This is a genomic window from Paraburkholderia sp. (assembly GCF_004298475.1).
Lineage (GTDB): Bacteria > Pseudomonadota > Gammaproteobacteria > Burkholderiales > Burkholderiaceae > Paraburkholderia > Paraburkholderia denitrificans.
On sequence record NZ_SCRP01000034.1, the window covers coordinates 57,348 to 114,009 of the forward strand.

General features: G+C 62.8%; 53 protein-coding genes and 4 tRNA genes (1 of these 57 running past the window's edge). 21 read left to right on the forward strand and 36 right to left on the reverse strand.

Features of this window, described 5'->3' with window-relative positions; genetic code table 11:
• Window positions 1–46: 46 nt before the first annotated feature.
• The 3 genes from carA to gloB form a co-directional block, all read right to left on the reverse strand.
• Window positions 47–1,204: a glutamine-hydrolyzing carbamoyl-phosphate synthase small subunit gene (gene carA / locus EPN59_RS17010; RefSeq protein WP_293046437.1), complete on the reverse strand. Its 1,158-nt coding sequence runs from the start codon at window positions 1,202–1,204 to the stop codon at window positions 47–49.
• Between the two features lie 650 nt (window positions 1,205–1,854).
• Window positions 1,855–3,504, reverse strand: coding sequence for a transglycosylase SLT domain-containing protein (locus EPN59_RS17015; RefSeq protein ID WP_293035198.1), 1,650 nt, complete (start codon window positions 3,502–3,504; stop codon window positions 1,855–1,857).
• 153 nt (window positions 3,505–3,657) lie between these two features.
• On the reverse strand, window positions 3,658–4,467 hold the full coding sequence (gene gloB, locus EPN59_RS17020) for a hydroxyacylglutathione hydrolase (protein ID WP_293035200.1): 810 nt from the start codon (window positions 4,465–4,467) through the stop codon (window positions 3,658–3,660).
• Window positions 4,468–4,488: 21 nt separating this feature from the next.
• On the opposite strand from gloB, the gene EPN59_RS17025 reads away from it, so the two are divergent.
• From EPN59_RS17025 to EPN59_RS17080, 12 genes are all read left to right on the forward strand, one after another.
• Entirely contained in the window at window positions 4,489–5,322 is an 834-nt protein-coding gene (locus EPN59_RS17025; protein WP_293035202.1) for a class I SAM-dependent methyltransferase, read from the forward strand.
• Window positions 5,319–5,768 (forward strand): ribonuclease HI, encoded by a 450-nt coding sequence (rnhA, locus tag EPN59_RS17030; protein ID WP_293035204.1) that lies wholly within the window; start codon window positions 5,319–5,321, stop codon window positions 5,766–5,768. Before EPN59_RS17025 ends, rnhA begins: the two co-directional genes overlap by 4 nt.
• A 42-nt stretch (window positions 5,769–5,810) precedes the next feature.
• On the forward strand, window positions 5,811–6,569 hold the full coding sequence (dnaQ, locus tag EPN59_RS17035; RefSeq protein WP_293035206.1) for a DNA polymerase III subunit epsilon: 759 nt from the start codon (window positions 5,811–5,813) through the stop codon (window positions 6,567–6,569).
• A 48-nt stretch (window positions 6,570–6,617) separates the two neighbouring features.
• A tRNA-Val gene (locus EPN59_RS17040) sits at window positions 6,618–6,692 on the forward strand.
• A 164-nt stretch (window positions 6,693–6,856) separates the two neighbouring features.
• Entirely contained in the window at window positions 6,857–7,879 is a 1,023-nt protein-coding gene (locus tag EPN59_RS17045; protein ID WP_293046439.1) for a site-specific integrase, read from the forward strand.
• An 82-nt stretch (window positions 7,880–7,961) separates the two neighbouring features.
• Window positions 7,962–8,174: a hypothetical protein gene (locus tag EPN59_RS17050; protein ID WP_293035210.1), complete on the forward strand. Its 213-nt coding sequence runs from the start codon at window positions 7,962–7,964 to the stop codon at window positions 8,172–8,174.
• Window position 8,175: 1 nt separating this feature from the next.
• The gene (locus tag EPN59_RS17055; protein WP_293035212.1) at window positions 8,176–8,505 is read left to right on the forward strand and encodes a hypothetical protein; all 330 of its coding nucleotides are present in this window, start codon (window positions 8,176–8,178) and stop codon (window positions 8,503–8,505) included.
• An 8-nt stretch (window positions 8,506–8,513) separates the two neighbouring features.
• Window positions 8,514–9,719 (forward strand): conjugal transfer protein TraW, encoded by a 1,206-nt coding sequence (traW, locus tag EPN59_RS17060; protein WP_293035214.1) that lies wholly within the window; start codon window positions 8,514–8,516, stop codon window positions 9,717–9,719.
• Between the two features lie 9 nt (window positions 9,720–9,728).
• On the forward strand, window positions 9,729–10,235 hold the full coding sequence (locus tag EPN59_RS17065; protein ID WP_293035216.1) for a hypothetical protein: 507 nt from the start codon (window positions 9,729–9,731) through the stop codon (window positions 10,233–10,235).
• A 14-nt stretch (window positions 10,236–10,249) separates the two neighbouring features.
• Window positions 10,250–10,552, forward strand: coding sequence for a hypothetical protein (locus EPN59_RS17070; protein WP_293035218.1), 303 nt, complete (start codon window positions 10,250–10,252; stop codon window positions 10,550–10,552).
• Window positions 10,549–11,070, forward strand: a complete 522-nt coding sequence (locus EPN59_RS17075) for a hypothetical protein (protein ID WP_293035220.1) — start codon at window positions 10,549–10,551, stop codon at window positions 11,068–11,070. The genes EPN59_RS17070 and EPN59_RS17075 overlap by 4 nt, the downstream gene beginning before the upstream one ends.
• Window positions 11,071–11,080: 10 nt before the next feature.
• Window positions 11,081–13,285, forward strand: a complete 2,205-nt coding sequence (locus EPN59_RS17080; protein ID WP_293046442.1) for a DotA/TraY family protein — start codon at window positions 11,081–11,083, stop codon at window positions 13,283–13,285.
• Between the two features lie 32 nt (window positions 13,286–13,317).
• Here the strand turns inward: EPN59_RS17080 and EPN59_RS17085 are convergent, their stop codons facing one another.
• The 7 genes from EPN59_RS17085 to EPN59_RS17115 form a co-directional block, all read right to left on the reverse strand.
• Complete coding sequence (locus EPN59_RS17085) at window positions 13,318–13,863, reverse strand: hypothetical protein (RefSeq protein ID WP_293035222.1); 546 nt, start codon at window positions 13,861–13,863, stop codon at window positions 13,318–13,320.
• A 257-nt stretch (window positions 13,864–14,120) separates the two neighbouring features.
• Complete coding sequence (locus tag EPN59_RS17090; protein WP_293035224.1) at window positions 14,121–14,468, reverse strand: hypothetical protein; 348 nt, start codon at window positions 14,466–14,468, stop codon at window positions 14,121–14,123.
• A 248-nt stretch (window positions 14,469–14,716) separates the two neighbouring features.
• Complete coding sequence (locus EPN59_RS17095; protein WP_293046444.1) at window positions 14,717–15,598, reverse strand: reverse transcriptase family protein; 882 nt, start codon at window positions 15,596–15,598, stop codon at window positions 14,717–14,719.
• A 64-nt stretch (window positions 15,599–15,662) separates the two neighbouring features.
• The gene (locus EPN59_RS17100) at window positions 15,663–16,007 is read right to left on the reverse strand and encodes a helix-turn-helix transcriptional regulator (RefSeq protein WP_293035228.1); all 345 of its coding nucleotides are present in this window, start codon (window positions 16,005–16,007) and stop codon (window positions 15,663–15,665) included.
• 42 nt (window positions 16,008–16,049) lie between these two features.
• Window positions 16,050–16,214: a hypothetical protein gene (locus EPN59_RS17105; protein ID WP_293035230.1), complete on the reverse strand. Its 165-nt coding sequence runs from the start codon at window positions 16,212–16,214 to the stop codon at window positions 16,050–16,052.
• A 634-nt stretch (window positions 16,215–16,848) separates the two neighbouring features.
• The gene (locus EPN59_RS17110) at window positions 16,849–17,571 is read right to left on the reverse strand and encodes a site-specific integrase (protein WP_293035232.1); all 723 of its coding nucleotides are present in this window, start codon (window positions 17,569–17,571) and stop codon (window positions 16,849–16,851) included.
• A 1,036-nt stretch (window positions 17,572–18,607) separates the two neighbouring features.
• Window positions 18,608–19,501: a plasmid-related transcriptional repressor protein gene (locus EPN59_RS17115; protein ID WP_293035234.1), complete on the reverse strand. Its 894-nt coding sequence runs from the start codon at window positions 19,499–19,501 to the stop codon at window positions 18,608–18,610.
• 448 nt (window positions 19,502–19,949) lie between these two features.
• Between EPN59_RS17115 and EPN59_RS17120 the strand changes: the two genes are divergently transcribed.
• The gene (locus tag EPN59_RS17120) at window positions 19,950–20,879 is read left to right on the forward strand and encodes a hypothetical protein (RefSeq protein ID WP_293035238.1); all 930 of its coding nucleotides are present in this window, start codon (window positions 19,950–19,952) and stop codon (window positions 20,877–20,879) included.
• A 1,003-nt stretch (window positions 20,880–21,882) separates the two neighbouring features.
• The gene (locus EPN59_RS17125; protein WP_293035240.1) at window positions 21,883–23,007 is read left to right on the forward strand and encodes a porin; all 1,125 of its coding nucleotides are present in this window, start codon (window positions 21,883–21,885) and stop codon (window positions 23,005–23,007) included.
• Between the two features lie 270 nt (window positions 23,008–23,277).
• Here EPN59_RS17125 and EPN59_RS17130 read toward each other — a convergent pair whose 3' ends face one another.
• Window positions 23,278–23,625: a hypothetical protein gene (locus EPN59_RS17130; RefSeq protein ID WP_293035242.1), complete on the reverse strand. Its 348-nt coding sequence runs from the start codon at window positions 23,623–23,625 to the stop codon at window positions 23,278–23,280.
• Window positions 23,626–23,806: 181 nt separating this feature from the next.
• Between EPN59_RS17130 and EPN59_RS17135 the strand changes: the two genes are divergently transcribed.
• Complete coding sequence (locus EPN59_RS17135) at window positions 23,807–24,010, forward strand: hypothetical protein (RefSeq protein WP_293035244.1); 204 nt, start codon at window positions 23,807–23,809, stop codon at window positions 24,008–24,010.
• A 178-nt stretch (window positions 24,011–24,188) separates the two neighbouring features.
• On the opposite strand, the gene EPN59_RS17140 is transcribed toward EPN59_RS17135, so the two are convergent.
• The 6 genes from EPN59_RS17140 to EPN59_RS17165 all read right to left on the reverse strand — a co-directional run bounded on the left by EPN59_RS17140 (window position 24,189) and on the right by EPN59_RS17165 (window position 31,923).
• Window positions 24,189–25,529, reverse strand: coding sequence for an HlyD family efflux transporter periplasmic adaptor subunit (locus EPN59_RS17140; RefSeq protein WP_293035246.1), 1,341 nt, complete (start codon window positions 25,527–25,529; stop codon window positions 24,189–24,191).
• 34 nt (window positions 25,530–25,563) lie between these two features.
• On the reverse strand, window positions 25,564–27,081 hold the full coding sequence (locus EPN59_RS17145; RefSeq protein WP_293035248.1) for an efflux transporter outer membrane subunit: 1,518 nt from the start codon (window positions 27,079–27,081) through the stop codon (window positions 25,564–25,566).
• A gap of 79 nt (window positions 27,082–27,160) precedes the next feature.
• Window positions 27,161–27,601, reverse strand: a complete 441-nt coding sequence (locus tag EPN59_RS17150) for a MarR family transcriptional regulator (protein WP_293035250.1) — start codon at window positions 27,599–27,601, stop codon at window positions 27,161–27,163.
• 118 nt (window positions 27,602–27,719) lie between these two features.
• A complete protein-coding gene (locus EPN59_RS17155) occupies window positions 27,720–29,282 on the reverse strand; it encodes a DHA2 family efflux MFS transporter permease subunit (RefSeq protein WP_293035252.1) in 1,563 nt (520 codons plus the stop codon).
• A gap of 499 nt (window positions 29,283–29,781) precedes the next feature.
• On the reverse strand, window positions 29,782–30,681 hold the full coding sequence (locus EPN59_RS17160; RefSeq protein WP_293035254.1) for a hypothetical protein: 900 nt from the start codon (window positions 30,679–30,681) through the stop codon (window positions 29,782–29,784).
• Between the two features lie 177 nt (window positions 30,682–30,858).
• The gene (locus EPN59_RS17165) at window positions 30,859–31,923 is read right to left on the reverse strand and encodes a glycosyltransferase family 4 protein (protein ID WP_293035256.1); all 1,065 of its coding nucleotides are present in this window, start codon (window positions 31,921–31,923) and stop codon (window positions 30,859–30,861) included.
• Window positions 31,924–32,690: 767 nt separating this feature from the next.
• On the opposite strand from EPN59_RS17165, the gene EPN59_RS17170 reads away from it, so the two are divergent.
• Window positions 32,691–34,526, forward strand: a complete 1,836-nt coding sequence (locus EPN59_RS17170) for an ABC transporter ATP-binding protein (protein ID WP_293035258.1) — start codon at window positions 32,691–32,693, stop codon at window positions 34,524–34,526.
• Between the two features lie 99 nt (window positions 34,527–34,625).
• Here the strand turns inward: EPN59_RS17170 and otsA are convergent, their stop codons facing one another.
• Both otsA and otsB read right to left on the reverse strand, forming a co-directional pair.
• A complete protein-coding gene (gene otsA / locus EPN59_RS17175) occupies window positions 34,626–36,083 on the reverse strand; it encodes an alpha,alpha-trehalose-phosphate synthase (UDP-forming) (RefSeq protein ID WP_293035260.1) in 1,458 nt (485 codons plus the stop codon).
• Between the two features lie 79 nt (window positions 36,084–36,162).
• Window positions 36,163–36,912, reverse strand: a complete 750-nt coding sequence (gene otsB / locus EPN59_RS17180) for a trehalose-phosphatase (protein ID WP_293035262.1) — start codon at window positions 36,910–36,912, stop codon at window positions 36,163–36,165.
• Between the two features lie 427 nt (window positions 36,913–37,339).
• Here otsB and EPN59_RS17185 point away from each other — a divergent pair, with 427 nt between their 5' ends.
• Window positions 37,340–37,801, forward strand: a complete 462-nt coding sequence (locus EPN59_RS17185; RefSeq protein WP_293035264.1) for a copper chaperone PCu(A)C — start codon at window positions 37,340–37,342, stop codon at window positions 37,799–37,801.
• A 117-nt stretch (window positions 37,802–37,918) separates the two neighbouring features.
• On the opposite strand, the gene EPN59_RS17190 is transcribed toward EPN59_RS17185, so the two are convergent.
• From EPN59_RS17190 to uvrC, 7 genes are all read right to left on the reverse strand, one after another.
• Window positions 37,919–38,413, reverse strand: a complete 495-nt coding sequence (locus EPN59_RS17190; protein WP_293035266.1) for a GNAT family N-acetyltransferase — start codon at window positions 38,411–38,413, stop codon at window positions 37,919–37,921.
• A gap of 108 nt (window positions 38,414–38,521) precedes the next feature.
• A complete protein-coding gene (locus tag EPN59_RS17195) occupies window positions 38,522–38,794 on the reverse strand; it encodes a DUF2164 domain-containing protein (RefSeq protein WP_293035268.1) in 273 nt (90 codons plus the stop codon).
• Between the two features lie 117 nt (window positions 38,795–38,911).
• Window positions 38,912–38,985: transfer RNA gene (locus EPN59_RS17200), tRNA-Cys, on the reverse strand.
• Window positions 38,986–39,110: 125 nt separating this feature from the next.
• Window positions 39,111–39,186, reverse strand: a tRNA-Gly gene (locus EPN59_RS17205).
• Between the two features lie 64 nt (window positions 39,187–39,250).
• A tRNA-Gly gene (locus tag EPN59_RS17210) sits at window positions 39,251–39,326 on the reverse strand.
• A gap of 204 nt (window positions 39,327–39,530) precedes the next feature.
• On the reverse strand, window positions 39,531–40,121 hold the full coding sequence (pgsA, locus tag EPN59_RS17215) for a CDP-diacylglycerol--glycerol-3-phosphate 3-phosphatidyltransferase (protein ID WP_293035270.1): 591 nt from the start codon (window positions 40,119–40,121) through the stop codon (window positions 39,531–39,533).
• A gap of 97 nt (window positions 40,122–40,218) precedes the next feature.
• Window positions 40,219–42,507 (reverse strand): excinuclease ABC subunit UvrC, encoded by a 2,289-nt coding sequence (gene uvrC, locus EPN59_RS17220; protein WP_293046486.1) that lies wholly within the window; start codon window positions 42,505–42,507, stop codon window positions 40,219–40,221.
• Between the two features lie 195 nt (window positions 42,508–42,702).
• On the opposite strand from uvrC, the gene earP reads away from it, so the two are divergent.
• From earP to EPN59_RS17240, 4 genes are all read left to right on the forward strand, one after another.
• Window positions 42,703–43,899 carry an elongation factor P maturation arginine rhamnosyltransferase EarP gene (earP, locus tag EPN59_RS17225; RefSeq protein WP_293038540.1) on the forward strand — a complete coding sequence of 399 codons (1,197 nt, stop codon included), beginning with the start codon at window positions 42,703–42,705 and terminating at the stop codon, window positions 43,897–43,899.
• A 257-nt stretch (window positions 43,900–44,156) separates the two neighbouring features.
• Window positions 44,157–44,714 carry an elongation factor P gene (gene efp, locus EPN59_RS17230; RefSeq protein ID WP_293038538.1) on the forward strand — a complete coding sequence of 186 codons (558 nt, stop codon included), beginning with the start codon at window positions 44,157–44,159 and terminating at the stop codon, window positions 44,712–44,714.
• 431 nt (window positions 44,715–45,145) lie between these two features.
• A complete protein-coding gene (locus EPN59_RS17235) occupies window positions 45,146–46,528 on the forward strand; it encodes a sigma-54 dependent transcriptional regulator (protein ID WP_293038536.1) in 1,383 nt (460 codons plus the stop codon).
• 51 nt (window positions 46,529–46,579) lie between these two features.
• A complete protein-coding gene (locus tag EPN59_RS17240; protein ID WP_293038534.1) occupies window positions 46,580–46,822 on the forward strand; it encodes a helix-hairpin-helix domain-containing protein in 243 nt (80 codons plus the stop codon).
• Between the two features lie 48 nt (window positions 46,823–46,870).
• On the opposite strand, the gene nagZ is transcribed toward EPN59_RS17240, so the two are convergent.
• The 10 genes from nagZ to EPN59_RS17290 form a co-directional block, all read right to left on the reverse strand.
• Window positions 46,871–47,911: a beta-N-acetylhexosaminidase gene (gene nagZ / locus EPN59_RS17245; RefSeq protein ID WP_293038532.1), complete on the reverse strand. Its 1,041-nt coding sequence runs from the start codon at window positions 47,909–47,911 to the stop codon at window positions 46,871–46,873.
• Window positions 47,912–47,949: 38 nt separating this feature from the next.
• Window positions 47,950–48,357, reverse strand: a complete 408-nt coding sequence (gene acpS, locus EPN59_RS17250) for a holo-ACP synthase (RefSeq protein ID WP_293038529.1) — start codon at window positions 48,355–48,357, stop codon at window positions 47,950–47,952.
• 84 nt (window positions 48,358–48,441) lie between these two features.
• Window positions 48,442–49,206 (reverse strand): pyridoxine 5'-phosphate synthase, encoded by a 765-nt coding sequence (pdxJ, locus tag EPN59_RS17255; protein WP_293038527.1) that lies wholly within the window; start codon window positions 49,204–49,206, stop codon window positions 48,442–48,444.
• On the reverse strand, window positions 49,203–50,162 hold the full coding sequence (gene recO, locus EPN59_RS17260) for a DNA repair protein RecO (protein ID WP_293038524.1): 960 nt from the start codon (window positions 50,160–50,162) through the stop codon (window positions 49,203–49,205). Before recO ends, pdxJ begins: the two co-directional genes overlap by 4 nt.
• A gap of 4 nt (window positions 50,163–50,166) precedes the next feature.
• A complete protein-coding gene (era, locus tag EPN59_RS17265; protein ID WP_293038522.1) occupies window positions 50,167–51,072 on the reverse strand; it encodes a GTPase Era in 906 nt (301 codons plus the stop codon).
• 62 nt (window positions 51,073–51,134) lie between these two features.
• Window positions 51,135–52,235 carry a ribonuclease III gene (gene rnc, locus EPN59_RS17270; protein ID WP_293038519.1) on the reverse strand — a complete coding sequence of 367 codons (1,101 nt, stop codon included), beginning with the start codon at window positions 52,233–52,235 and terminating at the stop codon, window positions 51,135–51,137.
• A 176-nt stretch (window positions 52,236–52,411) separates the two neighbouring features.
• On the reverse strand, window positions 52,412–53,305 hold the full coding sequence (lepB, locus tag EPN59_RS17275) for a signal peptidase I (RefSeq protein WP_293038517.1): 894 nt from the start codon (window positions 53,303–53,305) through the stop codon (window positions 52,412–52,414).
• Window positions 53,306–53,326: 21 nt separating this feature from the next.
• Window positions 53,327–55,120 carry a translation elongation factor 4 gene (gene lepA / locus EPN59_RS17280; protein ID WP_293038515.1) on the reverse strand — a complete coding sequence of 598 codons (1,794 nt, stop codon included), beginning with the start codon at window positions 55,118–55,120 and terminating at the stop codon, window positions 53,327–53,329.
• 150 nt (window positions 55,121–55,270) lie between these two features.
• Window positions 55,271–55,534: a glutaredoxin family protein gene (locus EPN59_RS17285; RefSeq protein WP_293038512.1), complete on the reverse strand. Its 264-nt coding sequence runs from the start codon at window positions 55,532–55,534 to the stop codon at window positions 55,271–55,273.
• Window positions 55,531–56,662, reverse strand: the 3' portion of a protein-coding gene (locus tag EPN59_RS17290) for a DegQ family serine endoprotease (RefSeq protein WP_293038510.1). The gene runs 377 nt beyond the window's last position; only the last 1,132 of its 1,509 coding nucleotides appear in the window; the start codon falls outside the window, past its right edge; it ends in the stop codon at window positions 55,531–55,533. The genes EPN59_RS17285 and EPN59_RS17290 overlap by 4 nt, the downstream gene beginning before the upstream one ends.

The following is a 56,662-nucleotide window of genomic DNA, read 5'->3' on the forward strand; positions in this document are numbered from 1 at the left end:
GCAGCGCTCCCTTGCCTGATGCCGGCTCGCGCCTTGCGCGCGCGCCTTACGCCGCCGCGCTGCGCTTGCCGCCCTTCGCTTCGTCCATCAGCGCGGTGAAGCGGTCGAACAGATAGCCGATGTCGCGCGGGCCCGGCGATGCTTCCGGGTGCCCCTGGAAGCAGAATGCGGGCTTGTCGGTCAGCTCGAACCCTTGCAGCGTGCCGTCGAAGAGCGAGACGTGCGTGACGCGCGCGTTGGCGGGCAGCGTATCGGCATCGACCGCAAAACCGTGGTTCTGCGACGTGATGACGACGCGGCCGTCACCGAGATCCTTCACCGGATGGTTCGCGCCGTGGTGGCCGGTTTTCATCTTCATGGTCTTGGCGCCCACTGCGAGGCCCATGATCTGGTGGCCAAGGCAGATACCGAATGTCGGGATGCCGCGCGCGATAAATTCCTGCGTCGCCTTGATCGCGTAATCGCACGGCTCCGGGTCGCCGGGGCCGTTCGAGAGGAACACGCCGTCCGGGTTGAGCGCGAGCGCGTCGGCAGCCGTGGCCTGCGCGGGCAGCACGGTGACGTGGCAGCCGCGCTCGGCCAGCATGCGAAGGATGTTCTGCTTCACGCCGTAGTCGAACGCGACGACCTTGTACTTCGGCGCGGCCTGCTTGCCATAGCCTTCGCCCAGACGCCATTCGGTAGTCGTCCACTCGTACGGTTCGCCCGTCGAGACGACCTTCGCGAGATCCATGCCCGCGAGCCCCGGGAACGAGCGTGCGAGTTCGATGGCCTTCGCTTCGTCGTCGGAACCGGCAAGAATGGCGCAGTTTTGCGCGCCCTTGTCGCGCAGAATGCGCGTGAGCTTGCGCGTGTCGATGCCCGCAATCGCCACGACGCCTTCGTCGCGCAGATAATCGTCGAGCGTGCGCTCCATGCGGAAATTCGACGCGAGCACCGGCAAGTCGCGGATGATCAGCCCGGCGGCATGGACTTTCGTGGCTTCGACATCTTCGGCATTGACGCCGACGTTGCCGATGTGCGGATACGTGAGGGTAACGATCTGGCGAGCGTAGCTCGGGTCGGTCAGGATTTCCTGATAGCCGGTGATGGCCGTGTTGAACACGACTTCACCGATAGTATGGCCCGGCGCACCGATCGAATAACCACGAAAGACCGTGCCGTCGGCAAGCGCGAGCAGAGCGGGAGAGAAAGACGGCAACACGGGAGACTCCTTGGGGGAACACCCAGTGCCGACCTGTTTATCCGACCGGTAACCTTGCGGCGGCTGCGGCGTCGGCATCCTCGGGATGCGCGCGCGGCTCGCTCGCTGGTTTGCTCGCTTTTGTCGCATTTTGCGGCGGGGCTGCGGCACTGCCGGACCTGGGTTTTGCACTCCACACGCAAGGTGTCGGGGCGGGCTTCGGTCGGCGCCGGGGGCCAGAGGCGCAATTCGCGGGCGGCGGATGAACGGATGGGGGGAGGTAGGCGCTAGGGTGCGGGTTGATAAGCTCAAACCTTCAAATTATAGCGCGAAAATGCCCTTTCTTTCAAATTTCAGGATGAGTCGCTCCGGACTGGCGTGCGTAGACAGCCGCGCGTCAACCGATGTAACGCCCTGTGTAAGAGCGGGCGTTACACCCTTTTCACTATAGCCCCCGGGCGCACCGCTACAAGGCGCTGCGTTTATGCCCTCGATTGCTCCCTCGATTGCGCCCTTTGTTGAATCCGGGCCATGTTCGCCGCGCGCTGCCGCGGCACGAACGAAAACGCCGCCACACGTATGGTGGCGGCGCATGAAGTCAAACGATGAGTGATCGGAGCGAATTGCCATGCGCTGCCCCCGCAACACATGAAGTCACCCTTCGCAAGCCGCTATTGTGCTTTCCGCTTGTGCGTATGGGTGACGGCCTTCTGGCGGCTCGCCGTCCCCTTCGACGCCTTGGCAGGCGCGGCGCTCGACGGCTTGACCTTCACCGGTTCGGAAACCTTGGTGATCTCGACGCGCACGCGACCATGCTTCTTATCGTAGCGCGACTTTGGCCCAGTGTCTGCAACCCGGGTGCCGATGCGCTGCACGCCACCGCCCGACACGTTTGTCGCGATGCGCACCGGTCCCGGTTCGCTCGGCATCGCCTTGCCGACCGGCACATGCAGAACGAGCACCTGACCCGGCATGACGAGCTCGCGATGCGTCTTGTTCCACGCCTTCAACTGGCCGACCGACACACCGTAACGGCTCGCCACCGCTTCCATCGACTGCTTGCGGCGCACGCGGATCAGCATCTTGCGCGTGTCGGGGACGTCCGGCTCCATGGCGAGCACGGCGCTTTCGGCAACGTTGGCGCTGATGTCCTCGTCGTCGTTGTCATCGGTGCGCGGCACGACGATCGTCGAGCCCGCCTTCAGCCGCATGCCCGCCGGAATCTTGTTCACCGACATCAGCGTACCCGCGTCCACGCCGATCTTCTGCGCAATCGCCGCGGGCGTCGCGCGCGAATCGGTCGTGTAGACCGTCCACGAAGACAGCTGCCCCCCGTACGACTTCAGGTTCTGCTCGAACGCGCTCGCATTGTCGAACGGCAGCAGGATCTGCGGCTGCGTTGCGCCGAGAATCACGGGCTTCTTGAACGAGGGATTGAGCGAGCGGAATTCGTCGGTGGTCATGTTCGCGAGCTTCGCGGCAACGTCCACGTCGATGTCGCGCGACGTGGTGACCGTGACGAAATACGGGTGGTTCGGGATCGTCGGCAGCGTGAGACCGTACTGCTGCGGATTCGTCACGATGTTCTTGACGGCCTGCAGCTTCGGCACGTAATTGCGCGTCTCGTTGGGCATGCGCAGGCTCTGGTAGTCGGTCGGCAGACCCGCAGCCTGATTACGCGCGATTGCGCGCTGCACGTTGCCCTCGCCCCAGTTATAAGCGGCAAGCGCGAGATACCAGTCGCCGAACATGTCGTGCAGGCGCGAGAGATAGTCGAGCGCGGCGCTCGTCGAGGCGAGCACGTCGCGACGCTCGTCCCGCCACATGTTTTGCTTGAGGTTGTACGTGCGGCCGGTACCCGGGACGAACTGCCACATGCCCGCGGCCTTCGCGACGGAGAGCGCCTGCGGGTTGTACGCGGATTCGATGAACGGCAGGAGCGCCAGCTCGGTCGGCATGTGGCGCGCTTCGAGTTCTTCGACGATGTGGTACAGGTACTTCTGCGAACGCTCCGTCATGCGCGCGACGTAGTCCGGACGCTGGGCGTACCAGTTCGCGTTCATGTCGACGAGGTCGGTTTGCAGATCGGGAATCTGGAAGCCGCGGCGGATACGTCCCCACAGGTCGGCATCTGCGCTCGTCAATTGGTTGACCGAGGCATTATCGACGTCGATGGTTTCTTTTGCGGCGGAGGTCTTGCGGAGCTGGTCGGCGGCGGCTTGGGGATCTTGGGTGGAGGAGCCCGAACGATTCGCAGATGGTCCCCCGCTCGCGCAGGCGGCGAGCATCAGGACCAGCAGCGCACTAAAGATAAATCGCATAAACATCTACTTCCGCATGGCTGGAATTTGCAGCCGATAGTACGGAAGCTGCGTGTTCCCGTCAATCGAAAATATTCGAAAAAGTCATGCAAATCCGCAAGTTGGGTGCGGTTCCACACTCATGGGATGAGCTTACCCATCGACAGGTTCGGGTCAGCGGAACGTGTTCTTCCATTCGCGCATCAGCGTAAATGCGGCCAGCCGGTCCGGCACCGTTTCATGCAGCTGATCCGCGAGCGTCGCCTGAACGGCGGGTTCGCTCGCGCGCAGAAACGGATTCACGGCGCGTTCGTGCGCGATCGTGGTCGGCAGCGTCGGCATGCCGCGCTCGCGCAGCGCCGCCGCGTCGCGGCTCCATGCACGCAGTGCAGCGTTGTCCGGGTCGCAGGCCAGCGCGAAACGGATATTCGACAGCGTGTATTCGTGTGCGCAATGCACTTGCGTATTGCCGGGCAGCGCCGCGAGCGCATCCAGCGATGCGAGCATCTGTGCGGGCGTGCCTTCGAAGAGCCGGCCGCAGCCGCATGCAAAGAGCGTGTCGCCGCAGAAGATGTGCGGCGTGCCGGCAGGGTCGGCGTCCTGGAAGTACGCGATATGTCCGCGCGTGTGGCCCGGCACGTCGATGACCGTGAAGTCGAGCGCGGGCGCCTCCAGATGTACGCGCTCGCCGCCCGCCACACGCGTGACGAAGGGATCGACTGGCCCGAGCGCTTCGCCGGACGGCCCATAAACGGGAACCCGCTCGTCATGCAGCAGAGCGGCTACCCCGCCGACGTGGTCCTTGTGGTGATGGGTGAGTAAAATAGCGACGAGCCGCCAGCCGCGTTTCGCCAGACAGGCGCGAACCGGCGCGGCATCGCCCGGATCGACGGCGATTGCATTGTGGCCGTCCGAAACGACCCAGATGTAGTTGTCTTCAAAAGCCGGAACCGGTACGTATTCGTACGAAAGCGGACTCTTCATTGGGGCGGCGTATTCTTCGACATGTCTGACCGAACGATTATAGACTGGCCCGCCTGGACCGCTTCGCCCGCCGGTAAGTACGTCCTCGACTGGGAACAGGAACAGCTCGACCGGGTGGTATCGAATATTTTCGGCTACCACGCGCTGCAGCTCGGCATGCCGCAGCTCGACGCCCTGCGCGAAAACCGCATGTCGTGCCGCGGTCTCGTGCTCGACGGCGCGAGCGCCGCGAGCGCGCCGTACACTGCGCCGTCCGCACACGCCGATGGCAACAGCGGCGCCATACAGCCGCGCCACGCGCCCGTTGGCCGCAGCACCGTCTGGTGCGACCTGCTCGATCTGCCGTTCGAGGCGCAGAGCGTCGACCTCATCGTGATGCCCCACGCCCTCGAATTCACGAGCGACCCGCACCGCCTCCTGCGCGAAGCCGAGCGCGTCTTGATGCCCGAAGGCCAGTTGGTGATCGTCGGTTTCAATTCGCTGTCACTCTGGGGCGCGCGACAGTCGGTGGGCAAGCTCGCCGGGCAGCCGTTCCTGCCCGCGCGCCAGGATCTGATCGCGTTCACGCGGCTGAAAGACTGGATCAAGCTGCTGGGCTTCGAGCTTGAGCGCGGGCGTTTTGGCTGCTATCGTCCGCCGCTCGCCACCGACAAGTGGCTTGCGCGTTACGCCTTCATGGAAGCCGCCGGCGACCGCTGGTGGCCGATTTTCGGCGCCGTCTATATGGTCACGGCGATCAAGCGCGTGCGCGGCATGCATCTCGTCGGCCCGCTGAAGGTCAAAAAACCGGTGCTGGCGCCGAGCCTGAAGGCCGCCACCACTACGCCCTCCCCTACACGCAACAAGGAAACATGACTGCTCCCGATTTCGTCGAGATCTTCACGGACGGCGCCTGCAAGGGCAATCCCGGCCCCGGCGGCTGGGGCGCGCTGCTGCGCTTCGGCACGCAGGAAAAAGAGCTGTTCGGCGGCGAGGCCGTGACGACCAACAACCGCATGGAACTCATGGGCGTGATCGCCGCGCTCGAGGCGCTCAAGCGCCCGTGCCGAGTGATCGTCCACACCGACTCGCAATATGTCCAGAAAGGCATCAGCGAGTGGATCCACGGCTGGAAGAAAAAGAACTGGATGACGGCCGCGAAAACGCCCGTCAAAAACGACGACCTGTGGAAACGGCTCGACGCGCTCGTCGCGCAGCACGAGGTCGAATGGCGCTGGGTGAAAGGTCACGCCGGCCATCCGGAGAACGAGCGCGCCGACGCGCTCGCGAACCGCGGCGTCGCCTCGCTCGCCGAACTCTGAACCGAGTCACGCCTTTACACGTAGCAACCTGATTTATCCGACATGCGCCAGATCATTCTCGATACCGAAACCACCGGCCTGAACGCCCGCACGGGCGATCGCATCATCGAAATCGGCTGCGTCGAGCTGGTGAACCGCCGGCTCACCGGCAAGAACCTGCACTTCTACGTCAATCCGGAACGCGACAGCGACCCGGGCGCGCTCGCCGTGCACGGCCTGACGACCGAGTTCCTTTCGGACAAGCCGAAGTTCGCCGAAGTCGCCAACGAGATCCTCGATTTCGTGACGGGCGCGGACATCATCATCCACAACGCGCCGTTCGACATCGGCTTCCTCGACGCCGAACTCGCGCTGCTCGGCAAGCCGCCGTTCAGGGAGCACTGCGCCGAGATTATCGACACGCTGGTGCAGGCCAAGCAGATCTTCCCGGGCAAGCGCAATTCGCTCGATGCGCTGTGCGAGCGCTTCGGCATCAGCAACGCGCACCGCACATTGCACGGCGCACTGCTCGACTCGGAACTGCTCGCCGAGGTGTATCTCGCGATGACGCGCGGCCAGGAGAGCCTCGTCATCGACATGCTGGGCGAAACCGCCGCAGCGGGCGACGTTGCTGCGCCGCGCGTGCAGCTCGAGACGCTTGTGTTGCCCGTGATCGCGGCGAGCGCCGAAGAGCACGCGGCGCACGAAGCTGTGCTCGACGGCATCGACAAGTCGCTCAAGGGCACGAGCGTATGGCGCACGCAGCCGGTTGTGGAAGAGCCAAAACCGGCCGAAACAGCGGCTGCTACGCAGTCTGCTTAAAAAGCACTTTACAAGCCTCGAAAAGTTCGTCATAATTCAAAGCTCTTCGGGTGGTTAGCTCAGCGGTAGAGCACTGCCTTCACACGGCAGGGGTCACTGGTTCGATCCCAGTACTACCCACCAGATTCATGGGTACGTTGGAAGCCCGAAGAACAAAGGCCCTCAGGCGTTAGCCGAGGGCCTTTTTCTTTGGTCTGAAACCTCCCGGAATTCGCCTTTTGGCGCAAAAGTGGCGCACTCAGACAATAAGCCCAGACGCAACAAGAACCACATAGTCTGGAGCATTGATGGCATCAATCTGGAAGCGCGGGGACTACTGGCGGGCCGCAGTTCGCCGTCAGGGCTATCCCGAGCAAACGCGTACGTTCGACACCAAGGGTGACGCTGAAGCATGGGCACGCCGACTGGAGTCGGAAATGGACCGGGGCATCTTCGTCGACCGGACAGAGGCCGAACGCAACACCCTTGACGATCTTTTCAAGCGGTACGCCGAAGAGGTTTCACCACACAAGAAAGGCGGCGCAGACGAATTATTACGAATTCGCAAGCTTCGCAAAGACCCTATAGCTCGATACAAGATCACCGCGCTCAGCAGCAAGGTCCTGGCTGGCTATCGTGATCGTCGGCTAACAGAAGTCTCCGGCTCAACGGTAAACCGCGAGCTTACGCTGATCAGTCATGTTCTAAACGTGGCGAGACGCGAATGGTCTGTTCACTTCGAAACCAACCCCGTGTCCGTCATCCGTCGTCCGCGAGAAAATCGAGCCCGCACCCGTCGGCTGTCGCATGACGAAGAACAGCGACTGCTCGCAGAATTGGCACCCAGTCCACGCGACGAGAACGGCCGCTTTGAATGCGGCGGCAGCCGAAACGACTGGGTAAGACCGATCGTCATTGTCGCGGTCGAAACCGCGATGCGACGAAGCGAAATCTTGTCGCTGCGCTGGTCCGATGTGTTTCTGGAGGATCGGTTCGTCCGGCTGCACGATACGAAGAACGGTGAATCGAGGGACGTGCCACTATCGAGCCGCGCTGTTGCCACGTTGTCCGCCCTACCCCGCCACATCACCGGCCGAGTTTTTCCCATTTCCGCCGATTCGCTGAAGAAGGTCTTTCTTCGCGCCTGTGAGCGCGCTCAGCTCGACGACCTCCACTTCCATGACCTTCGTCGAGAGGCCTGCACGCGCCTCGCGGACAGAGTGGACAACGTTCTCGAACTGGCCGCCATAACAGGGCACCGAACGCTCAACGTACTGCACCGCGTTTACTACAAGCCACGCGCCAGTGATTTGGCCCGGAAACTCGGCTGATCGTCTCAAAAGCGGCGTGCTGGCCGGCTGCTACCGGCCAGCACGCCTGACCACAACTCACCTGAACAAGAGAGGTGAAATCATGGCTGCACCCATTTTACCGGCCCACCCCCTCTATGGCCTGCCGCTCGATTGCGAGTTGGCCGTCGTCTTCGAAACGGAAGACCCGTTTCATATGCCACTCGATCGGCTCGAAAGTCTCATCGAGGACACGGAACCCGGCACGGAAATGCGTGGGTATCTGTGCGGCCTCTACGATCTGCGCCGCGCCGTCGTCTACGCACGGGGGCACTGACATGAGCAAAGTCATTTGCGCATGCCTGCTCGTTGCCGCGTCGGCAACAGCCTTTGCCGATCAACGCGCCGTCTCCGACGTGATCGCATCCGCGCAGGCCGCGGCCGATGCGCACCGGGCCGAAGTCACTGCGCAACTCAAGTCCGGAGACGACACGGCTATGGATCGTGTTGTGACGGTGTGTGACTGCGTGAACGGGGTATCCGTCTACCGTCAAACGACGCTGCGGCAGTACCTGAACGAAGGCAAGGCCCTTGCCATGAAGGCGCGGTTGCTCGAAACGTTCGTATCCGCTCCGACAGCGATGCGCCTGCTTTCCTCCTGCCACTGAGAAGCCCCATGAAGCTGAGAAAAACTGTCCTATGCGCCGCGCTGGCCGGCTCGACCATGCTTTCGACCAGCAGCGCCTACGCGTTGTGTGATGGCTGTGTGGTGAGTGCGATTGAGCAAGCGTCACTGACGCTCACCAACCTCATCCAAGGGTTCGGAACATCGTTCGCGAACCTGTACAACGAAATCGATACAGATATCGCGGGCATTGGCACGAAGATCTCGAACGCCGTTACGCAGGCGTCCGACTCGCAGCGCGAAATGGCGCTCGAAGTCCAGCGACAGCAGGAAATGGATCAGGTCGCCCGTGAAACTGAGTTGCCGATCGACCCGTGCGCCACGTCTTCGAGCAACTATGCGGTGCAAGCCGTTAGCGGCGCTGCCTCGGTCTCGTCGTCGCTGCGTCCGGGTGGCGCACACGTCAGCTATACGCCACTCGACAAGGCGCTGAACTCGCCTGCCCCGTCTGTTGAGGCTTCGCGCCGTGCTTCGGCGAGCATCCACGCCGATAACTACTGCACGCCTCTGGAGGTGCAGCTTGGTTATCCCGGCTGCAAGGCGTCCCAAATGCCCGATGGCGATGCGGACGTGGACAGCGTTTTCATCGGTGCAGGCGTGCCGGGTAAGGGCGTCGATCTGACGTTCACGCAGCAGCAGCAGGACGCGGCACGCGCCTATGCGCGCATGTCGATCGACCCGCAGCCGCCCGAGAGTATCAACAAGGCCGAGGCAGGAACGGAGGCCGGCAAGCTGTATATCGCGATGCAGAAGGCTTACCAGGCCAACATGTCGAGCGCGATCAAGCCGATGAATGACCTGATAGGCTCCCGTCAACCGTTCAACGGCAGCGCCCAACTGATTCAAGAACTCAAGCAGTCGGACGCCGCCGCGCAGTATTTCAATGCAACCGCATCGAGCGTCGCCAAAAGCACGGGCACGATGAGTCTCGCTGAACTCGAAGATTTCGAGGCTGGCCGCCGTTGGAAAAATCCGTATTGGCACATCGAATTCGGGGCTGTGGCGGACCCGACGAAGCTCTTGCGCGAACTACTGTTTGCGACCGCCTTCCAGGTCTACCAAACCCATGAGCACGTCGAGGCGCAGCGGCAAACTAACTTGCTCCTGGGGCAACTGCTCGCAGCCAATGAACGCGGAACGGATCGCACCGCGATCGAAACGCAGCTACAGCGCGTGCGCGCGACCAATGCTCGATAAGGAGTGACCGTGAAGCCAAAGAGACAGAGTTTCGGGTGTGCGTTGGCAATGGTGTTGATCGCTACGGCGCTCGCTCAACCCGTGCAAGCTGCTTGCACGATGCAAACGGAAATGTCGAACGCTCAGGCTCAAGAGCAGCAACGCCGTTTGAACAACATCAACACCAATTTTCAGCAGCTTCAGCTACTCAACCAGTTGCAGACGGCCTGCCTCGAAAATTTCCCCGACTACCCGACGCAGTACCTCGGCAATAGCTCGGTGATGACGACGGCGTTCAACAAGATCAAGCAGGCGTCCTGCCAGTCGCTCGCGAACAAGGCCCGGCAGACCTCGGTGCAGGCAATGGCCACAGCGCAAGCCCAGGTGCAGCAGCAGATTGATGCCATTCAAAAGAACGTGGCCGGCTCTACAGCCGGGTCGAGTGGATTGCTATCGGGCGCAGTCAGCCAGGTTACGCCATCGTCCAGCGGCGTGTTGTCAACGATCACCGGCAGCCTGGCTAGGCTGTTCCAGTAAAGAGAGCGGCACATATGACCATCAGCCATTTCCTTCATGTGCTCGCCGCTTCGCCGCGCGTCTTGGCCCGCCGCCGCGCACGTGGTGGCCTCACACATGAGCAGTTCAAGGATGCCTGCCTCGTCGTCCAGATTTGTCTTCTCGTGCATTGCTTTGTCGCCGCCTTGATCTGGTGGGCGCGTAGCCACGAAGGCGATCCGACGCGTTGGCTCGGCGTCGCGGTGGCCGTAGCGTGGGTCATCTTTTTCTGGTGCTTCCTCTTGAAGCAGGCATATCAAACGGTCGAAAACGCAGTCGCGCGGGAGATCCAACGATGAGCAACGAAACGAAGAAAACCAGCATCGGCCGCCGCGTCGTGCGTGCGAGCCTCTACATGGTCCCAGGCTATCCAGTCTATAAGGCGTTCAAGTCCGCCAAGGAAACGGCCAGCAGCGGGGCAAAGACGTTGCGCGACCTGCACAACGAACTCGAACGGCAACGACCAACGACCCGGCACGTGCGAACCTATCGCGAAGCACTTGCCCTCCGACCGGCCGATGCGCTGCCGCTGCCGCAGATCGCGCGGAAGTGTCTCAATAGCAAGAGGGTGTGCCTTCTCGTCGCGTACCTGTGCCTTTTGTACTTCATCTATGGGGTGGTCGGCGAAGACTTGCTGGCCGTGTTCAACAGTGTGTTTGGTGCCATGCTCCCGTTGCTTTTCACGGTCAAATACGAGCATCAACTATGGCAACTGGAGACCGGCCCGCAACGGCCCGACGAGCCTCTCGGCGGCTACCGCGATTTCTTCCGCTCTCGCGGGGCGCTCCTGCGGTTGGTCAATCCGCGCCTGTTCTAGATCACGGGGTATGTCGATGCTCAAGATACTTAAACGGACTGCTGTGGCCGTCCCGCTCATCCTCGTAACAGCAACGTCATTTGCCCAACAGGCGAGCGTTTCGATGGGCGATATCCAGAACGCCGCGAATCGCAGCGGCGACAAGTCGATGTCTCTGCTCGAAACGGTGTTCGGCTCGATCGTTCGCAATCCGTTGACCGCTGGAAGCGGTGCCGGCAGCATGGTCGCGCAAATGTTTCTCGTGCTGAATTCGTGCATGCTCGCGGTCGGTGCGATCTGGGCCACGTACCACTTTGTCGCCTCCCTGATTGCGACCGGCCAGGATGGCGAGTTCATGGGTCAGAAGAAGTCGTCGCCCTGGTTCGTGATTCGAACGTCTACCGGCTTTTCTTCGCTCGTTCCGGTCTTTGGCGGCTTCAACGGTGCGCAGGCGATCATGCTGTGGGGAACGGTGCTCGGCGTCGGCATTGCCAATCTCACGATGGACGCCGCCCTGACTGTGCTCAATAGCGGCGGCTCGATGATCGCGACGCCGGCAGCGCCGCAAGCAACGACGTTGGCGAAGGCCCTTTTCGAAGCCAATCTGTGCGCGCAGGCTGCGAACACGGCCATCGATAACATGCCCAACGACACGGGCGTATCGGTCGATACCGCCGAGAAATTCAACTCAGCCGGAACCGGGACAAAGATCGTCCTGATGAACCGGCGCGGCCTCTCATGCGGCGGAGCGGAGATCAGCATTGCAGCCCCGCCGTCGATCCCACAATACGACGGTATGGCCGTCTATGCGAACGATCCGAACCAGGCGTATGAAAAACTGCTCGCCGAGCACCAGAATGCGCTCAAGGCGATGCAATCAACGCTGGCCGGTGCTGCGCAGACCTACGTGTCCATTATCAACACCGGACAGGCTCCGCCGGCCGACCCTGCGAACACCATCAATCAGGCCGCATTGCAATACCAGGCCACGATCACGAAGGCGCTCGCAGACTCATCGAGCGGCATCAACCAGCTCGCAAGCGTCATCCAGTCAAACCTCCAGCGCGACGGCTGGGTCATGATGGGCACCTGGTATCAGACTTTCGCGCAGGCGAACTCGCAGCTAACGAGCTTGGCGGATGCGACGGCCGCAGCAGTGTCGGGAACCAGCCCCGACAATCTGCCTTACCCGCAGCTATACCGAAAAGTCAGTGCCGTCTACAGCCAGCAACTACAGCAGGACGCATCGGTTACAACGACGCCTGGTGCGCTGGATAACCTGTCGGTAGGTATCACCGGAACGGACCCGAAAAGCATCCTCGGCAAGCTTGTCAACACGCAAGGTCTGGTGAGATGGGCGATCAACCTCAACTCGGGGCAAGGGCCAAACGGATCGACCAATCCCCTGATCGGCATGAAAAACCTCGGCGACTACATCCTCGACGCGGGCTGGACTGCGCTCGGCACGTTTAGTGCCGCCAAGGCTGTCGCGGGCGCGGCGAAAGAGAGCATGGCCGGAAAGATTGCCGATGTGGTGACAGGTGGCATTACAGGACTGTTGACGGGCGCGGGCGACGGCCTGTTAAGCGCGGTCGGTCCGTTCGTCTTCACGCTCATCCTGACATTGTTTTTCTTCGGCATGATGCTCTCGATCTATATCCCGATGCTGCCGTTCATGGTGTGGTTCGGGGGCGTGGTCGGATGGTTCGCTGTCGTTTGTGAAAGCGTCGTTGCCGCACCGCTATGGGCGTTCGCCCACCTTGACGGCGAAGGCGAAGGCATGGGCCAACGCACCACGCATGGCTATATCTTCCTGCTGAACGTGATGTTTCGCCCCGTCTTCATGATGCTCGGCTTCGTTTTTGGTGGGGCAGGCGTGGTTGTGCTCGGCACGTTGCTCAACACGATGTTCGGCGTAGCATTGGCAAACGCGCAATTCGACTCGACAACCGGGCTGGTGAGCATCATCGGCTACATCGCCCTGTACGTGAGCATGTGCCTCAGTCTGGTCAACGGCGCGTTCGCGCTCATCCACGTGATACCCGACCAGGTGTTCGCGTGGGTCGGCGGACAGATGACGGGTGCGGTTGGTCGAGACATGCACGACAGGTCCAAGGGAGTCTTTGACGCGGGTACGAAGCACGGGCAAGGATCTGCAACGGCATCGATCGGGCGTGGTGGATCTCCGAAACCGGCCGGTCCGGGGACCGTACCGCCTCCACCAGCAGACGTTTAATGGATAAGGCCCGTCGATTGACGGGCCTTATTTCATTGCGCGAGCGCTTCGGTGATCGCCTCGATGCGCGCGTCGAACAGCGCATCGGGAATGATGTTGCGATCTCTAAAAGCATCGTCCTGCGTCGCCCGCTCTGCCTCGATCAGCAGTCGAGCAAGCTCGACCAGTTCCGGGTAGGGGCGCACACTCGCCATCTGGTCACGCACGGTTTGAGAAAAGGACGTTGCCTCGTGAGGCATAGCCGTCTTCGCGAGCAGCAGCGCCCCGGCGACAGTCCGGGTCGCGTCGCTCACCAGGCGCGCGCCGTGGTCGTTCGATGCAAACGCCACAAGCCGGTCCATCAGGTCGCCATGCGTGCCGTCCGAAAACAAATCCAGCACGACCGCCTGCACGTCCGGGTCGGGCAGGGTGATGCGATAGCGGCGACCGTCGCCGACGAGCCGTCCAGTTTCGCGGTCCATGTAGCACGGCTGTATGCCCTTCGCTTCGAGTTCGCGGACTGCCTTTTCAACGGCGGCTTTGGCGCGCGCGAAAAACTCCGGGCTTGTCATGTAGCGGCCCAATTCGTCGGCTGGCATGGCCTCTTCTCCTTGTTGATACAAGCATACGCCTACCGCCCGGACCCTCGAAAGAGTTGATTTCTGTCGTCGCACCGCGCAGGCGCGACCAGATAACCTCAGTCGGCGGGCAAAGCGATGCGAAAATTTTGGGCCTCTCGATCCGTTCGGCTAGCTCGCCGCTCCCACGACCCTCGCCGATCATCGCTAGGGGCACCACGGGGCTGGTTTCATGCCGGTAGAAGACGGCCGGCAAACCTACTCGCTGTGATGCAGCCTTATAGCTGGATCTGCGGTATGCGCGCCCTCTTCAAAGCGGTCTCGACAATGATGTTCCGGTGTTCTTTGGACACGAGCGGATTTGACGGACTGACCTTCGCGAGTTCGTCCGCAATATTTCCCTGCAAGGCATCGAGTGCTTCGGTCCGCGCCTGCATGGCCTCCAACTTCTGACGCAAGGCGTCCCGCTCCTGCTCGACGGTTGAAAGTTTGGCCTTGAGCTTGCCAGCGTACACCATCCACTGCTTAGCTACTTCGCCATTCTGCTCTGCGACCTGTCTGTTTTGGTCCGCAATGCGGCGGTTACGTTGGGCAACGCCAAGCGTGTAGGGATCAAACTCAGGCATGGCCGGGACTCCCGTAGTGTTATCGACGGCGCATTGCTTCGCGACCGCCGTGGTCCATTGTCGATTCAACCAGTGCAAATACTGCCTTGACGGACCCGATATCGCAAGAGGGTCTGCCTGATCGGTGCGATTGCGATAAGCGCGACCAAATAACCTCGCCAAGCGATCCGAATGCTGCCCCGCTCATCAACCCGTCGTCCTTTGTGACGCCCGGCTCGCTAATGGCAGGTCCGCTTCGGAAACACTGCTTATGTTGCCTCTTTCGCCGCACCCAATTTCTGTGTTGCTAATTTGAGTAGCCTGGCTGTGTCTTCCTTCCAGGAAGTAAAGCGACCATCCAGATAAGCCGCCTCTCCCAACAGTCCTGCCAGCCTTTCGTACAACTTGTGCGTCAAAGCAGGATCGTCCGTTGTTGCGATCGCCGCCGCGAGCATTCTCGCTTTTCGAAATCGGCTGTGGGGAACGTGAATCGCACCGTTATGCAAGATGCAACCGGTAACCGACTTTGGCGAGTGAGGTCGATATCTGATCGTCTTGTCGACAGCCAAGCGGTGCCCGTAACGCCGAAGAACGCTCTTGACGCGCGACTCCAAGTCGCCGGGTATTTTTTCGCCGGAAAATGTAAGATCGTCAACGTAGCACGTGAATTTTAGTCCGCATTCAACCGCTAACCGGTTAAGCTCGTCGAACATGTCGCCGCAGGCAAAATACGACAACAAGGGACTCAGCGGGCTCCCAGTGGGAAGTGCCCCCTTGTATGTGCATAAATCAGCTAGCGTGGTAGCGACATCGGAGGCGCACTTCATTTTGTACCGGAAGAATTCTCGTACTAGCAGATACGACACCGACGGGTAGAACGACTTAATGTCTAATGTTAGAACTTCGTGTGCGGCAGTTGTGTGCGCTGCTGCATTGGATCGATATGATCGCCCTTTAACCGCAGCATGAACGTACTCAGGTAACTCAATCTTATTCAACAAATACAGGATACGATCATGAACGCGACGTAGTGGGCGTTTCGGATCTTGGACAATCCGCTTTTTCTTGATCTTTCCCGAGAATTCATCACGCTTCTCCGGAAGCGTGAAAACCTTGTAACTCCGCTCCCCGGGTAGAGTCACGAGATCCACCTTCTCAATATACAAGAGATCGGCCAGCCTTGATCGCGAGCCGATCTTATAAAGACAACATTGACTAATCGGATATCGTTGATGAGATGCTCTTACTGCGCCGACCTTCGTCTTCTGTGCGCACATTTTTTTGTTCAACCCATTTTAGCAACGACACAATTTTCCGAGCCGCCCCCAACCTGACCCGATCCGTGACCTTCTTTTGATCCAGGCTCTCCGAGAAAAATAAAAGTGACGAAACAGGAACGTTAAACCTTCCACTGTACTTCTCTAGAAGATCAATCGACGGCTGCTTCTTTCCCGATTCAATTTCAGAAAGGTATGAGTTAGATATTCCGAGTTCTGCACACAACTGCGTTTGCGACATGTCGTGATATGCCCGGATCAATCTCAGTGCTTCGTTTAGCATAGCGATTTCTCCTTTGGATGTAACAAAGGCGGGGTAGCGCCTTTAGAAAAACAGGTGCCAGAGCTTCATCAGCTCGGACGCCGCGAGGTTGACGACTCGGAAGATTTTCACGAGCCAACCAACGACAACGAACGTCTGCTTCAAAAACGCCAGCTTGTCTGCCTTCTTCTTGCGCGAACGCTGTTGCGCGGGGTGTACTCTTTGCATAAAAACCTCATTCAGGTTGCGACGGCACATGCCGCCTCTCGCATGCCGCCTGAACGAACAAAAAGTGCGGAGTTAACAGCGTCTTTCCCCCTTCCTAGTCACCTGCTTCCGGCTCTCGCCGGAAGCAGCTATCCCCTCATATCGTTCGCCAGAGGCGAAGCGAAGGGACGTGTTAGAGAGTTACCCCTCCACGAGGCGAAGCCTCAACAGCAACGAGAGTTGTTCTCCGACCGCACAGCTATGGTAGCCGAGTTTTTTCTGAAATGCAAAAATTTTTTCGCTATCAGCGAAAACAGCAGGTGCCAAGCCCCTGCGCTCTGGACCCGGGCTGAGAGGCGGTTTGCGTCGCTAGATCGGGGGCTCAAGAGAGCCATCGGTCAGGCTTGGGGTTCGACTAGGTGCGCCAGCCGCGCTTTGCCATCAACTGCCCAGCCGGTTCGACGGTCCCGCCAGATCGCCCTCGGAATCGGATCATCTCAACGAATGAGGTTATTTGGTCGCGCCCGCGAATGCGTCGATATCGACGCAAGTTCGACGCATGTCGCCAGTGCATCGCGGCTCTGCCTGCTTGATGTACGTGAAACGACGCAAAAACGACGCATAGACGACGCATGAGGACCCGGGCGTAGCAAATTCAATCCGCTTTGTGTTGGCGCCGCTTCGCGCTCGCCATTTTGAATCGGGCGAGGCGATCAACCTTCGGCGAATGCTTGATGGGACGCGCGGTCCTTACATAAGGTACCAGAACCCGTCCGGCGCGGCCTCTCCGGCCGTGGACTGCGTGCCCATACGCGCCTATTGAGTAATCGCTGAGGTGGCCCATTACCTTGGCCGCCTGCTCCAGAGTTATTTCCCGGTCGGAGGCGGCGGCCTTCAAATCGGACGCTACTTGATGGCGGAAACAATACGGACTGATCCGCGTCCGCAACTTTGGGAATGCGCTTCTGCCTAGGGCCACTACACTGTTATACAGGTAATCTTTGTTGTGCCTGATCGTGTACCGGCCGGTCCCGTCGGCGGCGCTCTGGACTGCCAAGGCGTGTAGAAAGCGTAATGCAGGGTTGGCATTAGCATCTACGCTGAACCCGATGTGCCGCGTCGGCTGACCGCGCTCTCGGCCGCCCGCGTCCTCACATTTCGCACCTGTGATCTTGACTACGAGTTGGTCGCGTCCCGCAACAAGCTCGATGCCTTTCTCGATTTCGGCAGGGCGGCATCCTGTGATCCAGAGAACGGCAAGCGCAGGCATTAGCTGCGGTCGTGATTGCTGCCATTCTGGTGTCGATGCCGCCACCCATATGGATTCGCGCCAGTCTGGCGGCAGCAGCCTAAGTGCAGATTTCTTCGCTTTTCCCATCGTTCACGCTCCTATCAGATTTCTGCGCCCGTTTGATTTCGGTATTGGCCGGGTCCAGTGCAGTGAGATTTCGGGCCAGCAGAAATCGGCCTAACACCACCCCCGAGTCGCTACGCGCCTCGACCCCTGAGGGGTTGGGGCTTGTCAGTTTTGGGTAGCAACACGCCATGCCTTCGCATGTCTGTGTTGCTACCCAAAACCGCCAAGCCCCCTCTTGTCCGACATACCGTTCGGACAAGAGACCGACACGATTTCTGCACGTTGGAAATCGGGATCGATGGGTGTTCAGCAGAGAAGGATTCGCGCGAATCGTGGCCGCAGCGGTTAGGTTGCGGTAATGACGTTCGCGACTCGCACACCGGCGTTATGTAGCTGCTATCGTCGTTCCCGCGCCCGCCCGTGGACGGCTGCGCTGCCCACCCCGCGAGGGCGTGGACAGCGCCGGCTCGGTGGCCGGCGTTCCGCAGCCGACCACCGGCTCCCCGCGACGTTTTGCCTTCGGCCTGACGCGCCCCCATGAGGCTTGCCCAAGCGACAATGACAATCCCATCGCAGGCCCCCTCTCTGCAAGCCAGAGCCGTTGTTGACCAGCCACGCACATTGCGAGCGCCGCGAGCCCGGATCGAGCCGCACGGGGACCCGCGCCGCAGGCGTGGGGAGAGCGGCGGCCCGCAGGGACGATCCGGCTGGGCTCTGAGGCGACCGGCGAGGGGGACGTCAAGGCGCGAAGCGCCGTTCATGCCCCCGCTTGCGGGGGCGTATTGTCGTTGGACTTCGAAGGCCACCGAGTGAGCACGTGAGCGCCGCGTAGCGCCCTCTTCCGCTGAGCCCTGTCTCCCAAGCTTTTGACTTTTCCACAAGGGCCAGCTGGTAGAGAGAAGGTAGAAGAAAGGTAGAAGGCAAAAACGTGCCAAAAAATCTAATCCGGACAATGGGTTGCAAACGTGGTGCGCGACGTAACCCCGAAAAGGCGCGACGTAACCCCGATGAACCGCGACGTAACCCCGACAGCGGCGCGACGTGACCCCGATGGCTTTCATAGCTTTGACCACACGGTCTGGAGCCGCCCCTTCTTGCTCGTCTCGATCCGGCCACCGGCGATGATTTCTAAGCGCTCGAGCTCTCGCATGGCACGATCAAGTGCATCGACAAAATCTCGCATTCGCCCCGTGTATTCCAGTTTGCTCTTCAACCACTCCAATGGGTTTTTTTGCACGGGGTCATTGGACGTGGCGACGAGCCGTTGGAGTGCCTTCGCCATATCTTGCCTCGGCCCGAATCGCAGCCGTTTGTCCCAATCAATCAAAGCGAATTCGCGGTTCTCGAACATCAATCGCCAACGTGAATCCACCCGCAGCGTGTAGGATTCGGTTTCGTCGTCGTAATCGAACCCATCAATCAGGTGCAGAGCGCGCTTTTTTCCGATCTCGAATTTTGGTTTGCCGTCTTTTGTGACGTCGATCACTAGCATGGCGAACGTCAGCGCCTCCATTGTTCGAAGCAGCCATTTGTACTCGTAGTTGCCAACGTGTCGTCCGATGGAACGCAGGAACCCGGCGCGCCTGACGATCACGGGCGCACCCAACGGATGCTTGCTCGCCTCGTACATCGCCTGCATCCACACGTCAGCCTGTGCCTCGTCCAACTGTTCGCCCCAAAACTTGATGACGGCATCGGCACGACTGATGAGTACCGTGTCCTTGTGTATCTTCTTTCGGCCTCGGGCCACGGGCGCGAACAAACTTGACCGGGCGATATGGTTCGGCATCGCACGCATGAATTCGTCCATGCCAGGCAGGAAAAGCTGCGTCGGCCCCTCCTGCGCACGTCGCGCGTCCGCACGCGCTAACGCTTCCGCCTCGCGTTGCCGTAGCAGGTCGAGCGTGCGAAGAGGTGCTCCATCGCGGTCCGAGCGGGCAAATTCAGCCATTGGCAGCAAACCGGACGTACTCAAAACGGGCGTTCGACCGTTTTACGACGACGCCCCCGACGTGGGCCGTCAAATTCCTTCCGGTTCGTTGGCGCTGCTTCCCTTTGCGCGGGCTCTTGCGGCACGAGTTTTTGTAGCCAGTCGCGGACATCCTGCGCTCGCCAACGTACGCAACGGTTCTTACGCATCACGGGACTTGGAAACTCTCCGCGCACATCTCGCTGATAGAAAGCATTTGTAGTGATGCCAAACAGCGTAGCGAACTCGGCGGGCTTGATGAGAGCGCACGAGTCCATTTGTGCGAACACGACTCGGAAATCCGACTCCGCAAAAACAGTTTCACCACTAGCCTTTCGTTGCATCGCTCCATCTCTCCACGTTTGACTACGGACGCGATCTTCCGTAGATTGGCGTGGTGAAGAAATCGGCCAATTCGGGGAGGTTTTACGTGGCGAACCATCGTCGAGACGAAGGTGGCAAGGAGTGGGCAAAGGCCACGACGATTTCGCTTCTCAAACGGTTGGCATGGGTCACTGGCCTGACCAAGAAGCAAATCGAATGCGACCTTGGAATCGCGGTCGCGAACACAGATAAAGACCGCTGTACCCTGCCAACCGGCGATGCGGTAGTGAAGGCTCTAAACTCGAAGAGATCTGCGTTCTCGCTGCAAAGGCTGTCTTCGATCGTCGGCTCCGCTTATGAACGTGGTTGGCTCGACGACAAAGATCTACATGATCTGCGGCTGGTCGATGCATCTATTGGTGCAGATCCAGCGGAACAGCACGATGCACACACAAGGGCTTATCACTTGTTCTTGGACGGTATCGAACGCCTCTGCCGCGGTCAAACGCCACTCGCTCCGGGAGGCGCCAAAGGAGGCCGACCAAGCAAGCTAAAAGACGGCGCACACGCATGTGAGAACTACAATCGCTGGATCGACACAATCAGATTGCTCGGTGGGGCCGTATTCGAAGATAGATGGAGCCGGTTCGAGGACGAACCTCAGTTGGAGCCCCAATCCCAGGAGGAAGTTGACCGTTGGGACTACGGCTTGTTGCCCGAAGCCGACCGCCCACTTGATCCATGGCGTCCGCATCCAATGGCCATCAGCAGGCTCCGGCTCGTCTTCCCTGGGGGCTTCGATCGACCAGTGTTACCGCGCCCCATTCCCGAGCGGTGTTTCGACGAACTCAATGTCGCATACTCTGCCACTCCTGTCGATGAGATGACGGACGCGGAACTGGATGAAATTTTCGTCTCCATCGAGAGAGTCATCACCGAGGCAGCGGCCCGTGCGACGGGACCGCAGGCGCCCGCGTCAATCAAACCTCGGCCGTCGTTGACCGTGGTTCCAGGTGGTGCAAAAGCGGCGCACTGAGTGACCGGCGAATGAGCAAATATGGAGATGACTGAAAAAAGGAAAGTTCGAGTAAAATCAAGATGTTCCACGTAAAGTAACGAGTGGAACATGAGTAGTTTGGGCCTTGTTTTCTGATTCACACGGCAGGGGTCACTGGTTCGATCCCAGTACTACCCACCAGAATTCGTGGGTGTAAATCACCGAAGAACAAGGGCTCGCGTCGAAAGGCGCGAGCCCTTTTCATTTTGGTCGCGCCAATTCGCAATTAATCCATGCGTAGTCAATCCATGCGAACCCGGGCCGGATCCGGGTTGTGCCGTTGCGGCGATGAATCTGGATTGACGCACCCAATGCACCGTAAGTGCGCCGTAAATACGCCGTAAGCCGTGAGCGAAGCCCGTGTATCGCTCAGTCATGTTTGCAACTGCGGCTTACGACAGCGGCTTACAACAGCGTGAGTGCGTTACACGGTGCAGCCGTTCTGACCATCGGACGTTGACTGCGCAATCAACGTTGGCCGCGGCGATGAAGCGAACAACCTTTGGACTGCCAGGCAGGGATAGCGTCTTACCAGGTCGGCAAGTGGGAAACGGGCGAATGGGCGAATGGGCGAATGGGCCGGTTCGCTGCGCAATATATACAGCAAATCAAATCATTGGCGAGCTTGAATTCGTGCGGCGCCATACACGCACAGCGCCGTTGAGATTGGCTGAGCGCACACCCAGAAACGCCAGCGGGATACCCGAAGCCGATGGCACGTCGCCCGCACCGCGCTTCGCGCAGGCTCCACAGCAGTCCGTCAAGCGGTAACCACCGGCCGCAATACGACCCATATTCAAGGCGCACCGTAATTCATAGGTATGTTGCAGCCATGCGACACTTTAAATAATTATTAGCCGTTTGAAATAGGCGCAAATATTATCCCTCATCGAAGGCAAGGGCATTAATGGAGAACGCGTGCTCCACGCCCACACCGCCGCACATTGCCTGCTTAAACCAAATCAATAAAGAGGACGACACGATGAAAATGACAACTGCAGCGCTCGGCGCTTCCCTGCTTGCGCTCTCGGCACAATCGGCTTTTGCACAAAGCTCCGTCACGCTGTACGGCATCGTCGATACAGCCATCCGCTTCCAAACCAACGCGGATGCAGCCAACAACAACCTCATCGGCATGACTGTGGGCGCTGTTACGCCTAGCCGCTGGGGCTTGAAGGGCAAGGAAGATCTGGGCGGCGGTCTGTCGGCTATCTTCAAGCTCGAAAATCAATTCCAGCTGTGGAGCGGCAAGCTCGACAGCTCGTCGAACCAGCTCTTCAAGCGCGCCGCATGGGTCGGCCTGTCGAGCGACGAATTCGGCACGCTGACCTTTGGACGCCAGCAAACGCCGTTCTTCGAAGAAATGGGCAACACGTTTGACCCGCTGACCGTTGGCGACTACTGGCAAGACAGCTGGATCTACAACCCGGTTGGCCCCTTCCTGTACTCCGACAACTCGATCAAGTACGCCAAGACGCTCGGCGGGTTGAGCGTGAAGGCAATGTACGGCTTCGGCAACCAGGCGGGCAGCGTCGGCAAGGACAGCATGTACGGCCTGACCGCAACGTACACGTTCGGACCGGTGGAAGGTATCGTTGGCTGGCAACAGAACGACGCGCCCGTGCGCACCTCCCTGTTCAACCCCACCGGTGCCCAGGGGAAGTGGAATCAGGTCAACGTAGGCGTGGTTTACACGGTCGTTCCGGCGGTGCGCCTGATGGCCGGCTGGCTGCGCTCGCAGGACCGGACCGGCACGGTTGACAACGCACAGGTTCAAAGCGGCGACGGACTCCCGCTCGGTTTGAACCCCAGCCCGAACCGTATCGACAACAACTTCTACATCGGCACGACGTGGCAAGCCACCGTGCCGCTCCTGATTACCGCTGTTGGCTACTACGGCCGCACGCAAAACGCAACGATGCTCAACAATACGCTCGGCGGCGGTCACAACTATTCGGCCACGCTGCTGGCTGAGTACGCGCTGTCCAAGCGCACGGAAGTCTATGGCACGGTCGACTATACGCGCGGCACGGGCGCGTACCTGACCGCCTATCCGGGCCACAACAACCAGACTGGCGTCGCTATCGGTCTGCGCAACATCTTCTAAAAAGACCCCGGCCATGTGCCGGAACTGCTGATTCAGCACTGAACCGCATGCGTGAACACGCATGCGGTTTTTTTTCGCCCCCGGAGCGCCACATGTTCGCGGCATCGCGAAATCGACGGACATCCGGCGAATACACGCCGGGCGATCGATCGCCCAACCTCTCACCGATGTCACGGCAAAATCTATCGCCGCCTCGTCACGCCCGATTCAGCGATAACGTCAGCGAAGAAGTCAGCATGCGCAAACCGGCCCTGCCAGCGCATGGGCGAATCAGGCTGAACAGTCTTCCAGTGTCCGGATGTCGCCGATCAGTTGACGGCCTCGATCGTCGAGCGCTTCGTCATGGAACAGCAAAAGATCGCGCAGCGATGCAGCAAGCATCTCGACAGGCCGATGCATGGACGGAAGAAAAGGCCAGGCATGCAGGAGATAGATCAGCGGCGTCAACTCGCGACGCTCGCACCAATGATCGAATAGCGCGATGCACAGTTCGTTGACTTGTGCACGCAGGCGGAAATCCGCGTCCAGACCGCGCGGACGCGCTTTGACGCCGATGTAGGCGAGCTCATGGCCATGCCGGCTCGCTAATATGCTTTCGATTGCTTTTGCCTCGATCATCGCTCTCTGGGTCCTGAAGAACGCGGTGTCTGGGCCAACATGCCGGCGCGGCCGACGCTCCTGTCGTCGGCGATTGCTTCGCGTTTCGCCCCCGTCGCGCGAATTCGAGCCCGCTGCAGCCTGCCCCGCCTTTTTGCGTTACTGAAGACAGCTATCGCAACATGCAAGCTGCGGCAGCCGATTGATCGAACAGTTCACGCCGGTCACAACCACCGGCAGTCACGAACGTCGTATTGCAATAGCTGGAACGGCCGTGCTCGCCGGTCGCGGGCAAAATCGTCATGCCGACATCGGATTCTGGCTCAAGCTGAATAACAGGCCCGTTATCAAACATCATCGGGTTCTTGTCGTCTCGACTATCGATGTTTTTCTGATGTCCATTTAATTGCCAAAAGCGACGGACCAAATTAAGGGAAAACCCGTGTGAAAACGTTTGTCCGCGCTAATGGCTGATCTTCATCAAGCGGCCGGATAACCGCTACGCATGGCTTGCACGATGCGCCGGGCCATCAGTAAGCATGACGTAATATTGAAAGGCTTCCGTCAAACCAGGCGCACACGACTCACCCCGCGGCAACCGTACGCCCCGTCCGATCGCGCGACGCCGCACGCTTCGCTACCGGCGCTGCGCCAATCGCGCGCGAAGCCATCTCGTTCTGCTCGATCACCTTCGCGATCTCCGCCTCGGCCTGTGCGCCGTATTGCGCGAAAACATCCGTACGATAGCTCGTTTTATTCGCGGCACCGAGTTGCGTGCCGGAATCGTCGTGCGTATCGGCATCGACCAGCATCGACAGGCCGATACGCAGCGGATGCGCTTCGAGTTCGTGCTGATCGAGCCGAATGCGAACCGGCAGACGCTGGACGACCTTGATCCAGTTGCCCGTCGCGTTTTGCGCGGGCAGCGTCGCAAACGCACTGCCCGTCCCAGCCGAGAAGCCTTCGATCCGGCCATGATATTTGACGCTCGAGCCGTACACGTCCGCCGTCAGCGTGACCGGCTGGCCGATGCGCATGTGTCTGAGCTGCACTTCCTTGAAGTTCGCGTCCACCCATACGCCGTCGAGCGGCACAATCGCCATCAGCGGCGTACCCGGCGACACGCGCTGGCCGACCTGAACCGAACGCTGCGCGACATAGCCCGTCACCGGCGCCGGCAAGGTATTGCGTGCGTACGCAAGATAGGCATCCCGCACCTTCGACGCGGCAGCCTGTACGTCAGGGTGGTTTTCGATCGTCGTGCGGTCGGTGAGCGCGTGGTTCGCCTCGGCTTGCTGGCGGGCTGCATCGAGTGCAGCCTGCGCCGCACTGACCGCATCGCGCGCGTGAGCGATATCTTCGGCAGAGACGGCGCCCGTGTTCGCAACAGCTTCGCGGCGTTGCAGATCGTCCTGCGCGCGCTTGAGGTCCGACTCGCGTTGCGCCACGTTCGCCGCATAGAAGTTGTTGTTCACATACAGGCCGCTCACACGACGCACCGTCTGACCGAGCGCGGCCTCGGCGTTCGCCAGCGCGATTCTCGAATCCGCCGGGTCAAGCGTGACGACCGGATCGCCCGCTCGCACGATCTGCGTGTCGTCGGCATGGACGGCGACCACGGTGCCGGTAACCTGCGGCGTGAGCTGCACGAGGTTGCCGCTCACGTAGGCGTCGTCGGTCGTTTCGTGATAGCGGCCATACGTGGCGTAGTAGGCGCCCCAGGCCGCCCCCGCCGCCATCACGGCCACGCCGAGAAGGACGAGCAGGAGCCTGCGGCGGCCCGGGGGCGTTGCTGCCGGGCCGGTGGCAACGGAAGCGGCTTCGACGCCGCTGGTTTTATCGCTGGACTTCTCGCTGGACTTCTCGCTGGACTTCTCGCTGGTCTGACCGGCCGTCTCACGGTCGGATGCAATGGTTTCGCTCATTTCAGGTCTCCTGACGTTCAGGCAAACGCGCCGCTCAATGCACGGCGACGGCGTGGTGGGTTGATGCGGCGGCATCCGCGCTGCGGAGGACATCCGCCGAGACGTCGACATAGCCGCCACCGAGCGCCGACGCGAGCGCAATCTGCTCATCCCGCCGGTTCATCTTCAGATTGGCGATGGCTTCATCGGCGTTCAGGGCCGTGACATCGGCATTGAGCACGGTCAACTGGTTGGTCAGGCCAGCCTTGTATTGCGTGAGGGCGAGTTGGTCCGCGCCCTGTGCAGCCTCTTGTGCCGTTTGTGCGTCGACGAGTTGCGCGTCGCTCGACCGGATCTGTGCAAGCTGCGTGGCCACTTCGCTCAGTGCGGTGACGAGCGTCTGGTCGTAGGCGGCCACCGCATAGTCGAACTCCGCGTAGCGGCCTTTCAACTGCGCGCGCAGTTCGCCCGCATCGAAGATGGGCAGATGAATCGCCGGCCTAACCGAAGCCGTCCGGCTCGCCGCCGTGAGAAAGCGGCCAAAACCGAACGCGTCGAGGCCAATCGCGGCACTGAGGTTGATGTCCGGGTAGAACTCCGCCTTCGCTTCCTTGACCTCGTGCGTCATCGCGTCGACGCGCCAGCGGGCCGCGACGATGTCCGGGCGGCGGCTCACCAGATCCGCAGGCAGGTTATCCGGCAGCCGCACTTCGTCGCCGATGCCGAGCGCGGGCCGCGCAATCGACAGGCCGCGATCCGGGCCCGCACCGATTAGCGCAGCCAGTTGATAGCGCACGGTCAGAATGCTGCCGTCGAGTGCGGTGACGTTGGCTCGGCTCGTCGCGAGATTCGCCTGCGCGGTCTTGCGTTCCACTTCCGTATCGAGACCGGTCGCGATGCGCCCCGCCGTGATGCGATCGATCTGCTCGCGGCGCGCAACTTCCTGCTGCGCGATATCGCGCAGCACGTAAAGGCGGGCCAACTGGTTGTAAGTGCGCGCGATTGCCGTGGACAGCGTGAGCTTGACGACTTCCTCGTCGGCCCGGCTCGCTTGTGTCTGCGAGACGGCCGACTTCAGCGCTTCGCGGTTCTTGCCCCACAAGTCGAGGTCGTATGAAGCGCTCAGCAAGCCCTTGTTTTCGGTTTGCCAGGAGCCGGCATACGGCGGCGGAATCTGCGCAGCGCCGCTGAATTGCTGGCGCGTGAGCGAGTAGGTCGCATCGACGCGCGGCAGCGTGTTCGCCTTCGCCGTTTCGCTATACGCCTGTGCCGCGGCCACCCGCGCGCGCGCCTCGTCGAGCGTCGGGCTGGCCTGCAGCGCTTCGGCGATCAGCGCTTTGAGCTGCGCATCGCCGAACTGATCGGCCCAATCGGCAGCCGGCCAGTGCCCCTGCTGCGCAGGCAGGCTCTGAGCCGTCTCGAACTGTTGCGGCGTGGCGATCTGCCTGTCACTATGGATGCCCGCATAGTTCGCGCAGGCCGACAGCACCGCCGCAAAAATCGCCGGCACACCCAGTTTCAGCGCACGGGTGCGGATGTGGGTACGGCGGGTACGAATGCCGGATTGCTTCATCTGCGATCTCATTTTCTGACTTGTCAGATTAGTGGATAAAAAAACGCGCGGCGTATGTCCACACGCTGGCCGCACGCGTTCAGTCTCCGTTGAACTTGCGAAGGAGGCGGCACAGTTCGGCAAACTCCGCCTTGGTGAATTTGCGCAGCCGCGCGTTCAAAACCTGCGGCGCAAGCGCCGGAATCCGGGCCGTGACTTCCTCACCCTTCTTCGTCAGCTTCAGATTGACCACGCGGCGATCCTCTACGCTACGCGAGCGTTCCAGCAATCCCTTGGTGTCTTCCAGCTTGTCCAGCATGCGCGTCATCAGACCCGTGTCGATCCCGAGCAGCTTCGACAGTTCGAACGGCGTCGTAGCCACGCCCTGCTGGATCGACAGCAGAATGCCCATCTGCTGGCTTGTGACGTCGAGATCCTTGAGCCCCGTATCCATTTCCGCAACGATGAAGTTACGCGCCCGGGTCAGCAGGAATCCAATACTCTGCGTGAGCATGAAGTTCTTCGTCGTGTAGTGTTCCATTGCATTTCCTCGGTAATGTGGATCGAATGTATCTGCAGAGTCAGATGCTGTCAAATTTTTCCCGAGGAATCTTTTGCGCTCATTGCTCCGTTCGTTGCGCTGAGCGAATTCGCTTCAGTCAGTGTCCGCCCGCGCCCGCTGCACCTGCACCAGCGCCCTTGCCCGGCCTCGTCACCCAGATCAGCGGAACGATGGCGACAAAGATCACAGCCGAGATCCAGAAGATATCGTTCAGACCCAGCATGGTCGCTTGCGCGTTGAGCGACGCTTCGAAGAATGCGTTCGCCTTGGGTGTGCCCGCGCCAAGCATGGTTTGCAGACGAGCAATACTGCCGACGAAAGCCGGATTTTCGACGCTCGTCCGCTCGACCAGTTGCGCGTGATGAAGGATCGTGCGATTGCTCCAGGCATTGCTCAGCAGCGACGTCCCTATCGCACCGGCCAGAATGCGCACGAAGTTGGACAGGCCAGCCGCAGCCGGTATTTTTTCGGCCGGAAGCCCCGAGAGAATGATGGCGGTGAGCGGCGTGAAGAACAGCGCGGTGGGAATGCCTTGCAGGAGCGTCGGCAGCACCAGCGTGTAGGTGTCGATGCCCGTCGTGTAGTGCGAGCGCATGAAAAATACGCCAGCGAACCCGACGAATGCCAATGTGGCGAGCACGCGCGTATCGGAGCGCGGCATGACCTTGCCCATCACCGGCGCGAGGACCACGGCGAAGATCCCGAGCGGCGCGGTCACGAGGCCCGCATCCACGGCGCGGTAGCCAAGAAAGCCCTGAATCCACTGCGGCAGGAACACGAGGTTCGCAAAGAAAATCGCGTACGCGACGGAAATCGCCACGGTGCCGCCCAGAAAATTGCGCCTGGCGAACAGCCGTAAATCGACGATGGGTTTTTCCTCGGTCAGCTCCCAGATCAGGAAAAACACGAAGCTGATTGCCGCCACGATCGTCAGCGCCCAGATCATCGGCGAATCGAACCAGTCGAGGTCCTTGCCCTTGTCGAGCATGATCTGCAGCGATGCAACCCACACGATCAGCGAGATCAGTCCCACTTTGTCGATTGGAAGCTTGCGCGTGGGCGTTTCGCGGTCGCGGTAGACACTCCAGACCGTCACGGCTGCGAAGAGGCCGACCGGCACGTTGATGTAGAAGATCCACGACCAGCTGTAGTTGTCCGTGATCCAGCCGCCGAGCGCCGGGCCGGCGATCGGCCCGACTGTCGCGGTCATCGCCCACAGCGCAAGCGCGTTCGAGCTCTTTTGCTGCGGAAAGGACGCGAGCAACAGCGCCTGCGACAGCGGCACCAGCGGCCCCGCCACGGCCCCCTGCACGATCCGCGCGATGAGCAGCACCTGCAGGTTCGGCGCGAGACCGCATGCCGCCGACGACAGCACGAACAGCAGAATCGCCCCGACGAACAGCTTCACTTGCCCCACGCGCTGCGTGAGCCAGCCGGTCAGCGGAATCGACACCGCATTGGCCGCAGCGAACAGCGTGATGACCCACGTCCCTTCGTCGATGGATACGCCGAGGTTGCCGGAGAGCGTCGGGATCGCGACGTTTGCAATCGACGAATCGAGCACGTTCATGAAGGTGGCGAGCGCCACGGCGAACGTGCCAAGGACAAATCTTGCGCCGGTCAGTGGGCGTGGCGCCTTCGCGCCGGTCGACGGGTTCATGCTGCGTCCTTTGAACTCGGATCGCATGGTGTTTCAGCGATCGGCATATATCTGACTTATCAGATATGAAGAAAAAAAAAACGGCCCATCGGCTCGCAGGCTGTTTGCAAACAAGCCCGACCGCGGTTTCAGATTCGACCTTCGTCGACCTCGCGGAGTACCGATCGCCATTTACTGACGCGAAATATATCTGACAATGCAGATTTAAACAAATCTATTTTTTAGCCGCTGATCACGCCGATCGCCTGTCCGCGATCAACAGACCGGTTCAACGCCCTGCGCGGTTCGCATCGCAAGCTATTTCTTCAGATGTGGACGCCGCATGAATTTTGCCGCGTCGCGCCGCCCGTCGTCTTGATATGGATTCCTGAGTCATCTTCAGATGCGCGCAGACGGACGACGCCAGATAGCCAGCCCGGAAGGATCGTGATCTTTGCGATTGAACGACAGATGCGGCAAGCGACGCGGCGTCCGCTGCGCGACCGCACAGCGGACATGGTCAGGCCTGCTTCAGCGCGGCATCGAGGGCATGCGCGGCCGCCCGATCGCCTTCCGTGGCGAGGCCGATGCGAAACACCGTCTGGCGGTTGTGGCCCGCCGCAGCGGGCGAGTCCCACAGCAGTTCGATCTTCGCGCGCCGTTTCATGGCCACCGGCGCCGAGGCGGATGCCGAAGCGGGCACCGACGCCGGACACTCCGACGCCGTGGAGGGCGATGGCGCAGCGCCGTCGGTGCTCGCGTCCGCCATGACTGGATCGGCGCCGGACGTCTGCGGCGCAGCCGCAGCGACCGGGGAGCCGACCGGCTGCGTGCCCTGCGGCCAGCGCACGGAAAGCTCGCGCGCGTCGTACTGGCCGACCTTGCGGCTTTCCAGCCAGACGATGGTGGTGCGCGTGGCGGAATCGAGCGACACCGCGTAGCGGCCAATCGCAAACCGGCGCGCGGCGATATTGGTGCGCCACAGCGCGCGCGGCCGGCAGATCCAGACCACCGCGGCGTACAGCGCGGGCGCAACGACGAGCCAGCCGTTGGTCGCCGCCACCGTGCTGAGCGCCCGTCGCCAGCCTGCAACCGAAACGAAGAAGCCGACCGACCACAGCGCGAACAGAAAACCGAGCAGACCGAAGAAACGCAGCGCCTGGCGCAGCCACGACGGCAACGGATGGAACGGGCGTTCGATGCGTGCCTTCGCGCCCGGCAGCACGATCAGCAGAAACAGGAAGACGAGATTGATGCACGCCCAGGGCGACGAAGCCATGCCCTGCAGCGCCGCCAGGAAGTTCATCTGCTCCATGGAGTAGAGCCAGCGCGCGAGGAGGACGAGACCGATCGCACGCAAGGCGAACATCGTCCCGGCGCCAGGAATGGCTGCCGTGGGCGTCGGTCGGGTTCTCGCCAAAGCTCTTCTCCTCTCGTCAGGGTTGCCAGCGGTTTTGCGGGAACGGCCATTATAGGGACATTGCCGCCTTGTCTCACGCTGACCGGCAACGCTTGCGCACAAAAGACAACGCCCCGGTGCGCAGGCAGCGGGGCGTTGTTCGGCGACCAGGCGGGCTGCGCCCGCGGTCGGCCGGACTTAACCGGCGGCGACTTCGCGCAGCACGGTGCGGCGCTTCTGGCGCAGCAGCTCTTCGTAGACGCGAACGTAGTTCTGCGCCATCACCTTCGACGAGAAGCGCGATTCGAACGCACCGCGAACCTTCTCGCGCGACAGCGACGAAATACGCTTGATGGCGGCGACCGCGCTGATTTCGTCTTCGACGACGAAGCCCGACACGCCGTTTTCGATCACTTCGGGCACCGAGCCGCGCTTGAACGCGACGACCGGCGTACCGCAAGCCATGGCTTCGATCATGACGAGGCCGAAGGGCTCCGGCCAGTCGATCGGGAACACCAGTGCATGCGCGTTGCCGAGGAATTCACGCTTTTCGGCTTCGCCGATTTCGCCGATGTACTCGACGTGCGGCAGCGCCATCAGCGGCTTGATGACTTCTTCGTAGTAGGCACGGTCGGCCTTGTCGATCTTGGCGGCGACCTTGAGCTTCATGCCTGCCTGACCGGCGATGCGGATCGCCTTGTCAAGGCCCTTCTCCGGCGAAACACGGCCCAGGAATGCGAGGTAGCCGGGCTCGACGTCAGGAATCGGCGTGAGCACGTTTTCCGGCAGGCCGTGGTAGACGGTCTGCTGCCAGTTGGCTTGCTGGAGCGGGATGCGCTGGTTGTCCGAGATCGAGACGACCGGCACGTCGCTGAATGCGTTGAAGATCGGCTGCAGTTCCGGCAGGTCGAGACGGCCGTGCATGGTCGTCACGAACGGCACCGGCTGACGCTGGAACAGCGAGAACGGGTAATAGTCGATGTGGAAGTGCAGGACGTCGAACTCGTCCGCGCGGCGGCACACTTCTTCGAGCAGCAGCATGTGCGGAGCCATCACGTCGCGAATCGTCGGGTCGAGGCGCAGCGCCTGCGGCCAGAAAGCTTCGAGCTTCGCCGAGGTGATCGAATCGCCGCTTGCGAACAGCGTGACATCGTGCCCCTGTTCGACCAGCGCTTCGGTCAGGTAGGAGACCACCCGTTCCGTGCCGCCGTAAAGCTTGGGAGGAACCGCCTCGTGCAACGGAGCGATTTGAGCGATTCGCATAGTGGTGAACTCCTTCCTCGTAATAAATCGGGCAAAGTACTGCAAGTTTGACAATCGACCCTCACCGGCGCCGGCAGCCTTGCCGTTCACCACTAGAGGCGTTCCGTACCGCTAACCACGCCGGCATCGCCGACACACTGGCCGTCGTAGTTTCAGATTGACGGAACGGCACAGTCGGGTAAACGCGCAGGGCTCGCGGTCGTTGACACACTTGCTGTCAGATTCCCTACGCTATTCGAGTCGGCATTATCCGGGTCCACTACCCATGCCGCCTAGGACATTTCAAAAACTTTACATTGTTACAACTCGGAAACACGCACCAACCCCATGTTTTAAAACATAATTTCCACTCAGGGGCTGGAATGCGCGTCCTGCAGTCCTGACCGCGGCTCTACAGCAGTTGTTTCCGCGGTTGTTCCGCGGTTTTTTGATTGCGTGCGCATCCTTCGATCGCTGCGCTTTTGGCTCACCGTCTGCCCGGCGTTAACCGACAAGCACAACGGCGTTTCAAATGCAATCCATAATTATATCTCTAAAACAATCTTGCACACCTGTTGAACCTCCATCTCAACAAGCTGTCGGCAAGACATTCCGTGCGCCGTACTGTCGCGATATCATGCGCGTCCCGTGGCCCTGGGCGATGCGCCATGCGCAAGGGGTGTTTACAATGGATGAACGTCCGCGATCGTGGCGGTTAGCTCGCCTTCTCTCTTCTCTTTGACTTTGTACGGATTCGCTCCGTCAGACCGACCACCCAGCACAGACAATTGGAACATCTCACCATCGCCCAGCGTAACGCCCACAACGCAAAGCTCGCGAGCTATGCGCGGCGGCCGCTCGCGTTCCTGTTTCGTTACATCCGTCGTCACCCGCTCGCACATGCCATCGTGCTGGCGAGCGTGTTCGCGGCCGTCGGCTGCGCGCTCGCCTCGCAATACGCGATCAAGCATCTGATCGACGTGCTCGGCGCGGGGCGCCATCATCCGGGACCGCTGTGGACCGCGTTCGCGCTGCTCGTCGGCCTGATTGCCGCCGACAACCTGCTCTGGCGCGTCGGCGGCTGGTTCGCGGCGCACACGTTCGTCGCGGTGACGGGCGACCTGAGGCGCGACCTGTTCCAGTACCTGAGCGGCCATTCGCCGAGCTACTACGCGGAAAAGCAGCCCGGCACGCTCGCGAGCCGCATCACCGCCACCTCCAACGCCGTCTACACCGCCGAGAACACTACCGCCTGGAACGTGCTGCCGCCGTGCATCGCCGTGGCCGGCGCGATCGTCATGATCATCACCGTGAACCCGCTGATGGCCGCCGGGCTCCTGCTGTGCTCGGCGATCCTCTCGGTGATTCTCTTCAAGCTCGCCGGGCGCGGCTCGGCACGCCACCACACGTTCGCGTCGCGGGCCGCCGCCGTGGACGGCGAGCTGGTCGACGTGATCGGCAACATGGCGCTCGTGCGCGCCTTCGGCATGACGTTTCGCGAGCAAAGGCGCTTTCGCGGCACCGTGAAAGCCGAGATGGACGCGCGCCGCGACAGCCTGCTGTACCTCGAAAAGCTGCGTCTGCTGCACGCCGTGATCACGGCGATGCTCTCTGCGGGCCTGCTCGGCTGGGCACTCTGGCTCTGGGATCAGGGCCGCGCCACGTCGGGCGACATCGTGCTCGTCAGTTCGCTCGGCTTTACCATCCTGCACGGCACGCGCGACCTCGCCGTCGCGCTCGTCGACGTCACGCAGCACGTCGCGCGCCTCGCCGAGGCCGTCCAGACGCTGCTCGAACCGCACGGCATGCCCGACCGCGACGACGCCACCGAACTCGTCGCCCAGGGCGGGCTCGTCGACTTCGAGGGCGTGACGTTCGCCTATCCGCACCGCAAGGCGATCCTCGACCATTTCGATCTGCGTATCGAAGCCGGACAGCGCGTGGGCCTGATCGGCAAGTCGGGCGCGGGCAAGACCACGGTTCTCGCGCTGCTGCAGCGTTTCTACGAAACCCAGGGCGGCGCGATCAAGGTCGACGGCCAGAACATCGCGGCCGTGACGCAGGAGAGCCTGCGCAACGCCATCGCGCTCGTCCCGCAGGACATTTCGCTCCTGCACCGCTCGATCTACGAGAACATCGCCTATGGCCGTCCCGAAGCGAGCCGCGAGGAAGTGCTCGCCGCCGCCCGCGAGGCGCGCTGTGCCGACTTTATCGAGGCGATGCCGGAGACTTACGACACGATCGTCGGCGACCGCGGCGTGAAGCTGTCGGGCGGCCAGCGCCAGCGCATCGCAATCGCGCGGGCGATCCTCAAGAACGCGCCGATCCTGCTGCTCGACGAGGCCACCTCGGCGCTCGACAGCGCATCCGAGGAGGCGATCCAGCAGGCGCTCGACCGTCTGATGGTCGGCCGCACCGTGATCGCCATCGCGCACCGCCTCTCCACGCTGCAGAACTTCGACCGCATCATCGTGATGAGCACGGGCAAGGTGATCGACGACGGCACCCCCGAAGAACTGCGCAACCGGCCGGGCCTCTATCGCGATCTGCTCGCCAAGCAGTACGGCAAGCATTCCACGCTGCATCTGGGCCCCAAGAAGGCCGACGAGAAACACGTCGCCTGACGCGCCTTCAGCGCCCGCCCGGAAACGAAAAAGCCGCTTCGATTGGAGCGGCTTTTTCACTTTGCGTACGAACCCGCCAGCGGCGCCCGCCGCGCGCGCTCAGTCCTGGTCCTGCCCCTGCACCGCTTCGTGCGCCGCCTTCGAGCGCAACGGCAGCGCGGCACGGCGCTTGTCGCCGATCTGCGTGAGGTCGCGCATGAACCGGTCGCGCCAGACCGATACATTGTTCTCGCGCAGTTGCGCCATCATGTCGCGGTAGCGCGCCACGCGCTCGGCAAGCGGCAGCGCGAGCGCCATGGCAAGCGCATCGGCCATGCCGTCGATGTCGAGCGGATTGACGATCAGTGCGCCGGTCAGTTCCTGCGCGGCGCCCGCGAAGCGCGAGAGGACCAGCACGCCGGGATCTTCCGGATCCTGCGCGGAGACGTACTCCTTGGCGACGAGGTTCATTCCGTCGCGCAACGGCGTCACATAGCCGACCTGCGACGCCCGGAACAGCGCCGCCAGCACGGCGCGCTCGTACTGACGATGGATGTACCAGATCGGCGTCCAGTCGAGTTCGGCGTAACGGCCGTTGATGCGGCCCGATTCCGCCTCCAGGCGCAGGCGGATGTCCTGATACGCGTGCAGATCGGCGCGCGTGGGCGGTGCGATCTGCACGAACGAGACGTTGTTGCGCTGGGTCGGGTGCTGGTCGAGCAGCCGTTCGAATGCGCGAAAGCGCTCGACGAGCCCCTTCGAGTAATCGAGCCGGTCCACGCTCATGATGACCTTGCGGCCGTGCAGCGTCGCCTTGAGCGTGCGCACCGGCTTGCCGCGCTCGCCCGCCCGCGCGAGTTCGGCGATCTCGTCGGGATAGACGCCGATCGGATAGTCGCCCGCGAACAGCGTCTGGCCGAACGCCTCGACACGCGTCAGGCCGTCCGGCTGGTGCATCACTGACCCATCCGCCTCGTTGACGACGTAGTCGCAGAACGCGCGCAAATCGGGCTTCGTCTGGAAGCCGAGCAGATCGAACGAACACAGCGCCTTGACCAGTTCGCGATGCGTCGGCACCGCGAGCAGCACCTGCGAAGCCGGAAACGGAATATGCAGGAAAAAGCCGATGCGGTTCTTCACGCCCGCCGCGCGCAGCGCCTCGGCAAACGGGATCAGGTGATAGTCGTGGACCCAGACGATGTCGTCGTCGCGCAGGAGCGGCACGAGCTGATGCGCGAGCCAGCCGTTGACGCGGCGATAGCCTTCGAAGTCGTGGCGGTCGTACTGGACGAGATCGGCGCGATAGTGGAACGCGGGCCACAGCGTCGCGTTCGAGAAGCCGCGGTAGTACTGGTCGTAATCGCGGCGCAACAGGCCGATCGTCGCGAACGTGACCGGCCCGTGTTCCTCAAGCTGGATCTGCGGCTGGCCGGACGCGAGCACGTCGCCGCTCCAGCCGAACCACATGCCGCCCGTTTCCTTGAGCGCGTCATAGACGCCCACCGCGAGGCCGCCCGCTGCTGGGCCGCCTTCGGAGATCGGCGCGACCCGGTTCGACACGATAATCAATCGGCTCATGAGGTGCGGGTTTCCGTACAGGTATCAGTGAGTGAGCGCCGGCTGCGCGGCGCAAATTCGAATGCTGCGGAGCAGCGTGTCACGCACCGCGCATCGTCGCGATGAGCGATGCCAGCCAGCCTAGCAGGGCGTCGACCGAATCGATGCGAGCGAGCGCGATCGTGTCGCCGCCGCCCACCTTGATCGAGAGCCCCTGGTGCGCATTGACGACCGCGAAGCCCTTTTCGTCGGTCAGATCGTCGCCCACGAACACCGGACGGCGGCCCGCGAACGGCGGCTCGTCGAGAAAAGCGCGCAGCGCGCGGCCTTTGTCGACGTCCTTCGGCTTGATCTCATAGACCATCTTGCCGGGTTGCAAGACGTAGGCATCGGCGAATTCGCCGGCAAGATGCATGGTCGCCTCGCGCGCGGCGGGCTCGTGCTCGGGCGCATTGCGGTAATGCAAGGCCAGCGCCGCGCCTTTGATTTCGAGGAGCATCCCCGGATGCGCGCGCACGACTTCCGCGAGCACCTGTTCCATGTGCAGGAGCCGCTCATCGTTGAAGCCCACGCGCTGCGTGTCGCCATTGGCATCGCGGCGCTCGGCGCCGTGCAGGCCCGCCACCGGCAGGTCCGGCATGCCGAGGAACGCGTCGATGCTGTCGATGCCGCGGCCCGAGACGATCGCCACCGCGCCGTGCGTCACGCGCCGCAGTTCGGCGAGCAGCGAGAGCATGTCGTGGCGCACCTGGATGCCGTCGGGCGTCGGGGCGAGTTCGACGAGCGTGCCGTCGAAATCGAAGAAGAAGGCCGTCTGATCAGGCGGCAATACGGCCGGTAGTGCTTGCATTCCGTGTTTTTCACCCCTCGGCGCGCTGGCCGGGTATGGTTCCGGCGGCTTGTCGGGCTGTCGGAGAAAGTGTGCGCATCTTACCGCGCCTTCAACCGATTTTCGAGTTGGCAAGGTGCGCGGCCCTTGCCGCGTGGTTTCCCGCGCGGTTTCCCTGATCGCCGTGCGAGCGCGATGCGGCACATGGTCTCACGCGGGAGAAATATCCGCGCATCCCGGTAATCTGCCGCTAATTTTGCTACATTCGCAGCGATATGCGGCGCGCAGTCGCGCCAGCGGCGCCAACACTTCCCGAATCGACCTGCCGATACAGCCTTTGCCTTCCGCGTTCGCCCTCTTCGCTCCGTCCACGCTTTCGCCTGCTGTCGAACGCCGTTCGGTGCAGGCCAGCGCCCGATTTCATGTCTTACCCGCCACAGGAACCACCATGACGAAAAAACTGCCATCACTTGCCGCCGCACTGGGCGGCGCGCTCGCCTGTGCATGCGCGATGCTCGCACCGGCCGCGCACGCCGCCGACCAGGCGATCAGCGTACAGAACGCGTGGGTGCGCTGGCTGCCCGGCAACCTGCCCGCAGCGGGCTATTTGACGCTCAGAAACGATGGCGACAAGAACGTGGATCTCGTTGACGTCGACAGCAACGACTACGGCAGCGTGATGCTGCATCAGACGATCTCGAACGGATCGACGCAGAAGATGGTGATGGTGGACAAGCTGACGGTGCCGGCGCATGGCTCGGTGTCGGTCGCGCCGGGCGGCTATCACCTGATGCTGGAAGAGCCGAAGCACAAGATCGCGCCGGGCGACACGGTGCATATCAAGCTGGAGTTCTCGAATGGCGCGACGCTCGACACGCCCTTCGCCGTCAAAACGCCTGCGCAGCAGTAACGCGCGCAGGCAATCCGTGATCGACGCGCGTTCCAGCCGGGGATGCGCGTGTTCAGCGCGCCAGTTCGCACTTCGCCACCGCATGCGGCCCCGCGCACGCGGACGCTTTTGCCGAGCCTACGCCGCGCGCATCCAGACGTGTGGAATGCCGTCTTCGTCGTGAATCTCCGAGACCGGCTCGAAGCCGAACGCTCCGTAGAACTGCTGCAGATGAGCCTGGGCGTGCAGTCGCATCGGCACGCCGGGCCACTGCTGAGCGATATGGCGAATCGAGCGTTCGAGCAGCGCGTTACCGAGCTTGATCCCACGGTAGCCCGCCGTGGTCAGCACGCGGCCGATGCGCACGTCGGGGTCGCTCGAATCGGGCAGCAGCACGCGCAGATAGCCCGCCAGCACCGGGCGCTCGTCGGCCATATCCGTATCCCAGGCAAACAGGTGCCACGCCGCGGCGTCGAGGCCGTCGATGTCGCCGTAGACGCAGTTCTGCTCGACCACGAACACCTCCGAGCGGCACTTGAGCATTTCGTAGACCTCACGCGCGTCGAGTGCGTCGAAGGGTTTCCAGCACCAGTCGAGATGCGCAAGCGGCAATGCGGAGGACGGCGTATTCATCGTTGATTTCCAGCAGGCGTCGGACGATCCGCAATTATGCCGCGCCTCGCATGTGCGCTTCAACGCCCCCCTCAATGCGACCTTCACCCCATCCTTCCATGCACCGCCTCACTTGCGGCGCTTCGGCTGCGCGTACTTGCGCCAGTACTGGAACGGCGCTTCGTGCAGATCGATGTCGAGATCGACGATGCGCGCCTGCATGCTTTCCTGCGCGTCGGCGACGGCCTTGTTGTAGACGGACGGCGCGATCTCTTCGAGAAAAAAGCCAAGCAGCGCTTGCGCGGCGATATTGCCGATCGGCTCTTCCATGTTGGCGTCGAAGTAGCGCTGGATCGACGCAATCGCATCGCGGCGCGCGTCTTCGGGGAGTTCAATGGACATCGTGAGCGACCGGGAACGGAACGATCCGGCTATTGTGCGTGACGGTCTGCGCCTGAAGCCAGTCCGGAGCCAGGCGGAAAAAGAAAAAGCCACCCGAAGGTGGCTTTCCTTTACATCTGGAGGCGCGAGCCGGAGTCGAACCGGCCTACACGGCTTTGCAGGCCGCTGCATAACCGCTTTGCTATCGCGCCAGAAGCGGACTGCCGGTTAGCGAGGCTTGCTGCGCCCGCAACAACCGGACAGATTTGCGTAGCGGCCCGACATACTGATCACGGCCCGCCAAGCAAAAGGGGAAGCGCTGCTTCCCCGGGGTACCTGGAGCGGGAGACGAGTCTCGAACTCGCGACCTCAACCTTGGCAAGGTTGCGCTCTACCAACTGAGCTACTCCCGCGTGGTGCTGCTTGATTCTGCTACTGGCGCGCTGCCTGTTACTGCAAAACACCGCACCTGAATTCTGGAGCGGGAGACGAGTCTCGAACTCGCGACCTCAACCTTGGCAAGGTTGCGCTCTACCAACTGAGCTACTCCCGCATTGCTTTTTACTGCTGCTTACTGCTTCACCGTCGATCTGCTGCCTATTCACTGCTTATCTTCGGCTATCTCCACCGCTTCTGCCGTTTGCCACAACGTCGTTCAGCGGAGAAGTGAGATTATGTATAAGCCGCTGAAACGTGTCAACCCCCAATGGCGATCTTTTTTCGGACGTATGACACGGAACGAAGCGTGACGAAGCCCTCAATGCACTCCGCGCTCGCGGATCTGCGGCCATGCGAGCTTCATGTAGTACAGCATCGACCAGATCGTGAGGAATGCCGCGACGTAGATGAGCCAGGTGCCCCACACGCGCGAATCGAACAGCGTCACGCCGCCGATCGTGAGCGGCGCGTAGAAGAGCAGCATCGGAATCGCCACCATCTGGCATGCCGTCTTGAACTTGCCGAGCGAATTCACGGCCACGCTCTTCGATGCGCCAATTTGCGCCATCCATTCGCGCAGCGCCGAAATCGCAATCTCGCGCCCGACGATCACGAGTGCGAACACCGTGTCGAGCCGCCCGAGGTGCACGAGAATCAGGAGCGCCGCCGTCACCATCAGCTTGTCCGCGACCGGATCGAGGAACGCGCCGAATGACGACGTCTGGTGCCACTTGCGGGCGAGATAGCCGTCGAACCAGTCGGTGAGCGCCGCCAGCACGAAGATCAGCATGGCGGCCACGTTCTGCTGCATCGGGGCGAGCGCCGTCTGGGGCAGATAGAACACGCCGACCACGAGCGGGATCAGCACGATCCGCAGCCACGTCAGAAGAATCGGAATATTGAACGGCATTGGCGGGCGCTGTCTGTCGAGGGAGTTGCAATTGTGCCGTGTCGCAGCACCTGCCACAAGCGACCGTGAGGACGCGCGAAAAGCGCGCGTCCCGGCCTCAGTGAAGCTGCTGGTAGATCTGCTCGGCAAGCGCGCGCGAAATACCCTCGACGCTCGCCAGATCCTCGACGCTCGCCGCCATCACGCCGCGCAGCCCGCCAAAGCGGGCGAGCAGGCGCTGGCGGCGCTTCGCGCCCACGCCTTCGAGCTCCTCGAGGCGCGACGTCTGACGCGTCTTGCCGCGCTTCGCGCGCATGCCGGTGATGGCGAAACGGTGCGCTTCGTCGCGGATCTGCGCGACGAGCATCAGCGCCGCGCTCTCCTTGCCGAGTTCGAGCGGAGCGCGGCCGTCGGCGAACACGAGCGTTTCCAGGCCGACCTTGCGGCCCTCGCCCTTCGCGACGCCCACCAGCATCGCCGGATCGAGGCCCAGTTCGGTGAACACCTGACGCGCGACTTCCACCTGCCCCTTGCCGCCGTCGATCAGCACGATATTCGGCAGCGTGGCGCCCGCCGCGGCGGGCTCCGCGCGCCCCGCGCCCGTCGTGGGATTGGCAGGATCGGTGGAATCAGCGCCCGGCAGCGACTGCGCCTCGCCGCCCAAGTTGCTCTCGTTGCTCGCTGCCTGCGCAACCATCTTTTCGTAGCGGCGCGTGAGAACCTGGCGCATCGCCGCGTAATCGTCTCCCGGCGTGATGTCCGTGATGTTGTAGCGGCGGTACTCGCTCGACTGCATCTTGTGATGGTGATAGACCACGCACGATGCCTGCGTCGCCTCGCCCATCGTGTGGCTGATGTCGAAGCATTCGATGCGCAGATGCGCGAGATCGTCGAGTTCCAGCCCGAGCAGTTGCGCAAGCGTGCGCGTGCGCGCCTGCTGCGAGCCCTGTTCGGAGAGCAGCCGCGCGAGCGCGAGCCGCGCGTTCTGCTCGGCCATGGCGAGCCACGCCCGCTTCTGTCCCTGCGGCTGGCGCAGCAGCGCAATCTTGTGACCGGCCTGCCCGGCGAGCACGTCGATCAGTTCGCGGTTCGCCGGAGGATGGCTGACCACGAGCACCGGCGGCACGCGATGGCCGAAGTAATGCTGCGCGATAAAGGCATCGAGCACTTCCGATTCGATGCCGGTCTCGCCCTTCCTGCGGCCACCCGTGGATGGTGCGGCGTCGGCATCTTCTTCGCCTTCGTTGCCGCCCGTGCTGTCAACCTCAGCCGTGGCAGCATCGGCTCCAGCCGGTTCCGGCTCCGGCGGCAGATCCGCCGCAATCGCGAGCGGATCGGCATCGGCGCGGGCGGCGGCGGCATCGTCGGCTTCGGCATCTTGCGCATCGCTGCCCGTTTCCGCTGCGGCCGACAAGCCCGCTGCCGCTTCGAGCGCCCGGCGCGCGAGCGACGGCAACGCGGTCAACGCCGAAGCGGCCAGCACCGCTTCGCTGTCGACCTCCTCGGCCATCCCGCCCTCCTCGTCCGTCAACGCCCGTTCGACGTGCGCGGGGAAATACGCCTTGTCGCCGAGATGCCGCCCGCCGCGCACCATCGCGAGATTCACGCAGACGCGCCCGCCGAGCGCCACGACCGCCAGGATATCGACGTCGCTCTCGCTGCCGGTCTCGATCGCCTGCTGATGCAGCACCGTCGCAAGCGAGCTCATCTGGTTGCGTACGGCCGCCGCCTGCTCGAACTTGAGTTCGGCCGCGAACGCGTGCATTTTCGTTTCGAGTTCCTTCATCACCTCGGTCTGCCGCCCGAGCAGGAAGCGCGAAGCATTGCTCACGTCGCGCGCGTAATCCTCCTCGCTGATCGCGCCGACGCACGGCGCCGTGCAGCGCGCGATCTGATGCAGCAGGCACGGCCGCGTGCGGTTGTTGAACACCGAATCCTCGCAGGTGCGCAACTGAAACACGCGCTGCAGGATCTGGATGCTCTCGCGCACCGCCGAAGCGCTCGGAAAGGGCCCGAAGTACTGGTTGTTGCGGTCGACGGCGCCACGGTAATACGCCATGCGCGGGAATTTGTGGCCCGTGAGCTTGAGGAACGGATACGACTTGTCGTCGCGAAACAGGATGTTGTAGCGCGGCGCAAGCGCCTTGATGAGGTTGTTTTCGAGCAGCAGCGCTTCGGCCTCGGAGCGCGTGACCGTGGTCTCGATCCGCACGATGCGCGTCACCATCATCGCAATGCGCGGCGAAAGCTGGGTCCGCGTGAAATAGCTCGACACGCGCCTTTTCAGGTCGCGCGCCTTGCCGACGTAGAGCACCGCGCCTTGCGCGTCGTAGTAGCGATAAACGCCGGGCAGATGCGGAAGCTGTGCCAGCGTCGGCTTCGGGTCGAAAACGTCGGAATCTGTCATGCAGTATCGGGAGTCTCGGGGACAGGCCGCGTCGTCCGTCGCGACGCGCTCAGGCCCGTTCGTGCAGCTAACGGGTGTGTCCCACGGTGTCTTAGAATTGTCAGTTTAGATCATTCCGTGCCGGGCCGAACCGGCCGCCACGGACAGCGCGCACGCGCGCCACCCTTCGACTCGACACCACCCGCGCCCCACGCCATGACCGACGCGCCCCAGAACGCCCCATCCGCCCCATCCGCCGCTCCCTCGGATATCGCCTGCGACATCTTCTGCTCCGTGATCGACAATTTCGGCGATATTGGCGTGTGCTGGCGGCTCGCACGCCAGCTCGCGCACGAACACGGCTGGCAGGTCCGCGTGTTCGTCGACGATCTGCATGCGTTCGCGAAGCTCTGCCCGGCGCTCGACATCGCACGCGCGACGCAGACCGTCGAGGGCGTCGTCGTCGAGCACTGGCACGAGCGCGCGCACGCAGGCGACACGCTGCAGATCGCCGATGTCGTGATCGAGGCGTTCGCGTGCGAACTGCCGCCCGTCTACGTGATGGCGATGGCGCGACGCGAGCAGCGCCCGGTGTGGCTCAATCTGGAGTACCTGAGCGCCGAGGACTGGGTGGCCGATTTCCATCTGCGGCCCTCGCCGCATCCGCGCTATCCGCTCGTCAAGCACTTCTTCTTTCCGGGCCTGCAACCCGGCACGGGCGGCGTGCTCAAGGAGCGCGACCTGGATGCCGCGCGCGCATCCTTCGAGCGATCGGCGAAAGCGCGCGCCGCGTGGTGGAAACGCGTGACCGGCGGCAAGCCGCCCGCGCAAGACGCAACCGTCATCTCGCTCTTCGCCTACGAAAACGCGGCGCTGGACAGCCTGCTCGCACAGTGGCGCGACAGTGTGACGCAGATCGTGCTGCTCGTGCCGCAAGGCCGGATCTCGGGCGCGGTCGCACGCTTTTTCGGTCTTCCCGCGTTCGACGCCGGCGCACACGCCACGCTTGGCGCATTGCATGCGCACGGCCTCGCGTTCACGGAGCAGCGTGGCTACGACCCGCTACTGTGGGCGAGCGACCTCAACTTCGTGCGCGGCGAGGATTCGTTCGTGCGCGCGCAGTGGGCCGCGAGGCCGTTCGTCTGGCACATCTACCCGCAGGCCGACGACGCCCATCTGCCGAAGCTCGATGCCGCCCTCGATCATTACGCCCAACCGCTGAGCGCCGCGGCACGCGCTGCGCTCGAACGCTTGTGGCACGTGTGGAATGGCCGAGGCACGCCCGACTGGGCGGACTTCGCGCCGCATCTGCCGGAATTCACGGCCCGCGCGGCGTCGTGGGCGGGCGAACTCGCACGCGCGGGCGACCTCGCCGGAAATCTCGCCGAATTCGCAAAAACTCAGTTAAAATAAGCGGTTATCCGACGGCAGCCGTCTCAAGCGACGCACAGCAAGCGACGCACAGCAAGCGATACGCCGCAAGCGACCGCAAGCGCTTCACGGTAGTGATTCACTGCGACGGCCCGACAAGATAGCGAGAACCCGGTTCGGGGCCCGGCAGCAGAAGTAACATGCATCGCGCCCTGATTCGGGATTGCGCCATCCGAACCCGCTTGCGACGTTTGCCGTCGAGCACACTCGAAGCTATTTAATCTGGACAGGACTGTTTTATGAAGACCGCACAGGAACTCCGCGTCGGCAACGTCGTGATGATTGGTAACGACGCCATGGTCGTGCAAAAGGCCGAATACAACAAATCGGGCCGCAACTCCGCCGTCGTGAAGATGAAGTTCAAGAATCTGCTGACCGGCGCCGGTATGGAAACCGTGTACAAGGCGGACGACAAGTTCGAAGTCGTCGTGCTGGACCGCAAGGAAGTGACGTACTCGTACTTCGCCGACCCGATGTACGTGTTCATGGACACCGACTACAACCAGTTCGAAGTCGAAGGCGAGATGATGGGCGACGCCCTGAACTACCTCCAGGACGGCATGGGCTGCGAAGTCGTGTTCTACAACGAGAAGGCCATCTCGGTCGAACTGCCGACCACGCTGGTTCGCGAGATCATCTACACGGAACCGGCTGTCAAGGGCGATACGTCGTCGGGCAAGGTCATGAAGCAGGCCAAGCTGAACACCGGCTTCGAGCTGCAAGTGCCGCTCTTCTGCAATATCGGCGACAAGATCGAAATCGATACGCGCACGAACGAATACCGCAGCCGCGCCTGAGCGTGCCGCACGCCTGCTGCGCCGATGCGCGACGGGTGGATTCGGAGAAAAAGCGTCCCCCGGGGCGCTTTTTCTTTTTTTCGCGAGCGTGTATGTTTGTCGGTGGCACAGGAAATCCTTACCTGATTTTTCCGCGCGCAATTATTGCGTGGCCCAATCCGCGCGAGGCGCGGCCCGCGGCACGGTTTCTGCTGCTCCGTGAGAAAGCATCGCAACCGGGTTGTCCCAGCAAGCCACTGCGCCTGCCGCCGGCCAGCGCATCGGCGCGCGGCAGGCACGCCGCCGCCATACTTGAGGACCAGATCTGAATTGACTGCTCCGTCTCTGCCCGCTGAATCCAGTCGTACCGCTTCGCGCTCAGCGCGGCGCGGCGCATCCGGACTGCGCCACGCGATCAAGCACCTCCAATCCTCCGTCACGCCGCACTCGCCATGCCACACGCACTGATTGTCGAAGACGATCCCAACAGCCTGTCCGGCCTGTCCGCGATACTGGCCGCCGACGGCTTTTCAGTCGATACCGCCGCCACGCTCGCCGATGCGCGCGCTGCGCTGACGCGCGTCATCCCCGATGTCGTGCTCGTCGACCTGAACCTGCCGGACGGCCGCGGACTCGATCTGCTGCAGCACCTGCCCACCCAGCCGCCCGGCGGCGCGCTGCCGGTAATCGTCATGACCGGCAACGCCACCATCGAAAGCGCGATCGAGGGCCTGCGCCACGGCATCTGGGACTATCTGCTCAAGCCGGTCAACATCCCGCGCCTGCGCAGCCTGCTCGCACGCATCCCGCGCCCGTACGAACTCACCGAAGAGGTCCGCACGCTACGCACCGCGCTGCGCCAGATGGGCCGCTTCGGCCCGATGCTCGGCCGCAGCAGCGCGATCCAGCACGTCTACGACTCGATCGAACGGCTTGCACCCACGGAATCCGCGATGCTGATCCATGGCGAAGCCGGCACCGGCAAGGAAATGGCCGCACGTACGCTGCATCAACTGAGCCGGCGCCGCAAGGGGCCGTTCATCGTGCACGACGCGCGTGCAGCTAGTGCCGACGCCGCGAGCGGCCGCCCGCTCGCGAGCCTGCTGTTCGGCCACGAGCGCGGCGCGTTCGGCGGCGCGGACCAGCGCGAGCCGGGCCTCGTCGATCAGGCTTGCGGCGGCACGCTCTTCATCGACGAAATCACGGACCTGCCGCGCAGCGAGCAGGAAGCGCTGCTGCGCGCACTCGATTCGCAGACCTTCATCCGAGTAGGCGGCAGCAGCGAAGTCGGCACGGACTTCCGGCTCATTGCGGCGACGCGCGCCGTTCCGCGCGAAGCCGTCGCGCGCGGTGTGCTCGACGAGGAACTTTGGCTGCGCCTCGACTCGGCGGCGCTCACGCTGCCGCCGCTGCGCGAACGCGGCGACGACGCCGCGCTGCTCGCCGCGGCATGGATCGACGAACTCAACCAGGAAGCGCATGCGCACGGCAACGGCAGCGCGCGGCTCATCGCGCCTTCGTTCGTTCGCGAATGCCTCGCCTACGACTGGCCCGGCAACGTGCGCGAATTGCATGAGCGCGTGCGGCAAGCGTACGAAGCGTCGGGCGAGGTGCTGGAAACACTGCAGGCGGAGGAAGGCAGCGGCGGGAATGCGCATGACATGCGCACGGGCCGCGTGCAGGTCACGGTAGGCACACCGCTTGCCGACGTCGAAGAAATGCTGATTCGCGCGACGCTCGACGCCGTGGGCGGCACGCGCCATCGCGCAGCATCGCTGCTTGGGATCAGTCCGAAAACGCTTTACAACAAGCTGCAGCGGATGCGGCTGAACTGAGCGCAACGCACCGTGGTACCGTCGCGCTTCGAACCAGGCGCGGAGCCCGTTATGCCCTTTCCTCTCGACGAACGTAAAGCGCTGCTCGACGTGAAGGGCGTCGGCCCGACAGTGATTGCCAGGCTAGAGCAAATGGGTTTCGAATCGCTGGCGCATTTGAGCCGGGCCAGTGCACTGGATATCGTCGCCAGGGCATCGGCAATGCTCGGAGCCGCCTGCTGGAAGAACAGCCCGCAAGCACGCGCGGCGATTCAGGGGGCCATTACGCTCGCCCAATCCCGCCATCCCAGGTAAAAGGAGAACGGCCAATCTCTTCACCTGGGAGGAATGTCCCGCGTCACCTCACGGCATCACGCTGCGCAGCAGCGCCTGCGCGGCGAGATAGCCCGGATCCGCCACGAGCTTGTCCCAGCGCAGCGCCTTGCCGCGTCCGTGCAGGCGGCGAATGCGCTTTGCCGACTCGCGCGCGGCTTGCGTCGGCGCCGCGACACGCAGCGCGTCCAGCACTTTCTCGGCCTCGTCCGGCTGGTTGCAGATCAGGACCATGTCGCAGCCCGCTTCGAGCGCAGCACGCGCACCTTCGGTCAGCGTGCCGCCCTGACGCGCGGCTTCCATCGAAAGATCGTCGCTGAAGATCGCGCCCGTGAATCGCAGCCGGCCGCGCAGAATTTCCTGCACCCAGATGCGCGAAAAACCCGCGGGCTTCGTATCGACCTTCGGATAGATCACGTGTCCAGGCATGGCCGCCGCGAGCGAGAGGCCGAGCCAGTCGTACGGCATGGCATCCTCGCCGAGAATCGCTTCGAGCGGCCGTTCGTCGACCGGCACCGCCACGTGCGAGTCCGCGTGCGCCCAGCCATGCCCCGGGAAATGCTTGCCGCAGTTCGCCATGCCCGCGAGCGCAAGACCGTGGTTCAGGCTCTTCGCGAGCAGCGTGACCACGCGCGGGTCGCGATGGAACGCGCGGTCGCCGATCACCGACGACTGGCCGTAGCCGAGATCGAGCACGGGCGTGAATGACAGGTCGATGCCGCACGCACGCAACTCGCTCGCGAGGATGTAGCCGATGGCCGTCGCAAGCTTCGTCGCCAGCAGCACGTCCTTGTCCCACAGCTCGCCCAGACGCCCCATCGCGGGCAGCACCGTGAAACCATCGGTGCGAAAGCGCTGCACGCGGCCGCCTTCGTGATCGACGGCGATCAGCAGATCGTCGCGCACGGCGCGGATCGCGTCGGTCAGCGCGACGAGCTGCGCGCGGTTCTCGTAGTGGCGCGCGAACAGGATCACGCCGCCCGTCATCGGGTGCGCAAGGCGGCGCACGTCATCGTCGGTCAGCGTCTGGCCAACCACGTCGAGCATCACCTGCCCGGGAATTGTCTTCATCGATTTGTCTTGTGTGGTGGGCGCTGCACGGTGGGCCATCACCGGATGGGCCCGTCGGTTTCGGCAATCACGAACGAGACTGCGTAGTCGCGTTCGTCGCTGATCGTCACGCGCATCGTGATGCCGCGCTCGTCGAGCCATTGCGCGAGCGGGCCCGACGCGACCATGATCGGCTTGCCGCTCGGCTCGTTGAGGGTCTGTACGGCGCGCCAGGTCATCGGCATATGCATGCCGAGTCCGATCGCCTTCGAGAACGCCTCTTTCGCCGAGAATCGTGTCGCCAGGTAGGCGAGCCCGCGCGCGGCCGAGCGTGCGCGGCGTGCTTCGTAGACCGCCAGTTCGTCCGGGCCGAGCACGCGCGTCGCGAAGCGCCCTTCGGTGCGCTCCATGACTGCCGCGACGCGGCTCACCTGGATGAGATCGGTGCCGATGCCGTAGATGGCCATATGCTCCTCGTGTACTTGCAGCCGCAGCGGCCGCCAAGGCTCACGCGCGGCGCGCAGGTGAGCGCCACGGCTCGCTGCGACGAATTAAGCGCGTGCGCCGAGGCGCGCCGCGACCATGATCGCCTTCATCTCGCGGACCGCATTCTCCCAGCCCGCGAAAATTGCATGCGCAACGATCGCGTGGCCGATGTTCAGCTCGTGAATGCCGTCGATCGCCGCGATCTGCTGCACGTTCGTGTAGTGCAGGCCGTGCCCTGCGTTGACCTTCAGCCCGAGGCTGATGCCGCAGTTCACGCCACGCACGACGCGCTCGTATTCGCGCTCCTGCTCGCCCGCGTCGTGCGCTTCGGCGTAGCGGCCCGTGTGCAGTTCGATCACGCTCGCGCCGCTCTCGTGGGCAGCGCGGATCTGCGTTTCGTCCGGGTCGATGAAGAGCGACACGCGCACACCCGCGTCCGCGAGCTGCCGGCACGCGGCGCTCACGGCCTCGAACTTGCCGGCCACGTCGAGGCCGCCTTCGGTCGTCAGCTCCTGGCGTTTTTCGGGCACGAGGCAGACATCCTGCGGCTTGATCTCGCACGCGATGTCGAGCATCTCGGCCGTCACGGCGCATTCGAGATTCATGCGCGTCCGCAGCAGCGGGCGCAGCGCGCGCACATCGGCGTCGAGGATGTGGCGGCGGTCCTCGCGCAAATGCAGCGTGATGACGTCCGCACCCGCGTCTTCGGCCATGAGCGCCGCGCGGATCGGATCGGGATAGACCGTGCCGCGCGCGTTGCGCAGCGTGGCGACGTGATCGATGTTCACGCCGAGATCGATCACGTGAGGCGAAGTCAGGAAGAAGCTCATAGGTTCTGCAAGTCGATCAGGATCTGGCGCGTCGCGAGCGGCGTGCCGCCAAGGTAAGTGTTCAGCAGGAAACGCATCAGCGCCTTGCTCTGCGCGACGGTCTGTGCACGATGGTAATCGTCCTGCTCCATGTCGAGCAACGTCTGCCCCGAAAGCACGGGCCACTGCGGGGGCCATTCGTCCGATGCTTCGCGCACGCCGCGCTCGGGATCGAACACGTAACGCCCATCGGCCACCACGGCCTTGCGGTTCACCGTGCGGTTCAGCGCGAGCGCATAGCCGGTCTCGCGCAGGAGCACGCGCTCGAACGAGCGCAGCACCTGCACGGGCGGTTCGTCGTGCGCGAGGCGCGTCAGCGTGACGACATAGTGGCGGAACAACTCGGGATGCGAGTCCTCGCGCGCGAGGAATTTCACGACGAGTTCGTTCACGTAGAAGCCGCAGAGCAGCGCATCGCCGGTAAGCGGCAACATGCCGCCGACCCATTCCGCGCCGGTGAGCGTGCGTACTTCGCCCTTGCCGGTCCACGAGAGCGCGAGCGGTTGAAAGGTCTGCAGCACGCCGCGCAGGGCCGAATGCGGGCGCTTCGCGCCCTTCGCCACGAGCGCGATGCGGCCGTGGTCGCGCGACAGCACGTCGATGACGAGGCTGGTTTCGCGATACGGGTAGCTATGCAGCACGAAGGCGGGCTGCTCGGCGATGCGAAAATCGGCGGATGCGCCGCGCGGCGCGCGCGGCAACGCTGCGCGGCGGGCGGGCTGGGCGGCTTCGCCTTCACCGGCTGGCGCGGAGGAAGACTGCGCCCGCGTGCGCTTGCGGCGCGGCGCGGCGGATGTGGACCGCGCGGGCGACGAAAGTGACGAAAGTGACGAGAGCGAATCGTCGTCCGCGGGCTCGAGTGACGTGGAGGCGTCGTGAGTGGTTACGGCTTCGCCGTCACTCGTATCCTCATTCATACCCTCATTCGTACCCATAGGCACGCAGCCCGGCTTCGTTGTCCGCCCAGCCGCTCTTCACCTTCACGAAGGTTTCCAGATAAACCGGGCCGTCGAACAGCTTTTCCATGTCGAGCCGCGCGTCGGTACTGATCTGCTTGAGCTTCGCGCCCTTCTGGCCGATCACCATCGCCTTCTGGGTGTCGCGCTCGACGAGAATCGTCGCGAAGATGCGGCGCAGGCGCCCTTCCTGCTCGAACTTGTCGATGATCACGGTGCTCGTGTACGGCAGTTCGTCGCCGGTCCAGCGGAACACCTTTTCGCGCAGGATTTCGCTGGCGAGGAAGCGTTCGCTGCGGTCGGTCAGGTCGTCCTCGCCGTAGATCGGCTCGCCTTCGGGCAGATACGGCTTGAGCGTGGCGAGCAGGTGCTTGATGTCGTCGGCATTCTTCGCCGATAGCGGCACGATCTCGCGGAACTCGCGCAGCTTCTGCACCTCTTCGATGAACGGATAAAGCGTTGCCTTGTCGGTCACGCGGTCGATCTTGTTGGCGATGAGCAGCGTCGGCGCGTTCGGCGGAATCAGGTCGAGCACCTTCTGGTCGTCGGGCCCGAGCCTGCCCGCCTCGATCACGAAGAGCACGGCATCGACCGAGCTCAGCGTCGAGGTGACCGCGCGGTTCAGCGAGCGGTTCAGCGCCGTGCTGTGGCGAGTCTGGAAGCCGGGCGTGTCGACGAAGACGTACTGCGCGTCGTCGATCGTGTTGATGCCCGTGATGCGATGGCGCGTGGTCTGCGCCTTGCGCGACGTGATGCTGATCTTCTGCCCGACGAGGGCGTTCATCAGCGTCGATTTGCCGACGTTGGGCCGGCCGACGATCGCGACCATGCCGCAGCGAAAACCGGCAGGAGTGGAAGTGGGAGCGTTCATGATCGGACCGGGGAAGAAAACGTTGGGTGCAGCGCGTGCGCGGAGTGCGCACGGCTTTTGGATCAGTGGCTGGCGTCGGCCGCGCGCGCGGGCAGCGCGGCGGGGGTGCCCGCTTCGGCAGCGGGATCGGCCTTCGCAGCGGACGTGCGGTGCAGCGTATGACCGGTCGTTGCGCTGGCCTCCGGTGTGCCGGACTTGTCGGCAGACTTCTCGCGCGCCTGAGCGGATTGAGCACCTTCGGCCTTCTCTTTCTCCGCAAGACGTTCCTGCACATGCGCCGCGCGAATCACGGCGAGCGGCGCACCTTGCGACGGCGGCGGCACGCGGTCACCGGCCTCGGCCGGCAGCGGCTGGCGCGCAGCGCGCTCACGGCGCTCCGGCGCACGCAGATCCAGTGCGCCCTGCACGCCCGTCACGCCGGGTACGACATCGAGTTCAGCCTTGGCAGCCCGCGCGCCTTTCGAGCGGCGCGGCTTCCCCACAACCGCGGGCGCAGCCGCCATCACTTCGTCGAGCGCCTTCTTCGCGGCAGCCTGCTCGGCTGCTCGCCGGCTCGCGCCCGAGCCGGACACCTTCACGTCGAGCTTGGGCACCGTGCACTCGACCTCGAACTGCTGATTGTGCGCCGCACCATGCGTCGCGACGACCGTATATGTGGGCAGCGCGATCTTGTGGCCCTGCAGATATTCCTGCAGCAGCGTCTTCGAATCCTTGCCGAGCGTGCGCGGATCGATGTGATCGAGGATCGGGATGTAGAGGCGCTTGATGACCGTCTGGGCGGCGTCGAAGCCCGCGTCGAGGAAAATGGCGCCGAAGATCGCTTCGAGCGCGTCCGCGAGGATCGACGGGCGGCGGAAGCCGCCGCTGCGCAGTTCGCCTTCGCCGAGCCGCAGGCCGTCCGCAATATTGAGTGCCTGAGCGATTTCGTAGAGCGACTGCTGTTTGACGAGATTTGCCCGCACGCGCGAGAGATCGCCTTCGTCGAGCTTGCCAAAACGTTGGAACAATAGGGCGGCCACCGCGCAATTCAGAACCGAATCGCCGAGAAATTCGAGGCGTTCGTTATGCGTGGCACTGTGACTGCGGTGGGTCAAAGCCTGGCGCAGTAATTCCGCATTGCGAAATTCGTAGCGCAGTCGGCTTTCCAACGGAGATTGGGGCATGGGCAGAGTATAACGCGCCGGCACGGCCCGGCGAAAACGCCGGGTGGTCGGTGAAAAAGCGTGGTCGAGCGGAGTTACCGCGGGTTCTTCAAGTAGCGTGCGAACACATCATGCGCATCGCGCAAGCGGATCGCCGCATCACGATGCGCATATCGGCATGCAAAGCGCGCAAGCCGTCACTCGAATGAACCGATACGCTTCAGATTGCTGAAGTTCATCCAGATGAAGAACGCACGGCCGACGACGTTCGCGTCGGGCACGAAGCCCCAATAGCGGCTGTCGGCGCTGTTGTCGCGGTTATCGCCCATCATGAAGTAATGACCCGGCGGCACCTTGCAGATAATCCCGCGGTCGTTGTACTGGCAGTTGTCGCGATACGGATAATCTTCCGCGCCGACGATGAACGGCGGCACAGCCGGGTTGTTCAGGATATTGTTCTTGCGGCCGCCGAGATCCTGGGTGAACTGCTTCGCGTAACCGATGCGCTCTTCGTCGAAGAAATCCGGCTGCGCAATCTCGGGCACGGGCTTCCCGTTCACCGTGAGCTGCTTGTCCTGATAGGAGATCACGTCGCCCGGCAGGCCGATCACGCGCTTGATGTAGTCGACCGATTCGTCCTTCGGATAGCGGAACACGACGACGTCGCCGCGCTGAAGCGGACTGCCCTGCGTGAGCTTCGTGTTGGTGATCGGCAGGCGGATGCCGTACTCGAACTTGTTCACGAGGATGAAGTCGCCCACGAGCAGCGTCGGCACCATCGAACCCGACGGAATCTTGAACGGCTCCACGATGAACGAGCGCACGAGGAACACGATCAGGATCACGGGGAAAAAGCTCGCCGTGTATTCGAGCCACCACGGCTGGCGCAACTTGTCGTTGCGCAGGTTCTGACGCGTGACGGGAGCGTTCTCATCGGCGAAGCGCTCGCCGATGCGCGCCTGCTGGCGATCGAAGTCGGCGACGGCCGCATCGGCAGCGAGGCGGCGGCGCGGCATGAAGACCAGTTTGTCTGCAACCCAGGCGATGCCCGTAAGGACCACGAGCACAAAAAGGATCAGCGCAAAATTCATTGAGTTATCCGTTATCCAGTCTTATTTGTCTTCGACGCGCAGGATCGCCAGGAAGGCCTCTTGCGGAATTTCGACCGAGCCGACCTGCTTCATCCGCTTCTTGCCTTCCTTCTGCTTTTCGAGCAGCTTCTTCTTGCGCGTGATGTCGCCGCCGTAACACTTGGCCAGCACGTTCTTGCGCAGCGCCTTGATGTTCTCGCGCGCGATGATATGCGCGCCGATCGCCGCCTGGATCGCGACGTCGTACATCTGGCGCGGAATGATCTCGCGCATTTTCGCCGCCACTTCGCGGCCGCGGTACTGCGACTGCGAGCGGTGCACGATGATGGACAGCGCATCGACCTTGTCGCCGTTGATCAGCATGTCGACCTTGACGACATCGGACGTGCGGTACTCCTTGAACTCGTAGTCCATCGACGCATAGCCGCGCGACACCGACTTCAGGCGGTCGAAGAAGTCGAGCACGATTTCGGCCATCGGGATTTCGTACGTGAGCTGCACCTGGCGGCCGTGGTACTGCATGTTGATCTGATTACCACGCTTCTGCGTACAGAGCGTGATGACCGAACCCACGTAGTCCTGCGGCATGTACAGGTTCACGGTGACGATCGGCTCGCGGATTTCCTCGATCTTCGAGGGCTCCGGCATCTTCGCGGGGTTCTCGACCGTCACCGTCGTGCCGTCGTGCTGCACGACCTCGTAGACCACGGTCGGCGCCGTGGTGATGAGGTCCATGTCGAATTCGCGCTCGAGACGCTCCTGCACGATCTCCATGTGCAGGAGGCCGAGGAAGCCGCAGCGGAAACCGAATCCGAGCGCCTGCGAGACTTCGGGCTCGTATTGGAGCGAAGCGTCGTTGAGCTTGAGCTTTTCGAGCGACTCGCGCAGCGCGTCGTACTGGTTCGCCTCGACCGGATACAGGCCCGCGAACACCTGCGGCTTCACTTCCTTGAAGCCCGGCAGCGGCGTGTCGGCCGGCTTGCCCGCGTGCGTGACGGTGTCGCCCACCTTGGTCGCGGCAAGTTCCTTGATGCCCGCGATGATGAAGCCCACCTGCCCCGCCGACAGCGCGTCGAGATCGCGCGACTTCGGCGAGAACACGCCGACGTGCTCGACCGGATACTGCGCGCCGGTCGCCATCAGCTTGATCTTGTCCTTCGGACGCAGCGTGCCGTTGACGATGCGCACGAGCATCACGACGCCGACGTAGTTGTCGAACCAGGAGTCGATGATGAGCGCCTGCAACGGCGCATTGGGGTCGCCCTCGGGCGGCGGCACCTTCGCGATCAGCGCTTCGAGCACGTCTTCCACGCCGAGGCCGGTCTTCGCGCTGCAACGCGTGGCGTCGGTCGCGTCGATGCCGATCACGTCCTCGATCTCTTCGATCGCGTTCTCGGGGTTCGCGGCAGGCAGGTCGATCTTGTTGAGCACCGGCACGACCTCGACGCCGAGTTCGATCGCCGTGTAGCAGTTCGCGACGGTCTGCGCCTCGACGCCCTGGCTCGCATCGACGACGAGCAGCGCGCCCTCGCACGCGGAGAGCGAGCGGCTCACCTCGTAGGAGAAGTCGACGTGGCCCGGCGTGTCGATGAGGTTCAGGTTGTAGACCTCGCCGTTCCTCGCCTTGTACGAGAGCGCAGCGGTCTGCGCCTTGATCGTGATGCCGCGCTCGCGCTCGAGATCCATCGAGTCGAGCACCTGTGCTTCCATTTCGCGGTCGGACAGGCCGCCGCACAACTGGATAATGCGATCGGCGAGCGTCGACTTGCCATGGTCGATGTGCGCAATGATCGAGAAGTTACGAATATGATCCATTCAGTGCCGATCAAGCGAAAAAGGCGCGCCCGGACGAAAAGCAGAGCACGCCTCGTAAACAGATGAAAAACCGGCCTATTTTAGCCGAAAAGGGGTTCGGCAGGCAGGGGCGGGGAAGAGACAGAGAAGCAACGGAGAAGCGCCGCGCGCTCAAACGCCCAGCCCGAGCGCGGCGCGCACGCGCGCCTCGTCGAGATGGTAGTGGCACAACTCGACGCCATCGCCCAGGAGCACCGGCACGAGTTCGTCGTAGAGGGCCTGGAATGCGGGGTCTGAATCGACGTCGATCACCTCGATCTGCGCGCCCGCCGCAGCGGCGAGCGGCGCGAGCGCCGCGTGCATGTCGTCGCACAGATGACACCATGCGCGGCCGTACAGCACGAGGCGCGGCGGTTTCGTGCGGGTCTGCATCATTTCTGCCCCGGGTTGCGCGGGCGGATCGGCACGAACTGCGTGTTCTCGCCGCGCCGCACGAGCACCGCCACCATCTTCTGCGGATCGAGGCGCGCAGTCACTTCCTCGAACTGCTTCACGCCCGTGATGTCGGTATCGCCCACGCGCAGGATGATGTCGCCTTTCTGAAGGCCGGCGCGCGCTGCCGGACCGCCGACCGATTCCACCAGCACGCCGCCCTTGATCTTGAGCTGGCTCAGTTGATCGGCGGGAACGTCCGTCACCGACAGGCCGAGCGAATTCGACGCGCGCGGCTTGGGCGCGGGCGCCTTCTTCTGGTCGCCCTTCGCGGTCTTGTCGGCCTGCATTTCGGCGATCGTGACCGGCAGTTCACGCGCCTGGCCCTTGCGCCAGATCGTGATCGTCGCCTTCGTGCCCGGCTTCGTGTCGCCGACCATGCGCGGCAGATCGGTCGCGCTATCGACCGTCTGGCCATTGAACTTCTGGATGATGTCGCCCGGCTGGATGCCGGCCTTGTCGGCCGGGCCGCCCGATTCGACGCTCGACACCAGCGCGCCCTGCGCCTTCGGCAACCCGAGCGAGTCGGCCACGTCCTTCGTCACCTCGCTGATCGCCACCGCAATGCGGCCGCGCGTGACCTTGCCGCTGCGCTCCAGCTGATCGGCGACGCGCATCGCTTCGTCGATCGGAATCGCGAACGAAATGCCCATGAACCCGCCGGTCCGGCTGTAGATCTGCGAGTTGATGCCGATGACCTCGCCCTGCATGTTGATGAGCGGACCACCCGAATTACCGGGGTTGACGGCCACGTCCGTCTGGATGAACGGCAGATAGTCGCCCGTGTCGCGGCCCTTCGCGCTGACGATGCCCGCCGTGACGGTATTTTCCAGCCCGAACGGCGAGCCGATCGCGACGACCCACTCGCCCACGCGCAGCTTGTTCGAATCGCCGATGGTCACGGCCGGCAGGCTGCGCGCCTCGATCTTGACGACGGCGACGTCCGTACGGTCGTCGACGCCGATCAGTTTCGCCTTGAACTCACGCTTGTCGGTGAGCGTGACGTAGATGCTGTCCGCATCGTCGACGACGTGCGCGTTCGTCATCACATAGCCGTCGGTCGACAGGATG

What these genes read in the sequence shown, in the direction of transcription:
- EPN59_RS17015 (WP_293035198.1), bottom strand. Translation starts at nt 3,504, where the DNA reads ATGCGATTTATCTTTAGTGCGCTGCTGGTCCTGATGCTCGCCGCCTGC.
- gloB (WP_293035200.1), bottom strand. Translation starts at nt 4,467, where the DNA reads ATGAAGAGTCCGCTTTCGTACGAATACGTACCGGTTCCGGCTTTTGAA.
- EPN59_RS17025 (WP_293035202.1), top strand. Translation starts at nt 4,489, where the DNA reads ATGTCTGACCGAACGATTATAGACTGGCCCGCCTGGACCGCTTCGCCC.
- rnhA (WP_293035204.1), top strand. Translation starts at nt 5,319, where the DNA reads ATGACTGCTCCCGATTTCGTCGAGATCTTCACGGACGGCGCCTGCAAG.
- dnaQ (WP_293035206.1), top strand. Translation starts at nt 5,811, where the DNA reads ATGCGCCAGATCATTCTCGATACCGAAACCACCGGCCTGAACGCCCGC.
- EPN59_RS17045 (WP_293046439.1), top strand. Translation starts at nt 6,857, where the DNA reads ATGGCATCAATCTGGAAGCGCGGGGACTACTGGCGGGCCGCAGTTCGC.
- EPN59_RS17050 (WP_293035210.1), top strand. Translation starts at nt 7,962, where the DNA reads ATGGCTGCACCCATTTTACCGGCCCACCCCCTCTATGGCCTGCCGCTC.
- EPN59_RS17055 (WP_293035212.1), top strand. Translation starts at nt 8,176, where the DNA reads ATGAGCAAAGTCATTTGCGCATGCCTGCTCGTTGCCGCGTCGGCAACA.
- traW (WP_293035214.1), top strand. Translation starts at nt 8,514, where the DNA reads ATGAAGCTGAGAAAAACTGTCCTATGCGCCGCGCTGGCCGGCTCGACC.
- EPN59_RS17070 (WP_293035218.1), top strand. Translation starts at nt 10,250, where the DNA reads ATGACCATCAGCCATTTCCTTCATGTGCTCGCCGCTTCGCCGCGCGTC.
- EPN59_RS17075 (WP_293035220.1), top strand. Translation starts at nt 10,549, where the DNA reads ATGAGCAACGAAACGAAGAAAACCAGCATCGGCCGCCGCGTCGTGCGT.
- EPN59_RS17080 (WP_293046442.1), top strand. Translation starts at nt 11,081, where the DNA reads ATGTCGATGCTCAAGATACTTAAACGGACTGCTGTGGCCGTCCCGCTC.
- EPN59_RS17085 (WP_293035222.1), bottom strand. Translation starts at nt 13,863, where the DNA reads ATGCCAGCCGACGAATTGGGCCGCTACATGACAAGCCCGGAGTTTTTC.
- EPN59_RS17090 (WP_293035224.1), bottom strand. Translation starts at nt 14,468, where the DNA reads ATGCCTGAGTTTGATCCCTACACGCTTGGCGTTGCCCAACGTAACCGC.
- EPN59_RS17100 (WP_293035228.1), bottom strand. Translation starts at nt 16,007, where the DNA reads ATGCTAAACGAAGCACTGAGATTGATCCGGGCATATCACGACATGTCG.
- EPN59_RS17105 (WP_293035230.1), bottom strand. Translation starts at nt 16,214, where the DNA reads ATGCAAAGAGTACACCCCGCGCAACAGCGTTCGCGCAAGAAGAAGGCA.
- EPN59_RS17110 (WP_293035232.1), bottom strand. Translation starts at nt 17,571, where the DNA reads ATGGGAAAAGCGAAGAAATCTGCACTTAGGCTGCTGCCGCCAGACTGG.
- EPN59_RS17115 (WP_293035234.1), bottom strand. Translation starts at nt 19,501, where the DNA reads ATGGCTGAATTTGCCCGCTCGGACCGCGATGGAGCACCTCTTCGCACG.
- EPN59_RS17125 (WP_293035240.1), top strand. Translation starts at nt 21,883, where the DNA reads ATGAAAATGACAACTGCAGCGCTCGGCGCTTCCCTGCTTGCGCTCTCG.
- EPN59_RS17130 (WP_293035242.1), bottom strand. Translation starts at nt 23,625, where the DNA reads ATGATCGAGGCAAAAGCAATCGAAAGCATATTAGCGAGCCGGCATGGC.
- EPN59_RS17140 (WP_293035246.1), bottom strand. Translation starts at nt 25,529, where the DNA reads ATGAGCGAAACCATTGCATCCGACCGTGAGACGGCCGGTCAGACCAGC.
- EPN59_RS17145 (WP_293035248.1), bottom strand. Translation starts at nt 27,081, where the DNA reads ATGAAGCAATCCGGCATTCGTACCCGCCGTACCCACATCCGCACCCGT.
- EPN59_RS17150 (WP_293035250.1), bottom strand. Translation starts at nt 27,601, where the DNA reads ATGGAACACTACACGACGAAGAACTTCATGCTCACGCAGAGTATTGGA.
- EPN59_RS17155 (WP_293035252.1), bottom strand. Translation starts at nt 29,282, where the DNA reads ATGAACCCGTCGACCGGCGCGAAGGCGCCACGCCCACTGACCGGCGCA.
- EPN59_RS17165 (WP_293035256.1), bottom strand. Translation starts at nt 31,923, where the DNA reads ATGCGAATCGCTCAAATCGCTCCGTTGCACGAGGCGGTTCCTCCCAAG.
- otsA (WP_293035260.1), bottom strand. Translation starts at nt 36,083, where the DNA reads ATGAGCCGATTGATTATCGTGTCGAACCGGGTCGCGCCGATCTCCGAA.
- otsB (WP_293035262.1), bottom strand. Translation starts at nt 36,912, where the DNA reads ATGCAAGCACTACCGGCCGTATTGCCGCCTGATCAGACGGCCTTCTTC.
- EPN59_RS17185 (WP_293035264.1), top strand. Translation starts at nt 37,340, where the DNA reads ATGACGAAAAAACTGCCATCACTTGCCGCCGCACTGGGCGGCGCGCTC.
- EPN59_RS17190 (WP_293035266.1), bottom strand. Translation starts at nt 38,413, where the DNA reads ATGAATACGCCGTCCTCCGCATTGCCGCTTGCGCATCTCGACTGGTGC.
- EPN59_RS17195 (WP_293035268.1), bottom strand. Translation starts at nt 38,794, where the DNA reads ATGTCCATTGAACTCCCCGAAGACGCGCGCCGCGATGCGATTGCGTCG.
- pgsA (WP_293035270.1), bottom strand. Translation starts at nt 40,121, where the DNA reads ATGCCGTTCAATATTCCGATTCTTCTGACGTGGCTGCGGATCGTGCTG.
- uvrC (WP_293046486.1), bottom strand. Translation starts at nt 42,507, where the DNA reads ATGACAGATTCCGACGTTTTCGACCCGAAGCCGACGCTGGCACAGCTT.
- earP (WP_293038540.1), top strand. Translation starts at nt 42,703, where the DNA reads ATGACCGACGCGCCCCAGAACGCCCCATCCGCCCCATCCGCCGCTCCC.
- efp (WP_293038538.1), top strand. Translation starts at nt 44,157, where the DNA reads ATGAAGACCGCACAGGAACTCCGCGTCGGCAACGTCGTGATGATTGGT.
- EPN59_RS17235 (WP_293038536.1), top strand. Translation starts at nt 45,146, where the DNA reads ATGCCACACGCACTGATTGTCGAAGACGATCCCAACAGCCTGTCCGGC.
- EPN59_RS17240 (WP_293038534.1), top strand. Translation starts at nt 46,580, where the DNA reads ATGCCCTTTCCTCTCGACGAACGTAAAGCGCTGCTCGACGTGAAGGGC.
- nagZ (WP_293038532.1), bottom strand. Translation starts at nt 47,911, where the DNA reads ATGAAGACAATTCCCGGGCAGGTGATGCTCGACGTGGTTGGCCAGACG.
- acpS (WP_293038529.1), bottom strand. Translation starts at nt 48,357, where the DNA reads ATGGCCATCTACGGCATCGGCACCGATCTCATCCAGGTGAGCCGCGTC.
- pdxJ (WP_293038527.1), bottom strand. Translation starts at nt 49,206, where the DNA reads ATGAGCTTCTTCCTGACTTCGCCTCACGTGATCGATCTCGGCGTGAAC.
- recO (WP_293038524.1), bottom strand. Translation starts at nt 50,162, where the DNA reads ATGAATGAGGATACGAGTGACGGCGAAGCCGTAACCACTCACGACGCC.
- era (WP_293038522.1), bottom strand. Translation starts at nt 51,072, where the DNA reads ATGAACGCTCCCACTTCCACTCCTGCCGGTTTTCGCTGCGGCATGGTC.
- rnc (WP_293038519.1), bottom strand. Translation starts at nt 52,235, where the DNA reads ATGCCCCAATCTCCGTTGGAAAGCCGACTGCGCTACGAATTTCGCAAT.
- lepB (WP_293038517.1), bottom strand. Translation starts at nt 53,305, where the DNA reads ATGAATTTTGCGCTGATCCTTTTTGTGCTCGTGGTCCTTACGGGCATC.
- lepA (WP_293038515.1), bottom strand. Translation starts at nt 55,120, where the DNA reads ATGGATCATATTCGTAACTTCTCGATCATTGCGCACATCGACCATGGC.
- EPN59_RS17285 (WP_293038512.1), bottom strand. Translation starts at nt 55,534, where the DNA reads ATGATGCAGACCCGCACGAAACCGCCGCGCCTCGTGCTGTACGGCCGC.